The sequence below is a fragment of the Flavobacterium arundinis genome, assembly GCF_038289855.1.
Classification (GTDB): domain Bacteria; phylum Bacteroidota; class Bacteroidia; order Flavobacteriales; family Flavobacteriaceae; genus Flavobacterium; species Flavobacterium arundinis.
The window spans coordinates 1-56,610 of the sequence record NZ_JBBYHR010000004.1; the positions used below are offsets into that span (position 1 = coordinate 1).

Sequence of the window (56,610 nt, forward strand, 5' to 3'; positions counted from 1 at the left end):
TTTAAAATGATGATGAGAGTTAGTGGTAATATGATAACTGCGCTTTGGCTTTATTAACAAATGATTTGTCTTTAAAATGGCAAAGAACTTATCCCTGCCTATTCGTAAAGCTTTAAGTTCCTTACCCAATAGATAATACAGCTTCTTACCGCCAATACGGGGCATTGTCATCCGGATACTATTCACCAGGATAACGACCTGTTCCGATAGGGAACGCCTTAAACTTCTTCTTTTTATCCTTCGATAATAAACCTGCCGATCCATCCCGAACAAACTACAGGTAAAACTTAGCGTTTGTTTCTCTTGTTCTCTAAATTGGCTAATTGTTCGGGTGATGAGTTTTTTCTGATATCGATATTATATTCTTTTTCAGCAATATCGATAAGCATATCAAAGATAATTGCTTTCTTGTCGGTAAAATTAACCTGCTGCTCTAACAAAGCTTTCTGTTTTTCAAGAAGCTTTACCTTAGCCTGAAGTTCCATTATCTGCTGTTCCGGGGTTTTAGGCATCTGCAATGGGGTTTGGGTTTCCCAATCAAAGTTACCAAATTTTCTGAGCCAACTTACAATTGTTGACCTGGCTTGTATACCATATTTTTTACAGGCACCATGAGTGGATAATTCTCCGCGCTCAATCTCCTGAACGATTTGTAATTTAAGAGACAGGCTGTAATCTCGCTGGGTTCGCTTTACATAATTTCTTTCTTCTGACATAATGAAGTTTTTTTGTATCGCTATTTCAGGACGAGACAGATGGATAAATAAAAAAACCACTATAAAGTGGCTTAATAAATTTATTTTTTATTTTCAGGATTATTCGGCTTTGGTGGAGGTGGAGAGGTTAGTTTAAAGTCAGGAATATGTCCTTTGTTTAATCCTTCACTTTGTCCTCTTGTGCCTTCATTTAAATTGCCACTACTTTGTCCATTGTCACCAGGTTTAGGTGTTTTGTTTGTGTCTGACATAATACTAATAATTATTTAAGTTCAACATTATAATGAGTTCTAAAAAAGTTTTTGTTTAATTCAGTTGCTTTATTTTCAATGTCTGATTGTTTACTAACATCAAATATTATATCATCGCTAAAGCGTAAAATATCAGACGACTCTTTCTTAAATTCATAGTATTTTTTAGAAGTTTCCTCTTCTGTAATAGTATCATTTTGAATTTTGTCCCATAATTTTTCGCACTCAATAGTGAGATTTTCCATTTTTAAAAATTTGGAGCCAAGTTCTTTTACATATTTATTATAAGGAAAGAATGGTTTAATTGCATTTATTAATTGTGATGATGCTATAATACCTGCCCAAAGCCAGTCAAGCTCTTTCCATAAAGCCCAAGCTGCAATACTCGATGATGATGCAATAGCTAGAAAAACATTTATATTTCTTTCCCAACGTTGATATTTGCAATATAACAACTCAATGACAAAACCTTTGTATTTATAATTGATAAATGTCGCCCAAAATCTATCTCGCATAATTTATTTAAGCTACCTATAAAGTAGAATATTGATATTTTTAAATTGTTTATACTTTCTTTAAAGATTCTGTGCTAAAATCAGCTGACCTGATCTCACCATTGATAAACCATGCACATTTCCAACCGGAAGTCATTTTGTAAACTACAGTCATTTTTGGCCCACCACTTTTTAATTCTACGACATCGCCTCTGTTAATTTCTTCCATGATTCTTATTATAAATAATTATTTTCTGTAAATATAAGTAATTTAAGGGTTTTATCATAAATTTATCATTTAAAAAATAATTATGCCACTCACCCGCCTCCAACACCTCATCACAACCATCCCCGGAAAGCTCCTCGCTATTCCGGAAGAGGAATTCAGCAGTAAGCCTGCTCCCCAAAAGTGGAGCAAAAAAGAGATCATCGGCCACCTGATCGACAGTGCCACCAATAACCACCACCGGTTTATAAGGGCGCAGTTTGAGGATGTGCCAACTATCATGTACCAACAGGATAACTGGAATGTCGCCAGCCGCTATAACGATATGGAGGGCAGGCATGTAATTTCTTTTTGGCAGATGTATAACCAGCACCTTATCGAAGTGGTAAAGCGCATCCCGTAAGCGGATATGCAGCGTGAGTGCAATACCGGCGGTGAAAGCAATATAACGCTGGCCTGGCTTATTGAAGATTATGTAAAGCACATGGAACATCATTTGAGGCAGATATTTGATTTGTATGAAAAAACACACCCCTAACCCCTCTCAAGAGGGGAACACTCAGACGTGCTTACTCAAACCCAAAGTCATTTGTTCTTTCGGCATGAGTGTAGCTCTTCCCTCTTGAGAGGGGTAGGGGGTGTGTCAACTAATTCCATATATTTATCCTGTGAAACGAACTATCATTATATCTGTTCCTAGTTTAAAAGAACTCGCAAGTCATATCCACAACGGATGTTTTATAGCGCTTTGCCTGTTGTTGCTCGTAGCCTGTAATAAAGGCGAGGTGACACTCGAGATCGACAATACGGAAGTATTTTTCCTTGACAGCCTTGCAGACAATTATTGGCTACAATACAAAGACGAGAGCGAAAGAAAAAAGGCTCAAAATATCATTACGTATAGATTAACCAATACAACAGAAAAAAAACTCCTTTTTGTTTTCGACCAGTTGAATCCGGAGCCGTCTATAGGGATTTCGCCAGACACGCAGCATTACGGATATATAGGATTCACCATTAAAGATAAGGACCGAAAAATAAAAATGCCCGATGCAACAATGGTAACATCTGTAAAAACCGGCGATCTATTTGACTGCCAGTTGCACGAATTGGAAAAAAGAAGGGATTTATATGGCAGCCTTGGAATCGCTTCTGGAGTGAATGACTTTAATAACTTTATTCATAACGCTGTTATTATAAATCCGGGTGAAACAAGAACATTTAAAGCAATAGTCTACCTGCCATTGCTATGGGAAAGGGATAAAAGGACAGAATCGGGTAATTTATCATACAGGCACTTGGTTGAAGGCGATAAGTTTCAGTTGTTCTATTATTGTAAAGCTGCTAATTTGAAATGGTCATTACCAAAATATATAAGGGATGACCTTGCTAAAAACAATATTGAGATCTTTGATGGAAAACTTGAAGCCTTTGCCATTAAATTGAAAGAAACATCAGGACGACGTCTCTTAAAGCTGAATTAACAGTTTAAATCTAACTTATTCGCTGATAAAATTTACTGGATTGTAGAAATTGTATTAGTGTACCAGGCCAATTTCAATAGAAGCAAGAAGCCCCTACCATAACGGCAGGGGCTTCATTATTTAAAAGGGTTAGGTTTATTTAACGACCAGTTTTTTAGTAACTGATCTTCCTTCCGCAGAAAGCGTGATCAGGTACAGGCCGCTTCTCAATGAAGAGATGTCAAGGTTAGACTCGGTGGCATCCATTGTGTGCGTCAATACTGTTTTGCCCAAAACATCAGCCACGACTACAGACGCGCTTCCTGAAATAGTAGATGTTTGTAATGTCACTTTGCCCGATGCAGGGTTAGGGTAAACAATAAAGGTGTCCTGTGCAAATTCATTGTTTCCAAGTGTTTGTACCGTTGTATTTACGGTATTGGTCGCAACCAACGGATTGAAGTCGAAGTAAATATTTGCATCTGCGGAGATAGTTTGTCCTACCGCAATATTTGATACCGGCCTGATCCTGTAGGATATAAAACCATGGCTTTCTGCTTCGTTTACCTGGCTGCCGGCAAGGTTGATATTTTCAAATTTAAATACCAGGTGTTCGTTCTCGCGGGTAACCGTATACGGATGGCTGGAGCCGATCGGTACGAAAGTTGACGGGTCAAGTTTAGCATCAAGGTCGGTCTCGATCCTTACTTTTATCGCATCGGCATTACCAATGTTTTGGAAGCGGATCGTGTAATGAAGGTCGTGGTCAGCTTGTTCTTCCGTGATAGATTCGCCTTCGCGAACCATGATATCGTTAGGGTCCCATGAGTTAGTCGCGATTTGGTCTACGGTAAATGCATTATTCAATGGATCGGCATCTCCTGCAAGAGGCGTTATGGAAACTGATGTTGTGAGTATATCGTCAAGCTCCACCATAGGCGGCTCCAAAACCATAAAGTCAAGGTCGATCCAGTCTCCTGAAAACGGCTGAAGGTTGGTGTAGTTGAAAGTTAGCGTGTTGCCCGACTGCACCATTGCCGGTGTGGTACTCACCAGATTCATTTTAGTAGCATCGAACTGAAGCGTGATCGTGCCGCTTGCGGGGGTATTGCCATTATTGTAGTAACCGATCCAGTACCACGCCGGGAAGCCTGGACGTATCGTGGTAACCGGCACTAAGTAAACAGCAACATCGTTTACAGGTTCTGGCATCGAGATGCAAAAATTAGCAGGCATAGAATTTTCCGGCTCAAGCAGGCTGTAGTTTGCAGGATATGATACCAATCCGTTATCTGTTTGCACGTACACATTGCTATAGCCGTTCGGTACATTGGTAAACGAATAGGCACCGTTGGCATCCGTAAAGGTTGTAATTAAATCATTGTTGTGCACATAATATACCGGGACATTCACCGCTACAACACTGTTGCCTTCGCATCCGCTGCCTTCAAGGTTAAATACAACATTGCCGCTAATAGTATTGTTGGTACAGTCTCCCTCTATTATTGCCAACAGAACCACGCTAAAGCAGCCTTCTTCAGTTTCTACGCGAACATATACATATGCAGGTTCAGCGACAGATACCGAATATGCGTAAGGATTGGCTATTTCATTTGTACCAGTTTCGGCATCCATTTGTGTCAGGTGATAGGTAATAATAGCATCAAATGCGCCGCCCGTAATCATTCCGACACGGCTGTTAAGGTCTACGCTAACTATACCGTCTCCATCAGCATCACAGGCTTCTATAGGCGAAGGCTGGCCAAGTGGTATCCCTGCACCAACAACCACTAAAAAGTCTTCCTGAGCAGTACAGTCTGCGTCCTGGGCGAAAATGTAAATTGTGGAGGAAGTTGTGATTAACGTACCTGCGGGTAACATTGTACCTGTGCCCATTGGGCCGGTATAGTAGGCGCCATACTCAATCGCCGGCAATGTGAACGAACTGCACACATATTGGTTATCATAATCATATACCCACGCCGAGCCCACAGATACTTCGAAAGATGTAGTATCGAATTCGCCGGTGCTAAGATTAGTGACCCTTATATATATTGTTTCGGGATTTCCCCAGTACGGGACATATGATGTAGGATTAGCCAATGGATTGGCATTATTCTGGGCATCCTGAAGGGTCTGGTAATAGTTGACCGAATAATTTGCCGGATTCTGGTTGCCAAGCGCCTGCGGTTCGGCTACAGTAAGGTCGAAAACCTCGTTTCCGCATTGCGAGATATCCGAAACCGGATAGGCCGTTGCCTGCGAAAAACCTTGAATTGTGCTCAAAAGCACAAAGGCGAGTAAAAGTAATTTTTCTTTCATGTCTTTTATTAATTGCTTGTTAGAACATTATTGAGTGTACATGCTATACAAACAGATATATTGTTAAATTCCCTACCTGCCGATAGAAACTATTATTAAAAATGAAGAATATCCTAAAAAAATGCCGTGTTAACACAAATAAGAATAATGATTATATTTGAATTTAAAATCTGTATAATCAGAATCGGTTTCCTTTCCATGATAACACCATCCTTTTTAAAACCCGGAGATAAAGTCGGCATTGTTAGTACCGCAAAGCGGACTGAGCCTCACGAAATAGCGCAGGGCATTGCCACGCTGAAAAGTTGGGGGCTTGAAACGGTAACAGGTAAGAATGCTTTTAATGCGTACGGCTTTCTTGCCGGGACCGATACCGAACGGCTGGCCGACCTGCAGCAAATGCTTGATGATGAAACTATCAAAGCTATTTTCTTTACCAAAGGCGGTTATGGTACGCTAAGGATCATCGATGCTATCGACTGGACGAAATTCAGGGAAAACCCGAAGTGGATCGTTGGCTATAGTGACATCACGCTGTTGCATTGCCATGTGCATAATTTTGGGATTGAAACGTTGCATGGCGTAATGCTCCAGGGGTATCCGAAAAGCACTTTTGAATCGACCGATACCATTCGCAGGGCACTCTTTGGCGAAAGCCTGCATTACGAAATCCCTGCAGAACCCGAAAACAGGGCAGGGGAGGCAACTGATGGAATTCTTACAGGTGGCAATTTATCAATGCTATATGCGGTTACCGGTTCAGTATCTGATATTGATACATTGGGAAAAATACTATTTATAGAGGACATCGACGAATACCTGTACCATTACGACCGTATGCTCATTTCCCTGAAAAGGGCAGGAAATCTGTCTGATATTAAAGCAGTTATCGTGGGAGGTATGGTCGATATAAAGGACTCTACAATACCCTTCGGGAAAAACGACAGGGATATTACGCTGGAGCATTTTGACTGCCCGGTGTACTTCGGGTTTCCATCAGGACATATTGAAGATAACAGGGCCTTGATAATGGGCAGGAAGATAAGTATAATTCCCATAGAGGATAAGATCATTTATGAATTCTTATAATGGAAAAACCACTAACCGATAAGCAATACCTCCTTGAGCGCTTTCCGGGAAAGGGCGGGTGGACATATGCAAGGCTCGACGAAATACCGAAAGATAATGACATGCCTTTTGGATGGGTTAAAGTAAAAGGTACTATTGACGGCTACAGCATAGAAGATTATAACCTGATGCCCATGGGCGGCGGCGGGCTCTTCCTGCCTGTGAAAGCAGAGATACGTAAAAAGATAGGCAAGGAGGAAGGCGACCATGTGCATATTATCCTGTATCGCGACGATTCCGTATTCGAAATCCCTGAAGTATTCAGGCAGCGTTTGGATGACTATCCGGGACTTTACGCTGTTTTTACAAAACATAAAAAGTGGGAGCAGCGCATGTGCATCAACTGGATCTACTCTGCAAAACGGCCCGAAACTGTTAATGAGCGCATTATCAAGACGATTTACAGGCTACAGCGCAGGAAGAAAATTGTATGATTTATGAGGAGTATATTTACAATGATGTAAAATTCGAAGGTAAAAGCCTTATTATGTGTTGCTTTTCTCAATGAATACTGTAATTATTGTATTTTAAATGTTAAAATTTCAACCATCTGTTGTTTTTTATGATTTAATTATATTATATTTGGCTAATAATTAATCACAAAACAATATAGCCTATTACCCGAAAAATTACTTTTTAGGAACGAAAGTTCAGGATTACCAAAATCAATCAAAAACGCTAAAAAGTAAGTGCTATGGCTAATGTTGCAATTCCAGACGCTGTCCTTGTTAGTAATTATGTAGGTGGAGATGAAAATGCTCTGGCTATACTAATTAAAAGACACCAATCGAAAATTTACGGTTTTATCTATTCTAAAGTGACCGACAGGGATATTGCTGACGATATCTTTCAGGATACTTTTATCAAGGTGATAAAAACGCTGAAGTCGAACTCCTACAACGAAGAAGGTAAGTTCCTGCCATGGGTAATGCGTATTTCGCACAACCTTATTGTGGATCATTTCCGCAGGAATAAAAAAATGCCGATGCACCGCGAAACTGAGGAATTTTCTATCTTCTCGATAATGACGGACAACAGCCCGAACATTGAGAACATGATCATTACCGAGCAGGTGGAAAGCGACCTGCAAAGGCTTATCCAGGAACTTCCTGATGACCAGAAAGAGGTACTCCAAATGCGGATCTACCAGGATCTCAGCTTTAAGGAAATAGCCGATTTGACAGGAGTTAGCATCAATACTGCCCTTGGAAGGATGCGTTATGCACTAATGAACCTGAGGAAAGTTATAGAAAAAAATAAAATTATTTTGACCAATTAGGCAATATAAAGCAGCTGCGTTGCGTTGTATAGAGAAATAAACAATCTATATGGCAAAAATCTACTCTGAAGAAAAATTAGCAGCTCCGAAAATGTTACCAAAAAAAGAGACGATTGACTTTATACTTAACTACTCAAAAGCTTTGAAAATAGTTAAGACCGATAACGGAACGTACGAGAATATAGCTAATTAATTCGAAAAAACCTCCAAATTAATATTTGGAGGTTTTTTTTATGGGTTTATTTTGCGATGTCTAATTACGAATTATCTGTTTTCAATAAACTCGCTATCTGTTCCGCCAGCTCCGTACCAATACGGTCCTGCGCCTCGAGTGTCGCCGCGCCAATGTGTGGTGTCAGTGAAATTTTAGGGTGCATAAGTACCTGTATAGCTGGTTTTGGTTCTTCCTCGAACACGTCGAGCCCGGCGAAAGCTACCTTGCCCGAATCCAGTGCATCGATAAGCGCTACTTCGTCAATGATACCGCCACGGGAAGCATTGATTATACCTACACCGTCTTTCATTGCTTCAAACTCAGCTGCGCCAATAACATAGCCGTTTTCCTGAGCAGGAACGTGAAGCGTAATAAAGTCGGCATGCTTTAAAATATCTTCCATCGGCTCGGTAGGGATATCTACATTGATAAACTGGCCGTTGTAAAAATCAACCCTTATTTCGGCGTTGCCTACAAATTTATCGGATGCAATAACGCGCATTCCCAGTCCAAGTGCTATCCTGGCTACCGAACGCCCGATACGACCAAAACCGATAATACCCAATGTTTTTCCGCGAAGCTCGATACCATTAGCATAAGCTTTTTTGAGGCCTTCAAAATTGGTATCACCTTCCAGTGGCATATTACGGTTAGCATCATACAGGAAACGTACGCCTGTAAACAAATGTGCAAACACCAGTTCGGCAACCGAGTCTGACGATGAGGCAGGAGTATTGATAACATGGATGCCTTTTTCACGGGCATAGTCCACATCAATATTATCCATTCCCACACCGCCGCGCCCGATTATTTTCAAATCCGGGCAGGCATCGATAATGTCCTTGCGCACTTTAGTAGCGCTGCGTACGAGCACCACGCTAACATTGTTGGTGTTTATATAATTAGCCACCTGTTCCTGGGCTACTTTTGTAGTGATTACTTCAAAACCGGCTTCCTCAAGAGCTTTGATGCCGCTTGTAGAAATGCCGTCGTTTGCTAATATCTTCATGTTATTCGATTATTCGTTGATTTGTTTTTTGTCGGATGTCCGAAGTCAGAAGTCCGATGTTTGGAGTCTGATGAGTGCATCTGACATCCGACTTCGGACATCCGAATATTTCCCCTTTGGGGGCTAGGGGGCTAAGTTTTTCATTACATCCACCAGTACCTGTACACTTTCTATCGGCATGGCATTATAGATGGAGGCACGGTAACCACCCACCGACCTGTGGCCGGCAAGTCCGCTGATGCCCGCTGCTTTCCACATTTTGTCGAATTGCTCTGTGTGGGCTTCGTCCTTAAGCAGGAAGGTAACATTCATTTTTGAACGGTCTTCGGTTTTTGCCGTACCAACAAATAATGGGTTGCGGTCTATTTCGGCGTAAAGAAGTGCTGCCTTCGCATCATTCTTCTTTTCCATAGCTTCGATGCCACCATTGTTTTTCAGCCATTGCAGTGTAAGCCACGAAGTATATACCGCAAATACGGAAGGCGTGTTGTACATGCTCTCTTTGTCGATGTGCTGCTTATAATCCAGTATCGACGGTATGTGCCTTCCGGTCTTGCCAAGCAGTTCTTCCTTAACCACCACGAGCGTAGTACCCGCCGGGCCCATATTTTTTTGTGCTCCTGCATAGATTAATCCGAATTTTGAAAAATCCACTTTTCGGGAAAAAATATCGGAACTCATATCGCATATCATTGGCACTTCCGTTTCCGGAAAGGAATGCATTTGTGTACCGAATATGGTATTATTACTGGTGCAGTGGAAATAATCAGCATCAGCAGGTATCGTATAATCTTTTGGTATGTAAGTATAATTATCGGCTTTAGATGATCCGACTATGATCGTATCGCCAAACTCGCGGGCTTCTTTCAGCGCTGCGGCTGCCCATGTACCGGTATCAAGGTAGGCGGCCTTCCCGCTTTTGGTCATAAAGTTATAAGGAACCCTTACAAACTCAAGGCTCGCGCCACCCGAAAGGAAAAGCGCCTGGTAGCCTTTACCGGTAAGTCCCATAAGTTCCAGTACAAGCGCCCTGGCTTCTTCCATCACAGCAACAAAATCTTTGCTGCGGTGCGATATTTCTAATAACGAGAGTCCGGAATTGTTGAATTCAAGGACTGCCTGTGCGGCTTTTTCGAAAACTTCCTGTGGCAGGATAGAGGGCCCTGCACTGAAATTATGTTTTTTCATTTACGGATGTAATTTGATGGTGCAAATTTCCAAAATAGGAACTTAAAATCGCGAAAATTATTTGAAATAATTCCGCTATATTTTTGATAAAAATGCAATGGTATCCACATTATCGGCATAATCCCACAACGCTGGCTTTTGCGTCTGCCCGAAAGGGATGCTGTTTGCTATGGAATCATTTCCTACAACGCACTGGATTTGTTCATTTTCAGCTTCGAGCCTTGCCATTACAGCATTACTATCGTCGTAATATTCATAGAAAACGCTGGAAATAGGGGAGGCGTAGCTGCTGTCTTCTTTTAGGGTAAGGAATTCGTTATCCAACAGCTTAAAATTGCTCATCAGGAAAACCGCTTTGTTGTAGTCGTAATTATTGGCATATTTCTCATAAAAAATTACATCCTTATATTCATACATCGCTTCAAAAAAAAGCTTGAAATCATAATCCTTTGGCACAAATAATTTAGATACATTACGGCATCCCAACCCAAAGTATCGGAATATGTCTTCACCCAGCGCGATAAGGTCTTCTTTAGTTTCGTTGCCAGTCAGTACAGCTACCGAGTTGCGGTTCTTCCGTATGATAGAAGGCTTATTTTTAAAGTAATATTCAAAATAGCGCGCGGTATTATTGCTTCCCGTGGCGATAACGGCATCGAAATTCTCCATCCTGCCTTCCGTGAAAACAATGCGGTCACTTAGTTTTGGTTCAACAGCAATAAGGTATTTCGCCAAAAACGGAAGAAGGTGCTGGTCATTCGATGAGGTCTTTACCAATGCCTTGTGTCCGGTAGTAAGAACCGAAAGAAAATCATGAAAACCGACCAATGGGATATTCCCGGCAAGAATCAGCCCAACGGTTTTGCCGCCGCTATTTTCAAGGTTATACTTATCGAGCCATTTGTCCAGGTTTTCAGGCCTAAGTGCTTCGGCCCACGACTGTATTGCGAAGTACACCTGCTCCTCGATATACCAGCCGTTATGCGATCTGGAAAGCGCTATAAGAGTGATGAAGCTGTCGTAAAACGTTTCATTATGAAGTACTTCCGATTTCTTATTGTTTTCATCCAAGGAGAACTGCGACAGGAATTTGCCAAGTTGAATGAATGCATTTTTTGTTTCTGTTAACGTCATTATGTTTGCGTATGAATGGATTTGGACGTAATTTTGCTGCAAATTTACGTTATTAATACTAAAATTAGCCATGGCGATCATTATAACAGACGAATGTATAAACTGCGGGGCCTGCGAACCCGAGTGTCCGAATACGGCAATATATGAAGGTGCCGATGACTGGAGGTATAAAGACGGTACAGCCCTGAAGGGAAGGGTAGTGCTGCCTTCGGGCGAAGAAATAGATGCAGATGAGCCGCGTACACCGGTATCGGATGATATTTATTATATTGTACCCGATAAATGTACAGAATGCAAAGGCTTCCACGACGAGCCGCAATGCGCTGCCGTTTGCCCGGTAGATTGCTGCATACCTGACGAGAACCACGTTGAGAGCGAAGAGACGCTGCTTAACAGGCAGGCTTTTCTTCACAATGAATAATAAGAGCTCAAAGCCATATTTAATAATTGTAGGGGTCGTTATGGCCTCTTTTTTTTCGTATAAACTGATCGGCCTCAACGAGTATAATAAATATCCGGGTACTATAACAGGCTTCAGGGAAGCGCAAAGACGCTATGGGGGATTCAGGACCGGAGGCGGCTATGAAACCATTACCATTCCCACAGTTGAATATTATAAAGATAACGATACTATTAATTTTGAAGCAGGGCAGTTAAATTACTTTGCTTTTTATAGTAAAGGGGAGAACGTGACTGTTTTGGAAAGAAAGGATGATCCTTACAAAACTAAGCTGCATACGTTTTGGTACTATTATATGCCAATCCCTCACCTGATTATAGTAATGCTTCTTTCAGGTCTTGCCATTGGAATGTATTGGTTTTTGATTAATTACTGAGAGGTTTTAAAATAGTGCAAATAGCATAATGAATATAGTTAAAATATTCCTTAGCCTTTTTTTAATCTGTAATATGGTATATACAAAGAATTTAAAACAAAAAATCCTGAAGCAGAAAAACCGGACCGAAATTCTTGTGATCGCATACAATCCAGGAAATAACGTTAATAAAGACTTTTAAAAAATATATGGATAAAACAGAATTTGAAATCATTTACGGATCTTTTATGGAATTCATGGAAGAATCCCAAAACTATGCAGGCGCTGACCAACAACTTATCGCTGAATACAAAGGAGTTTTTATGAGTGACAAAGACAAAGAAGATATTATTATCGACATCTGGAAAGAATACGGATTTTGTTCCTACAAAAATGGCTTCTTTACCTTTTTAAACCCTAAAGAATATAACGACATTGCCAGACGTTTTCCAGACGTTTCAGATAAAGCAGAAGTTTTTGCCAGAACTGCAACAGGTTGTCTGCTTTTGTGGGAAGAATATAACTTTGGAAAAAACATTACTTTTTTGAATGTGCATTCAGGTCATAAAAAAAATCGTTTCTACGAGATTTGGCGTCTGTATGGAATTGAACTTTGCGGCATCAGATTTTTGGCTTGAAGACTGCAACGGCAAAATAGAATTCGCCGCCATGGAAAAATTCAAACACATTCCACATAACAAATGCGCAGGATACAGACTGGCACCTGCCTTAGGCGGAAAGGAAAGTGTCGATAACATGGATCTATTCGAATTTAAGACGCATCTGGAATTGCTGGCGCAAATGCATAGTTAAACGACCTATGAAAAAAAAACTTCACTGATCTCTCCACCGAATTCAAAGCTGTGGAAGGATTTGACTTTTTAACGGAAAATGCGCAACTCATCAAATTGTGCGACACCTGCTAGCCATTTCCCCATCAACTCAGGAACGAACCCTTTTACAGCCTCACGCTCGACGTGATTAAAATGTTATTTTATAGTTACTTACAGAAGAATTCGAAGTAATGAACAATAAATTTATAACAAAAAATCCTGAAGTTGTACTTCAGGATTTTCTATTCATAGCAAATTTAAGCTTATAAATTACTGTCTTACCCTTGTATAGGTTTCTACCGTTACTCCGTCTGATTTGTCATCATAGGATTCTACCACAAAATTACCGTTGGCATCAACATATCCAACTGACGTTCTGTCTTTCGAATGGTAGATGTACTGTCCGTTCGATGTTTTACGCATTACACCGAAATCATTTACGTCAGTTGAAGACGATACTTTGTAGCCATTGCTGTCCGGTACAAAAATATAACGCTTCCCATTAGTCTCATAATACGTAGGGATACCATCGCCGGATACAGTGGTCGAAGAATTTACCTCTACCGGTGTCATTTTCATGTCTTTGTTTAGCTTTTTGCTGTCCGCATCCTGGAGTTCAATATTCTGTACTGCATTGGTATTTTCAGTTTTAACCACTTTTTTAGGAGTACCTGTTCCGTTATTAACAGTTACAGTTGTGGTCTTGCTTTCTTTTGTCACATTTGTATTTACCTGTGCATTGAGCGTAAGCCCCATTACCAGCGTAATTATCATTGCTATATTCTTCATGATTACTTTTTTTTAGGTTATCTCCTACAAAGATACCGGCGTAATGTTAAATGTCTGCGTATAAAAACATAAAGTAATGGTAAATGTGAAATGAGTCGCAAAGTTGAAAGTCGTAAAGTGTCAAAGTTACAAAGCCGCAAAGTTTCAAAGTTTGTACCGAAAACTTTACAACTTTAGCACTCTGTTACTTTGCAACTTTGAAACTCTGCAACTTTCTGCCTATATTTGCACCCTCAAAAATCAGTTAATAATGAAAGCAGGGATAGTAGGATTGCCCAATGTAGGTAAATCGACACTTTTTAATTGTTTGTCAAACGCCAAGGCGCAGAGTGCAAACTTTCCATTTTGTACCATCGAGCCGAACATAGGCGTAGTAAACGTGCCTGATCCAAGGCTCCAGAAGCTGGAAGAGCTGGTTAACCCTGAACGCGTACAGCCTGCAACCGTTGATATTGTAGATATTGCCGGCCTTGTAAAAGGAGCCAGCAAAGGTGAAGGACTTGGCAACCAGTTCTTAGCCAATATAAGGGAATGTAACGCAATCATCCACGTACTTCGCTGTTTTGATAATGACAATATTATTCACGTAGATGGAAATGTGAACCCAATACGCGATAAAGAAACCATTGATATAGAACTTCAGCTTAAAGACCTTGAGACCGTTGAAAAACGCCTTGAGAAAACACGCAGGGCTGCTAAGACCGGCAACAAGGAAGCCCAGACCGAAGAGGCATTGCTTGACAGGATAAGGGAAACATTGCTACAGGCTAAGTCGGCGCGTACAGTAATCCCTAAAAACCAGGATGAAATTGATCTGATGGAGAATTTCCAATTGATCACTACCAAACCGGTACTTTATGTATGTAATGTAGATGAAGGCGCTGCTGCAACGGGCAATGCCTATGTTGAGCAGGTTCGAGAATTGGTAAAAGACGAAAATGCACAGGTTATCGTCCTTGCCGTTGGGACCGAAGCTGATATTACGGAACTTGAAACCTATGAGGAACGCCAGATGTTCCTTGAAGACCTTGGATTAAAAGAACCGGGTGCTTCTGCCCTGATACGTGCGGCTTACAGGTTGCTTAACCTGCAGACGTATTTTACCGCCGGCGTTAAAGAAGTTCGTGCATGGACCATTCAGGTGGGAGATACTGCGCCACAGGCTGCAGGTGTTATCCATACCGATTTTGAAAAAGGCTTTATCCGTGCTGAGGTTATAGCTTATGATGACTATGTAACTTTTGGCACTGAGGCCAAAGTAAAAGAAGCCGGAAAACTAAGGGTAGAAGGAAAAGAATATATCGTTAAGGATGGTGATGTAATGCACTTTAGGTTTAACGTGTAAATAGTATTAAGTACAGAGTACAAAGTATTGAGAAGCCTGTTGGATATATCCGGCAGGTTTTTTTGTTATTTATTTTTGAGGTGTCCCAACCTTTCGGGTGAAAATAGCCTCTATAATAAAAAATGCTTTATGAAGAAATATATTGCGCTTGTCATAACGTTGCATTCCCTCATTGCAAGTGCCCAACTACAGAAAGATAGTAAGCCGGATTATATCATTGACCGCTTTTTTGCAGTAAAAGAAGGAGGGCTATATTATGAGGTAAAATCTGAGGGTGGCACTCTGAAATATGGACGCGCCGCAGACAGCCCTGAGTCCCTTGCGAGACTGGACAATTTGCCTGAAGAAGCTATTGTGCCTATAGCGTCACTGCGCAGAGTGGCTGCCGATAAAATGCTTGAAGAGTTACAGCACGTGCAGATGAATTATCCACACGTTGAGGGTGCGGCGCAAAACCATGTGGTTAATTTTTTGACGAACAGCCTTGCCGTTGTCAGCAGTTTTTCCACATCTTACGACGGTCAGGTAAACACGGCATTTTGGAGGCTTGAGCATGAAACAATAGCAGGTTATACTATACTTAACGTGTATAAGGATGGAAATTTATCCGGGAGGATATACCCGTTTAAGCAAGGTTTTAAACTGCGGATGTTTTATGGTTATGGCGAAAATCCGACAGTTGGTAAAATTACGGATGAAGAAGGCCTGCGGAAACGGGTGCGGTTGAATTTCCCGCCGACTGAAATATTCACAGAAAATAATGCGTACGGACTGAGGCTCCAAGAAACAAAAAAAGTAATCGTATCGGCAGTATATGATTCTATTGGAAATTCGGGTTCATCTATGGTGGCGGCTTATTCAGGTAAGAAGGTGAAGCTTCTTTACAGGAACGGAGACCTTGCAGTAGATGGGCTCCGCGCCCAGTACGGTCATAGTGACCGTTATACAGGGGTGTTAAAAGACAATGAAGTTTTTTACATTGATAATGAAGGCAACCGCTTGGATAAGCTGCCACAATACATGGAAGGAAGGTGTGGCACTGTCCCGCATTATACCGACAGCATCGTGAAACAGGGTGGCTATTATAAGCATTATCACGTTTTTCGGTATGGAGAAACCCGGCGTACGGAAACGGTGTTAGCGAAAGTTTCAGATTTTAAAGAAGTCAGGTTAATTAACGGCAGTACTAACTCGCAATCGCTTATTACTGCCTATTACAGTCCCCACAACACGAATCGTAAAGGTTATATTGTAACCCTGAACAGTGGTGCGAAAAGTATTATTGAGATAAATAAGGATGGAACTTACAAATTGTCCCTCGAACCTGACAACTATACTTTCTTGACCAAAGAGTATGTAATTGAGATACCACTACGCTTTAAAAGTAATGGGCTTTACGGTTTCTGGCCGCAGAATAACAGCGCGCGGTATAAGGAGCTTTCGGACTTTGATAAAGGGTTTGCGCGTTTTACCTTACCGGACGGTACTATGGGGTGGCTGGCATTTGATGGGGGAGAGTATGTGGATGAGTAAACGAAAATATTATTTTAAAATATCCCCTACTTCTTCTTTTAAAAGCGGTAAATGGTTTGTTTTAATTGCCCAAACCACAGAATCATCAATGCTGTCATAAGCGTGGATAAGCCTGTTTCTGAAATTTACAATTTCTCTTGAATGTGAAAGAAGTTGCTCTGTATTTTCTTTTTCAAACTTATTGACAGCCTCACCGATAATCCCAAGCTGCCGTTCGACCGCGCTTTTTGTTTTCAAATCTCCTGCATATGCGGTAAATGAAGTTGTTTCCGAAAGGAAATCTTCAATCATTTCTATAGCATATAGTATATCGTACAAATATTTATGAGCCCTTTCCATCATAAATAAGTTTTTTTGTACTGTTAATTTGATTCTGCAAATAAGGATTGCGCGTTTGGGATGAAGTCAGCAAATCTACTTTTCTTGAAAATAAATTCTCAAGTTCCGACCAGAATTTCATAATGTTCTCACCTTTCTCAACCGGGTTGGTTTCTTCAATTTCTGCGATCAGGTCGACATCACTTTCTGAAGAATTGAAATTTCCATTGACAGCAGATCCAAATATAAACAGCCTGCTGACCTTGTATTTTTTACAAAGCGCTGCCAGGTAATATTTCTTGTTTCCTATTTCAATCGGTAATTCCATATTTCAAATTTAGGAACTTTACATTAATATCATGTAGTTTTTATATTTATTCTTACATTAGCCTTAAACCAAAATCAACAAAATGAAACTACTCGCCTTTGCCGGAAGCAGCAGCACGCAATCCATCAATAAAAAACTAGCAACCTATGCCGCAGGCCTTATTAATGCGGAAGAAAAAGAGATCATCGACCTTAATGATTATGAATTGCCGCTTTTTAGCGTAGACAAGGAAAAGCTGATAGGCGCACCGCCGATAGCCCGTCTTTTCCTCGACAAGATAGAATGGGCCGATATGCTCGTTATCTCTGTAGCCGAACACAATGCAGGAATGACTGTTGCTTTCAAGAACATTTATGACTGGGCTTCCCGCCAAAAGAAACTGGTGTTTGATAACAAGCCTGTCCTGTTGCTTTCAACATCTCCCGGAGGTTATGGCGCGAAAAACGCTCTTGAAGCCGCTAAAATAAGCCTGCCGCGTTATGGCGGCGATATCCGTGCCACCTTCTCGCTGCCAAAATTCCAGGAGAATTTTGATGTGGAGGCCGGTCAGATATCCAATAAAGAGCATGATGATGCGTTAAAAGAAATAATACGCAATTTCGATTATGAACAAAAGGGGTAAACAGGCGCTAAAATTTACCGGTAGGTTCATTCTCAGCATCGTCGCTTTTATAGTGGTCTATATACTGGCAGCGCTTGGCCTGTCGCACATTACGGTAAACAGCGACCCCGAAAATAGCGATGAGGTAACTATCTTTATCAATTCCAATGGCGTGCATACCGATATTGTGGTACCTGTAAAGAATGAAGTAAAGGACTGGAGTAAAGACATACTTTATATCCATACCAAGTCGAAGGATAGCATCATGAAGTACGTGGCTTTTGGTTGGGGCGATAAAGGCTTCTACCTTGACACACCCGAATGGAGCGACCTGAAAGCCAGCACCGCAGCGGTAGCGGCTTTCCACCTCGGCACTTCAGCTATGCATACACGCTATTACACCGACCTGAAAGAGGATGACAGTTGCGTAAAACTTACTATCAGTAAAAAGGATTATGAAAACCTTGTGCACTATATCAATGACGGTTTTCAATTCGATACAAATAAAAAAGTAGTTTGGATTGCCGACAGGAGTTATGGTCAGTATGATGCTTTTTATGAAGCGAACCGCAAGTACAGCCTTTTCTACACCTGCAACACCTGGGCTAATAATGCTTTAAAAGCCGCTAACCAGAGAGCTGCCCTTTGGACTCCTTATGAGGGTGGGATATTTTGCCATTACCGATGAGCCTGATAGACGACCCAAAGAGGAACTGGGTAATTCCTCCGTTTTTCCTGTTGCTGGTTTTTACGACTAGTATTTTTTATGATTACATAAGATTTTACTATCACGACTACTTCTGGATTGTTGGATTGACCAGATTAATCAGCGGGCTATTAGCACTTGTCTTTTCGATTGTAAATTCAATTGTAATGATGAGGAATTATTTAGCTGAAAAAGAATATTTCATATGGTGGAAAGTGTTATTGAATTTATCTCCATTTCTTTTGATTGCTTTCAATCTCTTGTGGAGTTTATTTCATTAAATTTGGCAGCTTTTCTAATAGTATGATATGAAAAAAATTACTTTGTCTTTTTTCTTTTTCTTATTTTTTTGTGGGTTAGTCAACGCACAAGATTTTTCACAAGTTGATCAAAAGGTCGAAACATACCCTCACTCCTTTGCGACTCCGGATTTACTTGCAGTACAGATCAATAAAGATTTTTCTGAACCTGCTCAAAAGGCTCGGGCAGCATTTGTCTGGATATCGAAAAATGTAAAATATGACCTTGATATTTTGGCAGCCAACAAATCGGGAATAGCATTTAAATATTCTTCAGAAAAGGAACGGATGGCCAAAGAAAAGAAATTCAAAAATGAGATTGCTACAGCTGCTGTAAATCAAAATAAGGCTATTTGCCATGGCTATACCGCTTTGTTTGAATTGGTTTGCAATAAAATGGGATTAGATGCAATCACGGTTACCGGTACCCTTAAGTCAGAACCGCAGCAAATCGGTGTGCTGCCAAATATTAATAATCATGCATGGAATCTCATAAAAATAAATAATGAGTGGAAGTTTATTGATACCACTCTTGCCGCAGGGGATATAGCAGGAGGGAAATTTGTAGGTGATTATGTAGATGGATTCTTTTTTACCACACCGGAATTGTTTTTTCTCAATCATTATCCTTTGGAAGAAAAATGGCTGCTAACAAAGAAAACAAAGCAGGAATTTGCCAATTTACCGGTCTATAACAGGTCTTATTTTAAAAAGGGTAATAACTTATTATACCCTGGAAGTGGTATCCTGAGTGCTTCTAAAGGGAGTTGTACGATCAAGTTGAAAAATCCTGATGGTATTTATCTCGCATATTTTCTTCACAGCACTTATAAAGGAGCGCTTATGGACTATGATGAAAATACACAGGATTATTTCTGCAGCATCAATGTTTCGCAAGATGATTATCTTACTATAATGTCTGATAATGAAATGATTATTACATATAAAGTCAAAGTAAAACCGTAGTTTAGAATCCAAATATAATCTTTGGCATCTTTCTTGGATATTGTCTGTAATGAAGACAATTAATCTATTCTTTATCACTATAATCCTGATTTTTTCAGGGGGATATATCCAGGCCCAGGACTTCTCTAAAGTCGATGCAAAGGTTAGAGCCTATCCCAAATCGTTTATGAATGTCGATGGCCTTGCCTCGCGCATCAATAGCGACTTTAACAGGCAGGATGAAAAAGCGCGCGCAGCATTCACCTGGATCGCGCTTAATATCGATTATGATAAATCACCATCAGCCCCCGGACGCAAGCCAATACACTTCTCTACTAAAAATGAGAATGAGCGCAGGGCAAAGCTAACTGCCATCGAAAACGACCTGGCCTTAAAAACGCTGAGGTCGCAAAAAGGTGTTTGCCATGGTTATGCCATGCTGTATAAAGTTTTGGCGGGAAAATTAGGGCTGGAGAGCGAGGTTGTATATGGTGTTGGTAAAATTGCAGCTTCGGATATTGGTAAACTTCCTGCAAAAGGCAACCATGCGTGGAACGCCGTGAAGGTGAGCGGCCAGTGGAAACTGCTCGACGTTACCTGGGGTGCCGATGGTATAACAGGAGGGACGGGATTTGATGCGGGTTACTTTTTCACGAGCCCACAGCAGTTTTTCCTGAACCATTTTCCAGATGATAAAAAGTGGCTCTTCATAGGCAAAAGTGAATCGGAGTTTGCGGCACTGCCATTGTACTATAATCTTGGATATGAATTCATAACCCCTTCAGCAGGAGTAATAAATTCGAACGGTTCGCAGTTAATACATTTTAAGGTACGAGGGCTGAAGGCGGATGATGATGTAGTATACCAATATAGCTCAGGGGCATTCTCTAACAAAGTCACTCCAAAAATAACCAATGGTGTCGGCGAATTTTCGGTGCTTTTAGGCAAATCCGCATCCGGTACGCTTACGATATTTGCAAACCGGAAATCGATCGCCGCCTATAAAATTAACTAATACTGGCACTCTTTTTGGAAAGTATAAGTCATGAAAAAAATACATCAATTATTCTATATAACGTTTTTGCTTATTTCTGCCGGGACAATACAGGCACAGGATTTTGCAAAAGTAGATGCTGTCATAAAAGGTTATCCGGCTTTTTCGGATACCGACAAGTTTGCCGCGAGGGTCAATGCCGACTTTAAGCGTGATGATGAAAAGGCACGCGCGATATTTACCTGGATTGCTACCAATGTCAAATATGATCTCGCTGCTTATGGCGTTAATGAGCGCCCCGTAGCATTTTCGTATAAGACACAGGAGGAGAAAGAAGCCAAACAGAAGCAATTCAAGGAAGACCTTGCACAGAAAACCCTGAAATCGAAAAAAGGCGTTTGCGAAGGTTATGCAACTTTGTTTATGGTAGTTGCAAGGAAGGCCGGCCTCGAATCGGAATTTATTCCCGGTACGTCGAAATCGCATCCTTCACACATCGGTGCTGCTCCCGGCGCCAGCGATCATGCCTGGAATGCCGTAAAGGTAGGTGAGGAGTGGAAGCTGCTTGATACTACATGGGGCGCGGGAGTGGTTACAGGAGCAAAGCCGCAGTTTGGTTTCAAGTTTAATGACAAGTACTTTTTTACGGATCCCGACCTCTTTTTCCTGAACCATTTTCCGGATGATAAGAAATGGCTCCTAACATCAAAAACTGAAAAAGATTTCTCCATGCTGCCTTTGTATTATGGCAATTACCTGTCAGGTGGTTATGAGCTTATAGCCCTAGACGGAGGCCTGTTCACCAATCCCGGTTCCGGCTTTATAACTTTTAAATTGAAAAACCTGGAACCAGGTGACAAAGTGCATTATGCGTTTAGCAGAGATAAGGTTTTCAAAGAAGTAACACTTGCCGCTGAAGGCGCTGTTACCGAATTTGAGGTGCCGCTGACGAAGGCTTCGACGGGGATACTTACGATTTATATCAATCAAAAATCCGTGGCTGCATATAAGATACGGTAATTTTAGAAAGCATTTTAACCATATAGAAACTTAGCTTCTGATAGGTTATAAAGTGAATATAGAAACGCATAGTTTGAAACTTCGCTTCAATGCTCTGGTGACTCTAAAAATTTGACTTTAACGAAACGATTAGCCTTCAAAAATCTATGTACCTATGTTGCTAAATTAAGAAAGAATAATAGCCGCATTGTTAAGATACTATTGAAAAGTTTCTGCTCCGTAGCTTTCATTTTTTCCGCATTTGCGCTATATTAGCGGAAAATCCATTAAATTTTATGCTGGAGCAGAATCAGTACACTGAAGATAATATCCGTTCACTCGACTGGAAGGAGCACATCCGGATGCGTCCGGGTATGTATATCGGAAAGCTGGGCGACGGCTCTTCTCCCGACGACGGTATCTATATCCTTATAAAAGAGGTTATTGACAACTCCATTGACGAATTTGTAATGGGATCCGGCAAAACTATCGAGGTTACGCTTAAGGACAAAACCGTAAGTGTTCGTGACTTTGGCCGTGGCATACCACTGGGCAAGGTAGTCGATGTAGTATCTAAAATGAACACCGGTGGTAAGTACGATTCCAAAGCATTCAAGAAATCTGTCGGCCTGAATGGTGTGGGTACAAAGGCGGTGAATGCCCTGTCGAACTATTTCCGGGTGGAATCAGTTCGCGATGGGCTTATAAAATCGGCCGAGTTTTCTGCCGGTGAGCTTACCCTTGAGGAAGACCAGGCCGAAACCACGAAGCGTAAGGGCACTAAGGTGATATTTACCGCTGACGAAGCCATCTTTAAAAACTACAAATACCGTAACGAGTACATCATTAAGATGCTCAAGAATTATTGTTACCTCAATACAGGGCTGACGATACTCTATAACGGTGAAAAATACTTCAGCGAAAACGGGCTTAAGGACCTTCTTGGTGAAACCATAAGCGAGGACGACCGTATTTATGACATCATCCACCTTAAAGATGACGACATAGAAATTGCTATGACGCACAGTAAAACCCAGTACAGCGAGGAATACTACTCGTTCGTCAACGGGCAAAACACCACACAGGGCGGTACCCACCTGGGCGCTTTCCGTGAGGCGATTGTGCGGACGATAAAGGAGTTTTATAACAAGAATTTTGAGGCGTCCGATATCCGTAAATCCATTGTGAGCGCTATTAGCGTAAAGGTAGAAGAGCCGGTTTTCGAATCGCAGACCAAGACCAAGCTGGGGTCGACCGATATGGGGCCTAATGCGCCTTCGGTACGTACTTTCGTCAACGATTTCATTAAAAATAAGCTCGATAACTTCCTGCACCGCAACCCCGAGACTGCCGATGCGCTGCTGAAAAAGATATTGCAGGCCGAACGCGAGCGGAAGGAGCTTTCTGGCATACGCAAGCTGGCGCGGGACAGGGCAAAGAAAGCAAGCCTGCACAATAAAAAGCTGCGGGATTGCCGCGTACACCTTACGGATGCCAAGAACCCGCGTAGCCTGGAGAGTACATTGTTCATTACCGAGGGTGACTCAGCTTCGGGATCCATTACCAAGTCGAGGGACGTGAATACCCAGGCGGTGTTCAGCCTTCGGGGTAAGCCCCTCAACTCGTATGGCATGAGCAAAAAGATCGTGTATGAGAATGAGGAGTTCAACCTGCTTCAGGCTGCGCTCGATATTGAGGAGGAAATGGAGAACCTGCGCTACAATAATATTGTGATCGCTACCGATGCCGACGTTGACGGTATGCACATCCGCCTGCTGCTTATTACGTTCTTTCTGCAGTTCTTCCCCGAGCTTATCAAAGAAAATCATTTGTATATTTTGCAAACACCATTGTTTAGGGTTCGGAATAAGAAAGAAACGATATACTGCTACAGTGAAGAGGAGCGCCGCAATGCGATTGAAAAACTGTCGGGCAAGCCGGAGATCACGCGATTTAAGGGACTGGGAGAGATATCACCGGATGAGTTCAAGCACTTTATAGGCCAGGAGATACGCCTTGACCCGGTACAGCTGGACAATGCGACCTCCATACAAACGCTGCTGGAGTTCTACATGGGTAAGAACACACCGGACAGGCAGGAGTTTATTATTAATAATTTGAAAGTGGAGTTGGATGCGGTGGAGTAGGATAGGAGTATAATTTTATTTAAAAACATCTGGAACTAAATTGAAGATTCGTAAGTAATCAATGAACGAAGAAGAAGAAAATATAAACTCCTTTGAAGGAGGACATTTTTACGACAGGGTTGATACCAATGAGTCGGGCGATACCATAACCAAGGTAACCGGCATGTACAAGGACTGGTTCCTGGACTATGCATCGTATGTTATCCTGGAGCGTGCCGTACCTGCCATTGAGGATGGCTTCAAGCCTGTGCAGCGCCGCATCATGCACTCGCTTCGCGAACTCGATGATGGCCGTTACAACAAAGTAGCCAACGTCGTAGGGCATACCATGCAGTACCACCCACACGGCGATGCAAGTATTGGCGATGCCATGGTACAAATAGGCCAGAAAGAACTACTAATTGACACGCAGGGAAACTGGGGTAATATCCTTACCGGCGACGGTGCCGCGGCCTCGCGTTATATTGAGGCACGCCTTTCGAAGTTTGCCCTTGAGGTATTATACAGCCCAAAGATCACGCCGTGGCAGCTTTCGTATGACGGCCGCCGTAACGAACCTATTAACCTGCCGGTAAAATTCCCATTGCTACTGGCACAGGGGGCGGAGGGTATCGCCGTAGGGCTATCGACGAAAGTGCTGCCCCATAACTTTATCGAACTTATAGACGCTTCCATCAAAATATTGAAAGGGAAGCCATTCACCATATTCCCGGATTTCCCGACTGCCGGTATTGCCGATGTTTCCAATTATAACGACGGTATGCGGGGCGGGCGCGTTCGTGTGCGCGCCAGGATAGGGCAGCAGGATAAAAGTACGCTTGTAATTACCCAAATACCTTTCAGTACCAATACAACCACGCTTATTGAGAGCATACTGAAAGCGAATGAAAAGGGCAAGATCAAGATAAAAAAGATTGAAGACAATACTGCCGCCGAGGTCGAGATACTTATCCATCTTCCGCCGGGAGTATCGCCGGATAAGACTATCGATGCGCTATTTGCATTCACAGCATGTGAGACTTCCGTTGCGCCGCTTGGCTGTGTTATTGAAGACCACAGTCCTCGTTTCGTTGGTGTAAGCGAAATGCTTAAAATTTCCACGGAGCGTACCGTCGACCTGTTGAAGCGTGAACTGGAAATTGAGCTGGGTGAATTGGAGGAAAGCTGGCATTTTCAGTCGCTGGAGCGGATATTCATTGAAAACAGGATCTACCGCCTTATTGAAGAAGAAGAAACGTGGGAGGGTGTGATAAAAGCCATCGACGAAGGGCTGAAGCCGTTTACAAAACACCTGAAGCGTGCCGTGACCGAGGAGGATATTGTACGCCTGACAGAAATCCGTATCAAGCGTATCTCCAAATTCGACATTGACAAAGCACAACAGAAAATAGAATCGCTGGAAGGCGAGATCGAGCAGGTGAAGCATCACCTGGCGCATATCATCGATTTTGCAATCGCCTATTTCCAAAGACTAAAAGATGTATACGGCAAGGGCCGGGAGCGCAAGACGGAACTCCGCAGCTTTGATAATATTGAAGCAACAAAGGTGGTGCTTCGAAATACCAAGCTTTATGTAAACCGCGAAGAGGGCTTTGTGGGTACGGGATTAAAGAAAGACGAATACGTTGCCGACTGTTCGGATATTGACGATGTTATCGTGTTTTTGCGAAACGGCAGCATGATGATCACCAAGGTGGATGTCAAGACTTTTGTCGGTAAAGATATTATACACGTAGCGGTTTTCGATAAGAACGACAAGCGCACAATATACAACATGATATACCGCGACGGAAAGTCGGGGCCATCTTATATCAAACGTTTTAATGTTTCGGGGGTGACGCGCGACAAGCCGTATGACCTTACCGCAGGGACAAAGGATTCGATGGTGCTGTATTTCTCCGACAACCCTAATGGCGAAGCTGAGGTTATCACCGTATTGCTGCGCCAGGTGGGAAGTGTAAAAAAACTGAAATTCGATATTGATTTTGCCACTATTGGTATAAAAGGCAGGGCATCACGAGGGAATACCGTTACCAAGTACCCGATAAAAAAAATCGAGCTTAAGGAGAAGGGCATTTCCACCCTCAAGCCACGCAGGATTTGGTTTGATGATACTGTACACCGGTTGAATGTAGATGGCAGGGGAGAGTTGTTGGGTGAATTCCGCCCGAACGACAGGCTGCTGATCATCAACCAGTCGGGTAAGCTGAAAACCATTATCCCGGAACTGACCACACACTTTGACGAAGGCATGATAACGCTGGAAAAATGGAACCCGAATAAGCCAATTTCAGCAATCTATTTTGACGGCGAAAAGGAACGCTATTATGTTAAGCGCTTTTTAGTTGAAAATGAGAATAAAGAGGAAATTTTTATAACAGAGCATCCTAAATCGCAACTGGAAATCGTTTCAACCGATTACCGCCCTGTGGCTGAAGTTGTTTTTGCCAAGGTAAAGGGAGTCCAAAAGGAAACACTTAGCGTTGACCTTGAAAATTTTATAGCGATAAAAGGCATAAAAGCGCTTGGTAACCAACTGACTGGAGACAAGATAAAACAGATAAACCTGTTAGATCCGTTGCCTTATGAAGAGCCGGAAGAAATAGTTCCTGAAGCGATGGAAGTAAAGGAAGGCATCGACCTTACAGACGGGAATACAACCATTACATTGGATGATGACGGGCAGATAACCCTCAGCCTTGAATAGAAAAAAGCAACGTGGCCAGGATAATTTTATTTTGGCCATATTTTTTTAATGTGTTTCAGGCCCTGGATTTGCTAAAAGACCTTAATCCTTATATACTGATGCTCATCATTCACCTCACCATCCGGTGACCAGTATTCTTTCGGATGATTGACCGAAACATAGAGCCATCCGTCACTGCCATAAAACGATTCCTGGGGCATCCAGTTTTTAAAACTTACTATAAATAAGGGAACAATAGCGCCGTTGTCGATACTGTCTACACTAAGATCGCCCGATTCCGGTGCATAGATATTGGCATACAACGAAACGATAAATTTTTTATCCGGGGAAATGAGAGGAAAAGCCTGATACGTTTCGGTATCCCTGCCGGTTGTCATGTCTATAAGCATATAGCCATAATCTTCATAGTAGGTGCCCAAAACTATAAACTGATTAATTACAGGCAGTTTTCCTTCATAACTAAATGTCTTATGTGTTTCTGTATCAGTTGTGTCGTCAACAAAAGTCAGTATGCTGTCACGGGCTTTTACCGTGAGGACACTATCGATCTTTGTGGCTCCGGCGGTATCTTCCACCCAAAAATTCACAGCCGTCTTTTGACTGCTTTCAAACATTTGCTGATTTATAATTTCAATCTTTAATTTGGAGGCAAGTATACTGTCGTTATTCCGGTATACTTCATTAAAATTTATATTCTCATCCCCGGGAAGATAAAGATCCGCTTTCATTACATTTTCGGTAGTAACTGTAGTTTCTTCGGTTACTGCCTCCGGATTTTCAGGCAAGGTAGCATCTGGAACCGGCATTTTGCTTTTGCAGGAGAAGAGTAGTATTAAGATAAGGGCTGTGAGTAGTTGTTTCATTTAATATGATTCATAAGTGGCCTGATTCCCAATTTGACCAATGATTATTACTTTTTAACGTTGGCTTCCAAAAAGAAGTATCACCGGTTGATAAAATTTTTGCGATCATTAAAAATGTTTCCTGATTGCTTGGGAAAATTGCATCATGGCTACTAATATAATGAAATTCACTAATAGTCATTATTTTTGGGATATCCGTAGGTAGATGCGTCATGATTTCTATTTCTGTTGCGGACACTAATTCTGGATATGTTTCATTATAGAATCGTATTATATCACCATATCCTATCAATTTTTCTGGATTATCAAATTCTCTGGGTTGGATGCCTAATTTTATATATTTATTAATGTCCTGATCTATTGGAACATTTCTCTCATGGATATTTATAGTTAAAGCTTCCGGACTGATAAGTTCAAACTGTTCCATCTCACTACCTTTTTTATTGCGTATTCTTTCATACTCTTCAGATGATACCAATTCTATTGTTTCACAATTTGTGATATAGCTTCTTTCAGGATATTTGCTAATTGGATAATCGATGCAATTTCCAATATAATCTAATTCAATTACGCCGGCACCACCACGATTTAGATAACCACATTTTTCAAATACAATTGCCCATCTGTTTTTATCACCGTACAAATGTATTTTGTTACCCGCAGTTTCGAAATACCCATGTTCCAGATCTATGAAAAAATTATATTTTATATCTTCCTCATTTCCATCAGGAAAATCATCAGAAGGAATTCCCTGAAATGCTAAATCTAATTTTTCTAAAATTTCCGTTTCGGTAAAATTCATTATCATTTTGCTTGATTGACAATATATAATTGTTGGCGAAATTAGGATAAATAGTATATATCTGTATACTGCTCTGGTATTCATATTGCTATCGCTATATAAAAATTAAAAATCCAGATCAAACATCTTCCTCAGCGTTTCCACAGCGGGATTAATAGCTTTTAATTTATCAAATTTCTCCTGTGGGGTAAAGGCGTGCCTTGAAGAAACCACTTCGTTCACATGCACATCAATAACAATATCATGGTTGTGGAGCTTGCCGCGAAGGTAGCCCAGAAGTTCGTGCTTATTATTGTCAAAATCCACTTTAGAGCCTCCATTGGGGAGTTCCAGACGGATGGTAAAGCCATCGGCATCCAGCACAGGGTCGTTGATGAGCATGTAGGTCGACATGATCTTTTGGCCGCTGTCACTAAGGCGCTGCGCGAACTTATTCCATTGCAGGCGCATGTCGGTCTCATTGAATGCTTCACGGGGAAGCTCGTCAGCATGCTTTATCAGGTTTTTCTGGGTTTCCTGCAGCTCCCGTTTCATCTTAAGCCCTGCAAGCGAGAATGCAGAAACCCTGACTTCGCCTTCATCCTGCACTTTCACAATAACAGGCTTAACCTCTTCAGGTTCCTCGACTTCAAGTTCAGTAGTAGGAAGGGGAGTGATGCCTGCGGGTTTTTCCTCTATCGAAACAGAAACGGTTTCAATCGTAACTTCAGGCGTTTGTACAATAGTTTCCTCGACCCTGACCTTAATAGCCGGGGCGTTATCCTTATAATAATGGGGAGGGATTATAAACTGGTCAGCTTTTTTTTTTCTCCATCAAAGGTGATGGAGGCAAGCTGCATGAGGCAAAGCTCAACGAGCAGGCGTTGGTTTTGGCTTACTTTGTATTTGAGGTCGCATTCGTTGGCAACGTCTATTCCTTTAAGCAAAAACTCCTGGCTGGCCTTTTGCGACTGCGCCCTGTACAACTGTTGTGCGGCTTCACCTGCTTCAAGCAATACCAGTGTAGCCGGGTTTTTACACACCAGCAGATCACGGAAGTGGGAGGCAAGCCCTGCCACAAAATGGTGACCGTCAAAGCCTTTTGCAAGGATATCATTATAAGCAAGTAATAGGTCAGGGATGCGGTTTTCCAGCAGCAGGTCGGTCACCTTTACATAGTACTCATAATCGAGTACGTTCAGGTTTTCGGTAACGGCCTGTCTTGTGAGGTTATTGCCGCAATAGCTCACCACACGGTCAAATATCGAAAGTGCATCACGCATGGCACCATCAGCCTTCTGTGCAATGATATGCAGTGCGTCGTCTTCAAAAGTAATTCCCTGGCTGCGCGCTACGTCGGCAAGGTGTTCTTTGGCATCTTTAACAGTTATCCGCTTAAAGTCGAATATCTGGCAGCGTGAAAGTATCGTTGGGATGATCTTGTGCTTCTCTGTAGTAGCGAGTATAAAAATGGCATGTCTTGGAGGTTCTTCCAGTGTTTTCAGGAACGCATTGAAGGCAGCCTGCGAAAGCATATGCACCTCATCTATAATATATACCTTATACTTTCCGGTCTGGGGTGGTATCCTTACCTGGTCGATAAGGCTCCTGATATCGTCAACGGAGTTATTGGAAGCAGCATCAAGCTCAAACACGTTGAAGGCAAAATCCTCATACGGGTCGTCATAGCCTTCCTGATTGATCTTGCGGGCAAGAATACGGGCGCAGGTAGTTTTACCCACACCACGCGGCCCGGTGAACAATAAGGCCTGCGCCAAATGGTTGCTCTCAATGGCATTAAGCAGCGTATTGGTAATAGCCTGCTGGCCCACGACATCTTTAAACGTCTGCGGGCGGTATTTACGGGCTGATACGATGAATTGTTCCATGGAGATAACTGTGGAACAAAGATAAGAATTGCATTGGGATTTTTAGATATTAGATTTTTGGATTGTTAGATTTTATCAACAATAGAACGTAATTATTTTAACCGTAACATCTAATGGTCTAAAATCTAATATCTAACAATCTATGCAACCACCTCCGCTATATCTTCAGTGCTTAGCAAATCCAATAGTGCTTTTTCTTTGGCATTAAGCTCACCAATATTGGTATGGTCTTCAGAATTGTAATTCCATATAGTCCCTTTTTCATAAGAGGCTATCACTGTAGGGTGGACGTAATATTTCCGGCTTACCGTGCGCGTATTGCCCAGCTTTTGCGCCACCGAATCGAGTACATTTACGATCTTCTTTTTGCAATCACTGTCGCTTGAAAATTCGCCCAGTTCATGGAAGGCACACAATGCATTGAGGCTGCCCGCCCACGCCCTGAAATCTTTGGCAGTAAAATCCTCTCCTGATATTTCCTTTATATAATGGTTCACATCGCCGGATCCTATCGCGTGGTGGTTGCCAGCATCGTCATAATACTGGAAAAGCTCCTGTCCCGGAATGTCCCTGCATTTCTTTACGAGGTTGGCCATGCGGCGGCTTTGCAATTTTATCTTATGCTTTACACCTTTTTTTCCAACAAAATCAAATTCCACCATCGCTCCATCGAATTTCACGTGTTTGTCGCGTAATGTGGTTAGCCCAAAAGACCCATAAAGCTTTTTATAGGCATCGTTGCCAATCCTTATGTTGGTCAACTCGATCAGTTTTACAACAAGGGCAATGACCTTTTCGCGCGGGAGTCCTTTTCGTGCAAGGTCTTTATCTACTTGTTCACGAATGTGCGGCAGCGCTTCGGCAAACCTGCGAAGGCGGAAGAATTTCGACTGGTTGCGTATCTTGTTCCAGTTGGGGTGGTAGCGGTATTGCTTACGGCCTTTAGTGTCAATACCGGTAACCTGCAGGTGGCCGTTCTCAAAAGGGGATATCCACACACTTTCCCATGCCGGGGGAATCACCAACGTTTTAATGCGTTCCAGGGCTTCTTTGTCTTTCACAGTTTTCCCCGACTCATCTATATATGAAAAGCCATTGGCCTTCCGCTTCCTGTAATAGCCTTTATCCGACTTTAAAGAATAGCGAAGGCCAACAGCTTTGGCAGTGATTTTTGGGTCACGCCCAATTTTTTCAAGTTTTGTAAGCAGCCTGCTCATAGCTTATTGCTGCTGTTCGGCACGGCCTCTTATCGACATATCGAGCAATACTTTCGAAGCGCCTTCTTCGCTGAATGATCCGGGGCTTACCACGAATACACCTTTTTCGCCTGTTTTAGATTTAATGCCATAAACAGTAGCCTCATCTCCGGGATCGCTTTCACCTTCATAGCGGTAGATATGAGAAATTTCAAAGTTTTCCGACTCGGTTTTTATGCGCTCTTCCTCAAGGTTGAAGTCGGTCGTATAGCCTTTGTCGTTAAGTTCCTGTAACGCCTTGGATACTGTGGCGTAATGATACATCTGTCTCTCCATGATATTTTGATTTATGTTAGCTGTTTTATTTACCTTAAAATTAGCCAATCCTTTCGTGTTGTTGCGCCAATGAATTGTTAAGGTTTTTCTTAAGGATTTTTTAAATTTCAGATTCAGAGTATAGATTTCAGATTGAACTTCACTCGGATCTGCTTATAGGTACTCATTAAGTGTATGAGTGGCAAATCTGAAATCAACACTCTGAAATCTGAAATAATAACGTACTTTTGCACCAGCAGGCCGCCTTATCGCGTTCTGACCACAGAGCGAGGAAAGTCCGGACACCAGAGGGCAGCATAGCGGGTAATGCCCGTCACTGCGGTATGCAGAACCGCGGGAGGACAAGTGCAACAGAAAGTATGTACAGGTAATGCTGTAGTGAAACCAGGTAAACTCTATGCGGTGAAATGCCATGTACACCGGCTATATGTAGGGCGGCCCGTCCGATGCCGGGGGGTAGGCAGATAGAACCATGCAGTAATGTATGGCCCAGATAAATGATAAGGGCTCCGAGGGAGTACAGAATCCGGCTTACAGGCCTGCTTTATTTTAACCTACTTTGGATATCCATCATTTGATGGAGTATCCTTACGATCTCAATAACATCGTTTTCTGCTTTTTTGTAAAAGATAAGATGTGATCTTACTTTAGAGACCATATATCCCTTTTTAACAATATCCATATTCCTTCCGCTTTCAAAATGTGAGGAGATATATTCAATTTCATCAAGAATGAGATCGTAATATCTGTCGGCCTGTTCAGCCGACCATGTTTCGAAAGTATAAAACCAAATATTGTTAAGATCTTTGAAAGCTTCTTCACTTATGTAGTACTTCATAAGTGTTTATTGTGCAGTTCCTGCAAATGTTTTTTACGGTCAAAATCCTTTACCATACCGCTCTTTTCACCGATTTCAAGTTCTTTACGTAATAACCTGATCTTTTGTTCTTCTATCTCAAGAAGACGGAGCGCAGACCTAACAACATCACTTGCAGAATTATACCTTCCTGAAGCTACTTCATCTTTAATAAAATCCTCAAAATGATCTCCTAACAAAATGGATGTGTTCTTTGCCATAAATTTAAATTTATTTAAAAGTACCAAAACATGGTATATTAAGCAAATATTTATTAAGAATTTTACTATTCCTCTCCATCGTCGCCTTCATCATCAATCCCACTATCATCTTTCTCAAACTCAAAAAAAGAAAATGTCGATCCCCCGTATTTCTTGGCGAACGAAAAATTCATCATGTGGTCCAGTGTGGTGTGTTTGGAATGCTCTATGATCATCATGCCGTCTTCGTGCAGCAGGTCATTTTCAAAAACAAGGCTCACCACATCCTCAAACTCTTTTTGCGATGAATTATAAGGCGGGTCGGCTACAATGATATCGTAGGCCGATTTATGGCTTTTCAGGAATTTATACACGTCGTTCTTTACGGCAGCAATGTTGAAGTCGAACTCTGCCGCTGTCTGCTTTATGAATTTTATGCAACCCAGGTCGGCATCCACGGCAGTAATGCTCGTTGCCCCGCGTGACCCGAACTCATAGCTAAGGTTGCCCGTGCCTGCAAAAATATCGAGCACCTTTAGCCCTTCAAAGTCAAAACGGTTGTTCAGTATGTTGAACAGCGATTCTTTAGACATATCGGTCGTTGGCCTTACAGGCAGCCCCTTTGGCGGACTTATCCTGCGGCCTTTATATTTTCCTGAAATGATCCTCATGAGTTGAATAGTATATAATGTTCCAATGCTTCTGCACTGGTTTTGCCCCATTTTTCCTGCAATGCCGTGGCATCATAGAGGGCGATATTTCGTATATAAGTATAAGCCAGCGCAAAGCAGGGGTGGCTTTCATCGATCTTGCCAAGCACGCTTACCTTCGCCGTTTCCGGGTTCAGGAACAGCTGCTCCATGGTAAAGAGCAGGTAGTATAAAAAGTCTTCCGGTGTCTTGTATTCGAATGAGTTGTACAGTAGCAGCTTCTGGTTGCGTACCACTACGATCTCAAAATGGCTGTGCTGAACGTGTACATATACCTGCTTCTCATCATTATTTTTGGAAGCATCCAGCAATTTTGCGACAAGCACGCTGTTTACATTCTTGTATTCAAACGCGCCAAACTGGTCAATTAGGAAGTTATTCACATTGATCAGCGGAACGTAAACGTTGTTCAGTTCGTAATTGCCAATAGCATCAAACGTAAAGAAATCGGTTTCAAAAACCTTAGTATTGTATTGAAGGTAGCTGCCAATGTAATTTTCATCGAAAAGTGCAACGGGCACGAACGTATTAAAGCTGTTGTCGTGCAGCACCATGATCTCGTCGTAGGGGCGGGTAAGCTGCGGGTGGTTCACGAACGCCTTCCAAAGTTCCTCTTCAATAGGGCTGTATTTTGAGAACGTCACCGACTTACAACTCGTTATCTCCCAGTTGAGCGTGTCAAAGCAGCAGAACGACATGCCGTTTTGCGCGATCTGAAGTGACAGTTTCTTGTAATTTTTAGCGGTGATGGTCTCAGTCATTGAACAGCTTGGGTTGGGTTACAAATTTACATTCTTTTTTGGTTAATCATACTGATAAAAGCCGTAATCGCTTATATTTGGCTTCAGGAAATAACCAATATAAAGATACACCTGTGGAGAAATTAGAAGATTACAAAGAAGATATAGATAAAAAGATTAAGAGCGGTTTTTTTGGCTCCAATGACATTATATCCAGTTACTCGGAGATAGGGCTTGACCGCGGGGAGCTGGAAAAATATGTAAAAGAAACCGCGAAACAACACGCTGCCACTGTGCAGGTTTCGGCTAATCTGCTTTCACTTAAAAAAGTATTCGACGAGCTTTCCGCAGAAGGCTATATTACTTTGCACAAGGCGGGTTATACGAGTTCGGATGCTTACGATATGATCGATGATGTGCTCGCAGAAACGAATTTTAAGCCCTACGGTTATATACTATATAATGAGCAGGACCTGAACAGGTGCCTGGATGACGGCGAACTGACATTGTCGTTTGGCGCTTTTCGCGATACCGAACAAACGCAGTCCAATGGTAAAAATAAAGTAGAAACAGGGGCCTATTTTAAATCAAAGCTTGAAGCGGAAGGGTTTATTGTCGATTGGGATGGAAGCCCTGACAGAAAGATAACGATACTGGATTTTGACTTCAAAAACTATTTTGATGGCGAGGACTGGTACTATACAAGGAGCCTTGGTATTTTAAATAAGAAAGCAGTATAAGCGTAATTATATAAAGAGAAAGGTAGCCACGAATTACACTAATTTCACAAATTTTTGCCAATCGGCCTGTTTTACAAATTCGTTTAATTGGTGCAATTCGCCGCTAAAACTTTCCCTATCTTTGAAATTCAAATAAACCCAATCCCATTAATGAATTCGCCTGCATTTTATAAGCTTCTCCGCCAAAATTTCCCGTTCAGCCCCACAGTCAAGCAGGACATATTTTTGCAGAAGGCAGCCGAATTCATTACCAATGACAGCAAGGACGAACTTTTTGTATTGAAAGGCTATGCGGGTACAGGAAAAACGACCATCATCTCTACAATAGTGAACAATTTGGCAGAAGCCAATAAAAAATATGTTCTGCTGGCGCCCACAGGCCGTGCTGCAAAAGTCATCGCCGGCTATTCCAACAAGCCTGCATTTACTATACATAAACGTATTTATTTCCCTAAAAAGGGGAGTGGCGGGATGGTAGGCTTTACGAAGCAACCGAATAAGTTTACTAACACGATCTTTATTGTTGATGAGGCTTCCATGATATCTGATACGGTACAGGAATCGAAAATGTATGAGAACGGCTCCCTGCTTGACGACCTGATATCCTATGTATACTCAGGGAAGAACTGTAAAATGATGCTCATAGGCGATACGGCACAGCTGCCCCCCGTGAATTCCGACCTAAGCCCCGCGCTGGATATCGACTCGCTTGCGCGAAATTATTACAAGGATGTACAGCATATTGAGCTTGATGAGGTTATGCGCCAGGAAGAGAATTCGGGGATATTATACAATGCAACGGAACTGAGGGAAATACTCAAATCGGCGTTTTTCGACAGCTTCCAGTTTCAGGTGAAAGGATTTAAGGATATCATTCGATTAGTAGATGGATATGATATACAGGACGCTATAACACAGGCCTACAGCAATTACAGTATTGAGGATACGGCGTTTATCGTGCGTTCCAACAAGCGCGCCAACCAGTACAACCAACAGATACGTACGCGGATTTTATCGCGCGAAAGCGAACTTTCTACCGGAGATTATATGATGGTGGTAAAGAATAACTATTTTTGGCTTGACGAAAAGAGTGAAGCCGGCTTTATCGCTAATGGCGACATAATTGAAATACTGGAAATTTTCAGGATAGAGGAGCTGTACGGTTTTAAGTTTGCCAAAGTAAAAGTGCGGATGGTCGATTATCCCAACCAACAGCCGTTGGAAACCGTGCTGTTGCTGGATACTGTGGAAAGCGAATCGCCATCATTGACATACGAGGAATCGAACCGCCTGTACCGGGAAGTGATGAAAGATTATGAGGGAGAGGCTCAGTACCGCAAGTTCCTGAAAGTGAAGAATAACCCACATTTCAATGCGTTGCAGGTCAAGTTCTCCTACGCCATCACCTGCCATAAATCGCAGGGCGGGCAGTGGAACACGGTCTTTATAGAGCAGCCTTATCTGCCGGATGGTATTACAAAGGATTATATCCGGTGGCTGTATACTGCCGTGACAAGGGCTAAAGATAAATTGTATTTGATTGGATTTAAGGATGAAAGTTTTGAATAGGACTCACCCCTCCCGATAGCTATCGGGACTCCAAAGGAGAGGGGGCAGCTACACTCTTGCTGGTCATTAATGACAAAATGAAAAATGAATTAACAACTTAATACTACGCCTAACTCCAACAGTGCCCTCTCCTTTGGAGAGGGGTCGGGTGAGGCCAAATTGTACGATATGAAAATAATAGCCGTAATCCCTGCACGATATGCCAGTACCCGTTTCCCAGCCAAGCTTATGCAGGACCTTGGTGGCAAGACCGTAATTACCCGCACCTACCAGGCAGCGCTAAACACCGGGCTGTTTGATGATGTATTTGTGGTAACCGATTCTGATATAATTTTCGATGAGATCGTTTCCAATGGCGGCAAGGCTATTATAAGCATAAAGAAGCACGAAAGCGGCAGTGACCGCATTGCCGAAGCTGTAGAGAACCTTGATGTAGATATAGTTGTGAATGTCCAAGGCGATGAGCCTTTCATTAATAAAGAACCGCTGGCTGATGTGCTCGAAGTTTTCAAGAGCGATACTGCCCACGAGATCGACCTTGCTTCTTTAATGATGCACATTACCGACTGGGACGACATAGAAAACCCCAACAATGTAAAAGTGATTGTAGACCAGAAGAACTTTGCGCTGTATTTTTCACGTTCCGTGATTCCATACCCGCGGGATAAGGAGGCAGGAGTAAGGTACTTCCGCCATATAGGTATATATGCCTTCAGGAAGCATGCGCTGCTGGATTTTTACAAACTGCCAATGAAGTCGCTTGAAGCTTCTGAAAAATTAGAGCAGTTGCGCTATCTCGAATATGGAAAAAAAATAAGGATGGTCGAAACAAGCCATGCCGGTATCGGGATCGATACGCCTGAAGATTTAGAGAAGGCGAAGAAAATGCTATAGGCCTCACCCCAACCCTCTCCAAAGGAGAGGGAGCAGCTTCACTCATATGTAATTCATCTGTGCAATAGCCACTAATATCCATGTCATGCCTGTTGCAATATCACTTCAGTTTCTTTATCGTAAAAAGCTCATTATGGTCCTCTACTTTTGGATACATCCGTACCGAATATTCATCTGAAAATCGTGACTTGTAATGTAAGTTTCGTTCTTTATTCTCATTGGTCAATGTCATGGTATTGAATAGAATGAAGCCATTTACCTTAAGTAAAAAATTGATACGGTTTATCCAAAAGTCCTCAAACAAAAAGTTAGGCATTTCGGTGTCCTTAAAGATATCAATAATGATTAGGTCGTATCTTTCTTTTGTCTTCAGAACGAACTCAAAAGCATCATCGATCACGATTTCGCAATTGGCTATTTTGTCAAGACCGAAGTAGGTATTGGCGATCTCAATAGCCGCCGGGTCTATTTCCACACCGGTTATTTTGCCTTTGAATTTTATCTCATCCGCAAGTGTTTTTATAACGCTTCCTGCAGCAACCCCAAGCACGAGCACCTTCTCAAAGCCCCGTATTCTTTCGAACCCGATGTAATTTAAGCCCTTCCGAAGGATACGTTGCAGGCTGCCATAGGAATAGTTGGTATTTTTTGAATCAAGCACCAACTGGCCATTATTCCAGGTGACTTCAAGTTTCTGGCTGGTCGCAGAATGCCTTTTGTAAATGTTAATCGGAATGAAAAAACTAAGTAGTCGTCTAAACATTTGATAGATTTCAATTCGTAAATATATAGTATTTTTACACCCTGTTTTTAAAGATCACATGAAAAAAATATACCGGTTTATCTTTTTCAGGCTAATGGGCTGGCATATAAAAGGCTCGATGGACAGCGACCTTAAAAAGTCTGTTATTATTGTAGCGCCGCATACCAGTTGGATGGATTTTATTATAGGTGTATTTGCGCGTGGGGCTATTGGCCTGGAAATGCATTTCGTAGCGAAGAAAGAACTGTTCCGGTTTCCATTCGGGGGCTATTTCCGTTGGATGGGCGGGGCGCCGCTCGACAGGCAAAAAAATGAAAACAAGGTTGATGCGATAGCTGCTATTTTTAAGGAAAGGGAAGTATTCCGGCTTGCTATTGCACCTGAAGGCACGAGGAAGAAAGTGGAGCAGTGGAAGACTGGTTTTTATTACATTGCCCTGAAAGCAGAGGTCCCTGTGATTGCGGTAGCTTTTGATTATAGTACTAAAACCGTGACATTAGCGCCTTCGTATTTACTTACAGGTAACAAGGAAACTGATTTTGCTGTTTTACAAAGCAACTATATCGGAGTCACAGGATTCCATAAAGAGAATACCTAAAAGGTTAAGAACAGTTTAACCTTTCCTTGTGGGTTTTTAACAAATGCCCGTTGTAAATTTACAATACAGATTTGAAGATACAAATTAGTCAATAAGATCAGCTTAAAGAAATACCTGTTAGAAGGGTTTATTTGTAAAGAAAATTTGTGTTTGTTTTATTGGTTAATGGCCCCGGCTCGCTTTTTATAAGGCAGTCGGGGTTTTTTAATTTTCAGGGGTATATTCTTTAAACGTACCATCAGAATAAAACAGCAGCACCCTTTCTATTTTCTTCTCTCTTTCCGGTCGTTTTTCAGCTGTTTTAATTTCCTGTTCGCCTTCCGGTGCTATTGTCGACAGAGGCAAAGGTATCTCTGCCTGCGAGAAAAGGTCAGTCACGGCCGCTTCCCTTTTTTCATTATCAGGGCCTGGCGTTGCGGGTGAAACGGGCTGAGCCGGTGCAGATGGAGCAGGGGACGCTATTGCAGGTCCTCCAGTTTCTTTCGGAAATGTACCGGTTCCATTCAGTAACCAATATAGGTCAACGTCCGGGAAATTCTCGGTGATTTTCATTATAAAATCCAGGCTCGGTTTATTTCTTCCCGACAATAAATGGGAGAGGCCTGAACGTTGTACGCCAACTTTATCGGCAAATACCGACGCAGAAAGAGAGTAGTAATCAAGGATTACCTCAAGACGTTTTAAGAAATCATCTGTGTTTACCATTGTAATATATTTAACGTATTACAAATGTAAACAATTCATTAATAACTACAACATTACCTTTGAGAATATTTAAAAAATTTAAACTTAAAGTTTAAATGAATTTACTTAAATCATTGAATTGCATATTTATATATAGATTATCAATACAGCTGATATATAAATACCATAAAAGTTAATTCACTGTGTTACAAATGTAAACAATACTTGAATTTATACTGTTTACATTTGTAAAATGTAAGATGTTTACTTTTGTAATCAAACTATATATCATGAATCTGGAGTCATTCTTTAGTACATATAAAGAAACAACCCTGTACGGTCGTTACATTACCAATAACCATATTGAACCAATACTTGAAGGTTACAAAAGTGTTTTTGAGATTGGCGAACAGGGAAAATCAGTATTGGGAAAACCTGTTTACAGCGTGATCGCGGGGACGGGAAAAACGAGTATTTTTATATGGTCGCAAATGCACGGGAATGAATCGACCACTACTAAAGCTGTTTTCGACTTTCTGTCATTTCTTAAAAGCGATGATGATTTTTCTAAAACCCTTAAAGACAATTTCACCTTTTTTATACTTCCAATAGTAAATCCCGATGGAGCTGAAGCCTATACGCGCGTAAATGCAAATGCTGTCGACCTAAACCGCGATTCGGTCAATCTCTCTCAGCCCGAAAGCAGGATATTGCGAAGATGTTTTGAGGAGTTCAAGCCCGACTACTGTTATAATATGCATGATCAGCGTACGATTTTCGGCGTTGGCGAAGGCCCTCAGCCTGCTACCGTGTCTTTTTTGGCTCCTTCTTATGATGAGGCAAGGGACCTGAATGAAGCGCGCTTAAAAGCTGTAAACGTCATTGTTGCTATGAATGAAACATTGCAACACTATATTCCGGGTCAGGTGGGGCGTTTTGATGACTCGTTCAATATAAACTGTATTGGCGATATGTTCCAATCTCTTGGAGTGCCTACAATACTATTTGAGGCCGGTCATTATGAGGGTGATTATGAAAGGGAAATAACGCGTAAGTTTATCTTTTTTGCATTTTTATCAGGATTTCGTGCGATTTACGAAAACGTTATAGTTGTTAACAAAAGCGTAGATTATTTCAATATTCCTCAAAATAAGATTGTTTTTTATGATATCATCTATAAAAAAGTCAAAATAAATTATGAAAATAAAGAAAAAATCACGAATTTTGCATCACAATATAGGGAAGTGCTATTTGATAATTCTGTAATTTTTCAAGCTATTATTAGCGAAATAGGCAATTTGACTGGTTTGCACGGGCACGCAGAATTTGACTGCAACGGCGCAGAATTTTGTGCTCAGGACCAAAGCAAAATGCCAAAAATTGGAGAAAAAGCAGATTTTTCTATCGGTAAGGGTAGGAAATTTGTTAATGGACAGGAGGTTTAAGCAGCTGTTTTCTTATAAATGTAAGTTATTATTAATTTGATGGGCTGTGCCCGACAACCTTAACCAACTAAAATATACATTTATGAGCAAGTTTCGTTTAGATGAAGTTGATCACCAAATATTAGATATGCTGATTGACAACACCAGGGTACCATTTACTGACATTGCAAAAAAGCTACTGATCTCTGCAGGAACAGTTCACGTAAGGGTTAAAAAGATGGAAGATGCCGGAATCATCATGGGATCATCCCTTACGCTGGATTATGAAAAACTGGGCTATTCTTTTATAGCTTATGTAGGTGTGTTCCTCCATAACACGTCGCAGACTAAATTTGTCCTTGAAAGGATAAATGAAATACCTTTTGTTACCGTGGCGCATGTTACAACCGGAAAATTCAATATCTTCTGTAAAATAAGGGCGAAAGACACCAAACACGCCAAAGAGGTTATCTTTATGATAGATGATATCGAAGGTGTATACAGGACAGAAACGATGATCTCCCTTGAAGAAAGCATCAACGACAAGAAACGCCTTATGCATACAATATTTAAAGATCTGTAAGATTTTTTATAAAAACTTTATAACCCCCATGTTTTTTTGCATGGGGGTTTTTTATTAAATTCAACAAAAAAATACTGTATGTATCCCTCCACGCGAATAGAGCGCTTTAACGAAGAAGTACAGCTCAAATACCAGCTATTCAACAGCATCTTTATAACACTGCCTTTTCAGTCCATCGATAATACCGGCGTATTACTGCCCCTGTTTTCAGAAATCTGTGATGAGGGCTATGAAAACCATAAAAGCCCTGAGCAGATTTTCGACGAATTTACCGGTAAGTATTTGCAAGATGCCACCGAGGAAGAAAAAATCAGCCTCATGTTCCGTTTCATACAATATGTCGAGCGGCAAATCGTGCTTTTTGATGCTATCGAGGATGCTGCCTTTACAAGCCTTAACAACCTTGAAGGCAATGGATCGATAAGGGACAGCCGCGAAAAGGCCGAGAACCGTGGGCAAATGGATGAACTACGGGAGTTTCTTGAAGATTTCCAGGTTCGTGCAGTACTAACGGCACACCCTACGCAATTTTATCCCGGCTCAGTACTCGGTATTATTACCGACCTGACCTCGGCTATAAAAAGGAACAGCCTTGCCGAAGTAAAGCTGCTGCTGTCGCAACTGGGCAAGACTCCTTTTATTAAAAAAGAAAAGCCTACCCCGTATGATGAAGCGGTTAGCCTTTTATGGTATTTGGAAAATGTATTTTACAAGGCTGCCGGCGATATCGTAGCTTTTGTCCAGGAAACGATATATAAAGGGGGAGCGCTCAGGCATCCGGTGCTGTCTTTTGGCTTCTGGCCGGGAGGCGACCGTGACGGCAACCCTTTTGTAACTACCGAAATTACATTAAAAGTTGCCGACAGGCTTCGTTGCTCGATACTGAAATGCTATTATAACGATATACGGCAACTGAAAAGAAAGCTGACGTTTGCAGGTGTTGAGGAAAAAATTACCGACATTGAGCAAAAGTTATACAGGTCAGTTTTCTATTCGAAAGGTGAAATCTACATTACATTGGAAGAATTGAGCGTTGCACTGGCAGATATAAGGGATCTGGTAGTCAATAACCATCAGTCGCTCTATTCTGATGAAATAGACGGGCTTATTAATAAGGTGAACCTTTTCGGGTTTCATTTCGCTTCGCTGGATATCCGGCAGAACAGTAAGATACATGATGCAGTATTTGAAGAGATAATAACATTCCTTTCAAAAGAGAATAAACAGCTTTCAGGTTACGAATCATTTGATGAAGCTGAAAAAATAAAAACACTGGAAGGATTGAAAGCTGCCGTTAAGCCTGAAGATTTTAAAGACGATACACGCAGTACACTGGAATCTATACTTCTTATAAAGACGATACAGGAAAAGAATGGCGAGCAGGGAGCCAACCGCTATATTATAAGCAACAATGAAAGCGCCCTGAACGTGCTGGAGCTTTTAACCATGTTCCGTCTTTTGGGCTGGGAAGAGCCCCCAATAGATATCGTACCGCTTTTCGAAACCGTAGATGATCTTAAAGACGCTGATTCGGTAATGAGATTATTATATGAGAATGACTTATACGCCGCCCACCTGAAACGAAGGGGCAACAGGCAAACAATAATGCTCGGTTTTTCTGACGGTACCAAGGACGGCGGTTACCTGATGGCTAACTGGAGTATCTATAAGGCGAAAGAAAACCTGACGCTTATGGCGCGGGAGCACGATATTAAAGTCGTGTTTTTCGACGGGCGTGGCGGACCGCCGGCAAGGGGAGGAGGCAAGACGCATAAATATTATGCCTCCCAGGGCGCCAGCATCGAAAATAACGAGATTCAGATAACCATACAGGGGCAGACAATAAGCTCTAATTTCGGTACGCTGGATTCGTGCCGCTTTAATCTTGAGAACCTTTTGAGCGCCGGTATAACCAACGGTGTTTTTGATAAAGATAAAAAACAGTTTACCGACGCGCAGAAAGAAACCGTTGATGACCTCGCCCGCCTTGGCTATGAAAAATATACAACTTTTAAGAAGCATCCTAAATTCCTGCCGTACCTTGACCAGATGAGTACGCTGAACTACTATGCCAAAACCAATATAGGCAGCCGCCCTTCGAAAAGGAGCAAATCCGAAGGGATCGTATTTGCCGACCTGCGGGCGATACCATTTGTAGGGTCTTGGAGCCAGCTGAAGCAAAATGTACCCGGCTTTTTTGGGGTGGGATATGCTCTTGGCCAATATGAGCAAAAAGGAGAGTGGGAGAAGGTGCAGGCGCTTTATGATACGTCGCTGTTTTTCAGGACGCTTTTGGAGAACAGCATGATGTCGCTTACCAAATCGTTCTTTCCATTAACAGCCTACATGAAAGAGGACAAAGAATTTGGTGAATTCTGGGAAATCATTTATAATGAATTTTTAGAAACTAAACGCCTGCTCCTCAAAATATCCGGCTATGAAGTACTCATGGAAAACTATCCTGACGGCAGGGCTTCGATAAAAATGCGGGAACATATTGTAGTGCCGCTGCTTACTATTCAGCAATATGCACTCAACAGGATAAGGCAGATAAAAAGTGGCAACAGCGATGAGGGTATGCTCGAAGTGTATGAAAAAATAGTGACTCGCTCCCTTTTTGGGAATATCAATGCCAGCAGGAACTCTGCTTAACGATTTACAGGAGAAACTACGAAAATGTTACTTGGAGCACAGTCGAAATAAGGCATTTTCGTAGTTTTGCCTTTAACCAATTTTAATTTAATGAAAATAACCGATATTTCCCCTGATGAATATGCACCCTACCAGGAAGCCTACATTCATTTAGTCAATGAAGAATATACATTAACTGAAGAACTTGAAATTAGTGTACATAACCTTATCCATTTTGTCCGTGAAATCCCAATGGATAAGTATGATTATCGTTATGCCGAGGGCAAATGGACGATAAAAGATATCCTCCAGCATATTATTGATTCGGAAAGGATATTTGCCTACCGTGCGCTGCGTTTTTCGCGCAATGACACCACACCGTTGCCTGGGTTCGATGAGAACAGCTATGCGGCCAATACCGATGCCGCCAAAAGGAGCATCAATGACCTGCTGACCGAAATGAGCGCCGTGCGCCATGCCAATATCATGATGTTCAAATCATTTACGGCAGAAGACCTTATACGAAAAGGCACGGCTTCAGGCTATACAGTATCGGTGAGGGCGCTTGGTTTCTTGTTAGTCGGTCATCAAAACCATCATATAAAAATATTTAAGGAAAGGTATTTGTAGTTTTCAGCCTGCCTGCCTGCAAAGGGAGGTCGCAGTCTCAGTTTTCACTACCGCCGGTTATTGCGAGCGGAGTTTACGTAGCGCGGCAATCTTTCATTATATGTGATATGGAAAGATTGCTTCGTCGTTCCTCCTCGCAATGACCGACACGGGAGAAAATCCGCGGGGATCAGCCTAATCCGCGTCATCCGCTTTCCCTTTCTTTTATAGACGCGTTACTTACAATCAACTTTATCAAGCACTTCTTTTGAAGTAGCATTCATATCCTTATACTTCCAGATACCATCTTTTCCTTCAACCATTTCGCCGAATTTCACTTCAAGGTTTTTACCGGTAACTATAAAAACAATCTCTTCCTTGTAATTCATTCCCTCTTGCTGGGATGATGCTACCACATTAGCCGTATTCCCGTTAAGGATACCTTTGTAGGTGCTTATCTTTTTATCTTTTTCGAAAGGTTTCCAGTGATAAATGCCATGAATGCTGTCGCCATTACGTTCCACTTCAACGATGATGCTATCCTTAGCCATGACTTTCAGGTAGCATTGTTTTTCCGCTACTGCTTCAGGAGCTGTTTGCTCAACGGTGGTATCTTCTACAACAGTGGTTTCTGTTTTATCTTCTTTTTTCTGGCACGAAACTGCCATAAGCAATCCGGATGCTAAAAGTGCTATTGTGTTTTTCATAAAGAAGTGTTTTTATAAAAGTACTTTATATAAAATAAAAAAAGAACCCTGTTAAGAGTTCTTTAATATATTCTCAGATTGGATTAATCCTCATCGTCATCCTCGTCTTCTTCGATCTCGTCAAGTCCGACATTGCGGTTACGCCTTGGCAGGCCATCTTCGTCCTCATCGTCGTCGTCGTCAGCATCAGTATCGTCATCCGTATCCGTAGTTTCTTCCTTTTCATCGGCTTCATCATCGCCAACTTCCAGGTCTTTCAATGCGTCCAGGTCATCTGCCGGCTCGTCGATATCATCGTCGTCAAAATTCTCTATCCTGTCGGCAAGCTTCGTGCTCACTTTCACGAGGTATATCGTATCCTCCGTTCTTACTTCGACAGCCTCAATAGTTTCGTTTCGGGCATTCTTAAAACGGACGATGTTAGAATCATCATATCCTTCGGGGAATTTTTCGACCAGCAGGGTCAAAATTTCATTAGTTAATTTAGCGTAGTCAACTATAACTCTTTTCATAAAGCTGTATTATAAATCTAACAAGTAAGCAAATATAAGCGGTGCAACGATGGTTGCATCAGATTCGATAATAAATTTTGGTGTATTGATGTCAAGTTTTCCCCAAGTGATTTTTTCGTTTGGTACGGCGCCCGAATAGGATCCGTAACTTGTCGTAGAATCAGATATCTGGCAGAAATAGCTCCAGAAAGGCACATCATGCATTTCCATATCCTGGTAAAGCATTGGCACCACACAGATAGGGAAATCCCCTGCGATACCGCCACCAATCTGGAAGAAGCCAACTCCATTACTGCTGTTTTTTGTATACCAGTCAGCAAGGAACGTCATGTATTCAATACCCGATTTCATGGTAGAAGCTTTCAATTCACCTTTAATGACATAAGAAGCAAAGATATTACCCATGGTACTGTCTTCCCATCCCGGTACAATTATCGGAAGGTTCTTCTCTGCAGCGGCATACATCCAGCTGTCTTTAAGGTCGATCTCATAATATTCTTCAAGAACTCCCGATAGCAGCATTTTGTACATAAACTCATGCGGGAAATAGCGCTCGCCCTTATCGTCTGCATCTTTCCATATTTTGTAAATATGTTTTTGCAGGCGGCGGAAAGCTTCATGCTCCGGGATACATGTATCGGTAACGCGGTTAAGGCCTCTTTCGAGCAGGTCCCATTCCTGTTGCGGCGTAAGGTCCCTGTAGTTAGGAACCCTCTCGTAATGGGAGTGTGCCACAAGGTTCATAATATCCTCTTCAAGATTGGCGCCCGTACATGAAATGATCTGAACCTTATCACGGCGGATCATTTCAGCAAATATCTTTCCGAGTTCAGCCGTACTCATAGCTCCGGCAAGTGTCACCATCATTTGGGCACCGTCCTGCAACTGCTTCTCATACCCTTTTGCGGCATCCACCAGGGCGGCAGCATTAAAATGCAGGTAGTACTTTTCAATAAATTGGCTAATAGGTCCTTTGTTCATCGTTGTTTTTTATCTAAATTCAAGTATCTTATTTCTTCTCTTTCCTGTCGTAGCCCAGGATATTCAGTATTTCTTCAGCCTGCTGCTGTTCAGAGAACACTTCTGTAGCCAATATGCCGTTCTCATCGCGGTCAATAAGGATGTGTTTCGGCTGCGGTATCAGGCAGTGGTGTAGTCCTCCGTAACCGCCTATGGTTTCCTGGTACGCCCCGGTGTTGAAGAAGCCAATGTACAAAGGCTTTTCCTTGTTGTATTTTGGCAGGTAAATAGCGTTCATATTTTGCTCGGAGTTGTAATAATCGTCGCTGTCGCATGTCATTCCGCCTAATAAAACCCTTTCATACTGGTCGTTCCACCGATTTACCGCAAGCATAATGAAACGCTTGTTGATAGCCCATGTATCCGGAAGCGTAGTAATGAACGACGAATCGATCATGTTCCATTTTTCCCTGTCGTTCTGCTGCTTTTGGTACAACACTTGGTATATAGCTCCGGCGCTTTCACCAACGGTAAACGATCCAAATTCGGTAAAGATATTCGGTACATCTACTTCAGCATCGTCGCACGCGATTTTTATCTGGTTGATGATCTCATCGATCATGTACTGGTAGTCGTATTCGAATGCTAGTGAGTTCTTGATAGGGAACCCGCCACCAATGTTGAGGCTGTCCAGTGTAGGGCATTCTTTTTTCAGGCTAACGTATACCTTAAGACATTTTACAAGCTCGTTCCAGTAGTACGACGTATCCCTTATTCCTGTATTGATAAAGAAATGGAGCATCTTTAGCTCTACTTTCTTGTTTTCGTGGATCTGCTTACGGTAGAAAGGCAATATGTTTTTGTACCCAATACCCAAACGCGAGGTATAAAACTCGAATTTAGGTTCTTCCTCAGCAGCAATACGGATTCCTATTTTGAATTTTCCGGGTATCTGCTCCTGAAGCAGGTCAAGCTCTTCATAATTATCAATGATCGGCATGGTCCTGTTATGGCCATTGTTTATAAGCCTCGCAATATTTTGTATATATTGATCCCTCTTGAAACCGTTGCAGATAACATAAGTGTTTTTGTTTATTTTTCCGTTTTCCAGCAGCTTTTCAACAATGTTTATGTCGAAAGCTGACGAGGTCTCAATATGGATATTATTTTTAAAAGCCTCATCCATTATGTATTCAAAGTGAGAGCTTTTCGTGCAATAGCAATAATAGTATTTGCCGTCGTATTTGTTCTTTTCCATCGCATTCCTAAACCACGTTTTAGCTTTGCGGATGTTATTGGAAATTTGTGGCAAATAGGTGAACTTCAGTGGTGTGCCATACTGCTCCACCAGTTTCATCAGGTCTATATTATGGAACTGAAGTGTGTCTTTGTTAAGCGTAAATTCTTCCTGAGGAAAATAAAATGTCTGGTTGATCAGGTCGAAATATTTAGTGTTCATGTTTGTTAAAGGGTAAAAAAGATTATAAAAATAAGAAAAATCCTAAAATGTGGCCTCTTTTCAAACCCTTATGTTGGCATATATAATCTGAAGTTTTTCCTGGCAATTAGAAACACTGTGAAAAGCCTCTCCTCCGGGTATATTCCTCAACGAAAACGTTACCTTGCCAATGTTTGCCAAAGCCGTGTATTTGCTGATACTCCCGATGAGGGAAAACATGTTTTTGTTTATTTTCATCCCGGCAAATGTAAAAAATAATAGTTCGTATTTAAAAACAAATCTCTTAAAAAATTGTTACTTTTGAAAGTCATGGAAAGCATTGATTATCAATATGTTTTCTACTTCCTGATTTATCACGGCTTTTCCGATGCCTTCCAGTAGTACGAACTGTACCTTACCACGCTCATTTTTTTTATCATGTACCAGTAGGGCTATGATGCTTTCTATGTCGTTTGAAGTAAAATCGGTCGTGCCAAAAATGGAAATTATAGCCGATTTTATAACTTCATATTCTTCTTTACTTATAAATCCTTTCGCCATCGAAAAATAACTTTCGAGTACCATGCCAATAGCAACTGCTTCGCCGTGAAGGAGGGGAGTAGCGCTGTTCAGAAATTGGGATTCTATCGCGTGCCCCATAGTATGCCCGAAATTCAACACCTTACGTATCCCTTTCTCATTCGGGTCCTGCGCTACAATAGTATTTTTTATCTCTACCGACCAATGGATGAGTGCGCCCAGGTCGTCGGTAGTCAGGCCGGTCAGGTCGGAAAAATTATTCCAGTACTTTTCATCAGCTATAAGTCCATGTTTCAGCATTTCAGCCAATCCTGAGCGCATTTCCGGCTGTGGCAATGTTTCAAGAAATTGGGTATCTATGAGAACCGCAATAGGATTATTGATAATACCCACCTGGTTCTTGACCACCCCAAGATCGACACCCGTTTTTCCACCAACCGATGCATCAACCATAGCCAGGAGCGTTGTAGGTACATTAATGAAATCCATGCCCCTTTTAAATGTCGATGCTGCAAAGCCCCCCAGATCGGTCACCACGCCACCGCCAAGGTTAATAATTATACCCTTCCTGTCGGCACCCAGGTCCGTTAATGCATGCCATACCTCTATACAGGTTTCTATCGACTTATTCACTTCGCCGGCTTCAATCTCTATTATTTCAATTGGTAGTTCTGTCGCTACCTGTGCCAGGAAATTGGGCAGGCAATACTGTGAGGTATTGGTATCGGCCAGTATAAATATGCCGGAATAGTTTTCGCTTGCGAGTAGGTCCTGCAGGTAGCCATAGCAGTCTTCATTAAAGTAAATGGTATATCCTGTGGTTTTTATTGCCTGCATGGTTATCTTTTAAAGAAAAAGCAAAATAAAGTATTTTATACCATTAATTATTGCACAGTATTTATATTTGCACAAATTTTTTAAACAATGGAAAAGATCTTCAACAATACGGCCGATGCTTTCGCTCTGAAAAGTGATACGGAACTGGACAGGGCTTATTTTCTTTTTAAAATGATAGCTTCCCAGCCATTGGTACGGATAGGTACAGCGGTCACTAATTTTGCACTGAACCTGCACCTGCCTGTTGAAGGGCTTATACGAGCCACTGTTTTCGACCATTTTTGCGGAGGCACTACCGAAGAAGATTGCCTTCCGGTGGTGGACAAGATGTTTACCAAAGGCGTATCATCTGTGCTTGATTATTCTGTGGAAGCAAAGGAAGATGAATCGGAATTTGATAAAGCACTCGAAAAGACATTAAAGACCATCGAATTTGCCAAAGAAAAGGAAGCTATACCATTCGCTGTATTTAAGCCAACGGGATTCGGCAGGTTTGAATTGTATGAGAAATTAGGCGAAGGCAAAACTTTTACTGTAGAAGAAGCCGATGAGTGGAAGCGGGTGCTGGAGCGCTTTGAAATAGTTTGCAAAACCGCACACGCGAATGATGTGGCGCTGCTGATAGACGCCGAAGAAAGCTGGATGCAGGATGCTGCCGATGATTTGGTAGCCGACATGATGCGCAAATACAATAAAGAGAAAGCTATTGTTTTTAATACATTGCAGATGTACCGCCATGACAGGCTTGATTACCTGAAAAAACTGCATGCACAAGCGCAGGAGGAAGGCTTTTATATCGGGATGAAAATTGTGCGTGGCGCCTATATGGAAAAAGAAAATAAGCGTGCCGAAGAGATGGGTTACCTTTCGCCGATATGCCTTTCTAAAGAGGCGACGGATATTAATTATGATGATGCTATACAATATATGGTGGAGCATCTTGATAAAATGGCGATATTTGCCGGTACCCACAATGAGGAGAGTTCGTATATGCTAATGGGCCTTATGCAACAAAATAATATTGCCAAAAATGACCAAAGGGTATGGTTTGGGCAGTTGTACGGCATGAGCGACAATATCAGTTTTAATCTTGCTGCTCATGGTTATAATGTTGCGAAATACCTGCCGTTCGGGCCGGTGCGCGACGTGATGCCCTACCTCATTAGGAGGGCAGAGGAGAATACCTCGGTAGCAGGGCAAACCAGCCGTGAGCTGAACCTGATAAGCGCCGAAAGGAAACGCAGGAAACTAAAGGATTAAGCTTTTAATTATTGTAATAAAACACACAAATGAAATTCGTACACAGGCTGGCATATTATCTTTTGGGCTTTCTTATAGGTGGGGTATTCCTGTATTTCATATTCGCCGAAAAGCGCACTGAATTTTGCTACATGCCTAATTGCAGGGTGCTGAAAGATATCCGTAAGAAAGGTATCCAGATATCAAAACAGGCCGAGGCAACACTTAAAGAGAAATGGGTGACCATGGATGATATCAAACGCAGCCTGGAATATGGCGATGTGGATTTTTCCAAAAGCAACAAGCCCAATCCGGGTGGAGGCAAGCTATATGTTATAGAAGGGAAAACCATTAAAGATGAGCCTATTGTATTAGAAGTAGTGAATTTTAGCGACAGAGCCGTTTTGCAGGATGTAAAAAAACAGTAAAAATTTTTCTGAAATCCTTGCAAATACAAATACTAAGCGTATATTTGCACTCGCAATACGGAACAAGATTGCAAAACATGTTGGGGCGATTAGCTCAGTTGGTTCAGAGCATCTCGTTTACACCGAGAGGGTCGGGGGTTCGAATCCCTCATCGCCCACAAGAAAAGCCGAAACGCAAGTTTCGGCTTTTTGCATTCAGAAAAGTGTGGAAAGAAATGGATCAATTAAAAAACCTTTAGGATTGATAAATTTATGCATATAAATTTAGTTAGCCTAAAAAGCATAAACGCTACACATCTCACCTATAAATTTACTCCTGAAGCTTTTATCTTTGCATTGAACGATTCTGCTGACGCACTAGTACTCTTGTTATCGAAGTAATTCAGTATAGTCTGATAAACATTCAATATGCTATCAGGACTATTTATGCCTTTCAGCGCGCTTTTATAACTTTAACTTTTCAGTCCATTAAACTTTAGATTAAAATTTTAGTTTTGTTTTTACAATCATCAATTATGAAAAAATTAATTGCCCTGCTAGTTTTAATTACCACGACCTCGTTAGTCACTGCGCAGAACATTACGCAGGTAGAATGTCAGATGCATTTTTTTAAGGTCTGGAACTATGTAAAATATTACCATCCATCTGTGGCGGGTGGCAGGATTAATGCAGACACTTTATTCCTGCAGAATATTGGTGCAGTTGATCAAATTAAAACAACAGAAGAATTCAATGCTTTTGTACGTTCTTTTTTAGATAAACTTCCTGAGGCAGAAAGTAAAAAAGCTCTGAAAAGCACTGCAAATTTGCTTACCAAAAACAGGGATAATAAATGGTTTACATCAGGCAGGCTCTTCAATAGAGATAATAAAAAAAGGCTGACCACTATTTTTGAGCGCCGTTACACCGACAGCATTCATCACTACATTCCTGATATTCGCTTTAGTAGCGAGATTCCAAACGAGCCCGAATATCCCTTTGCTGCAACGGAAAATATCCCATATAAATACCGTATGCTAACGCTGGCTAAGACACAGGGAGCGGTGGATTACCTGTTTCCGCACAAGTACCTGATGGATAAAAATTTTGACAGCCTGTTAAAGGAAAAACTACCTTTAGCAGCTGCCTGCAAGACCCGTGAGGAGCACGAGGCTATTTTGCTGGAACTGGTAGCTTCTTTTGACGACACACACGCTTTCAAATTCATAAAACAGGTAAAATTCAGAGACCAAATTTTTAAGAACAGCTTCTTTCCTCCCTTTAAATATGCGGTGTTTGATGACAGGATCATTGTAACGGAAATTATCCTCCCTGACTATTGCGCGAAAGCGGATATCAATGTTGGTGATGCTATTTTAAAGGTTAATGGTGAGCCTGTTACTGCTTTAGTGAACAGGACGGCGAGTTGGGTATCAGTATCAAACCGGCCAACCTTACGGAATTATTGTTCAGATTATCTTAAAAACCTTGTATGGCAGTCGGACAACAAAGTTTTTCAGCTTGCTGTTAAGCGAAATGGCGCTGAAAGTAATAAGGTTGTCGAATTTATCCACAACAGAGATGCCGCAAATATAACGCGGCTTTCGGACTATATTAACAATGCATCACCTGATAAGCGGACTGACAGGAACCTTGATATACTCCCTGGCGATATTGCGTATTTTAAGATAGGGGAGACCTTCCGCTTTATAGAGACGGTATCTGATGATAAGGCTTATAGTACAATGGATAGCTTACTGGGCATAGCAGCCCGCCAGAAGGGGATTATCCTGGATATGCGCAATTATCCCGACTGGGGTGGTTTTGTGTTTACCTTATTTAAGAATTTTGGCAGGTACCCCAATCGCTTTGCCAATTATTTTGAGATCAATAAAAAAGAAATTGGTACCTTCATACTTAATGATAGCTACGAGACCTACAACCATCCTGACATTAAAGCTGATGGTGGTTCCTATAACGGAAAGGTAGTCATCATTGTAAATCCTGAAACGTTAAGCATGAGTGAATGGAACGTAATGAACCTGCAAAATGTTTTTCCACAAAGTATAACCATAGGAGAACAGTCGGCCGGTGCGGATGGTGATGAAAAAATGTTCATGCTCCCGGGAGGCTATAAGATGAATTTCACGGGAAATGCTATTTTTTACACCAATGGAACCAATGCCCAGCGCAAAGGCGTACGAATTGATAAATACATGCCCTTAACGCCTGAAAATCTTTTAAATACCACAGATTATTTATTGGATGAAGCAATTAGGATTATTAAAAATTAAGTTCCTGTACTACAGGTGCCAACCATGTAATTATTTTTTATTAAAGGATTAAAATTTTTATTTTAATAGCCTGATAATGTATTACTTCATATCAGAAATTAAGTTTTGTTAAGCATACAAATAGGACCAAAACAGCTACAAGGTGTTTTACTATTATCCCTGACCTCACAAAAGCTATACGCAAGTGTGGCTTTTTTTATTCCCATCATGTTACGCTTTGATCGGTTTAAATAACCTACATAGTAAATTATTCTATGATCATCTCTTTAAGTTTAGCACGATAGGCTTCAAGCACTTTGTTTTTATATATAAAACCAAAATACCTGTCGTTTTTTAATACAGGAAGGTAGTCGGAATGTGTGGCTTCAAACTTATCCATAATCATTTCCATCGAATCGTCAAGCAATACTACTTCTTTGGGAGCCGTCATCATTTCTTCTAATGTAGAGTATTTTATCTGGAAGGGATTAAATACAATATGTCTGCTCTTGTTAAAGTCAATAATGCCCTGCAGCCTGTTCTTTTCGTTTATGACAGCAAAGACAGACTGTGTTGTAGTTGAAAGCAGCCCGATCAGGTCTTCCGGCTTTTGCGTTGGCTGTAATGTCTTCATTTCAGTATCTATAACTTCGAGTATGTCAATGCCGGAAAGGATATTCTTGTCTTTATCGGTAGTGAAAACCTGCCCTTTGGCCGCCAGGTGCTTTACATCCATAGAGTGTTTCTCAAATTGCTTCGATACCGCAAAACTGATAGAGGATACAATCATCAGCGGCACCATAAGGTTATAGCCGCCTGTTATTTCGCCAATAAGGAATATGGCCGTTAATGGTGCGTGGAAAAGCCCGCTAAGTATTCCCGCCATACCTACGATTGTGAAGTTACCTATAGGGATATTATCGATTCCGATAAGGCTTAAAAATTTGCCGACAAAAAAACCAAGGTAAGAACCGACAAAAAGGGAAGGTGCAAAGTTACCGCCATTACCACCGCTTGCCAATGTAAGGCCTGTTGCATAAGCTTTTAGCAGCATTGTTATACCTGCAAAAAGTAGCAGTACCCAGCCATTGTTTTTAAATTCTTCCAGCAGGGTATTGTCCAGAAGGATCTCGGGGCTGGCGTTGGAAAGTGTCTTTATCGTTTCATATCCCTCCCCAAAGAGTGTGGGGAACAAAAAGATCAGTAGGGCAAGTGGTATTGCGCCATACAGGGCTTTGCGGTATCCCGATATTTTCAGCCGGCCAAAATGTGCTTCGATCTTTTGGAAGGTACGTGCATGGTATAACGATACAAAACCGGCTAATATTCCCAAAAGAATATAGTAAGGGATATTATGGTAATTGAAAACCTGTTGTTGCTTAAAGGATAGCAATACCTCTTCATTCAGCATTATCGTAGAGATAAGCGCTCCGGATGCTGCTGAAATGATAATTGGGATAAACGCCGTTATGGTAACATCCGTCAATACTACTTCTATGGCGAATAAAACTCCTGCGATCGGCGCATTAAAAGCCGCTCCAATACCGGCCGCAACACCACAGGCCAGCAACAATATCCTGTCTTTTTGGGAGAGTTTGTATTTTTTGGCAAAATTGGATCCGAATGCCGCCCCGGTGATAGTTATAGGTGACTCAAGCCCCGCAGAACCCCCAAGGCCAACCGTAAGTGAGCTCGTTATTATCTGTGCATACATTTGCTTTCGCGGCATAATGCCGCCCTTTTTTGCAACTGCATATAGTATGCGGGAGCTTCCCTTTTCGATTTTATTGTCCAGTATTTTTTTTATGACCAGTACTGTGAGCAATATACCCACAATGGGCAATATACTGTTGATATAAGGAAGTTTCAGGTAACCATTTACATAGGTAGCAAACAAGAATACGTTGTGTGCGAAGCTTTTCAGTATTATCACGGCAAAAGCTGTAGAAACGGCGACCAATACACACGACAGGTATATAAAATGCCTTTCCGAAAGGAGGCCTTTCAGCAAAAAAAGCAAAGCTTCGAGACGGCTTAGTTGGTGCCTTAAAAACAGCCTGGCTTTAGCGACGGAACGTGTGGGCATTAAATAGTAAGATTAGTTTTTGGATATCTGCTAAGATACTCCATTTATTAAAAACACTAAAGCGAATTAGCTATTTTTTAATGCTTCCCGGGTGCTCAATGGCTTTAAATTGGCTGTTGCAACAAACTTTTTTACGGCTTCGGGATTGGTCTTTGTATATTCCCGTAATGCCCAGCCAATAGCTTTTTGTATAAAAAATTCTTTGGAATCCCTGTGCTTTTTGCATTCGCCGAAAAGTAGTTCCGTATCCGTATCCTTTTTATACCCAAGCTGGAAAAGAATGGCGGCGCGGTTGAGCCACATATTGCCTGAAGATGAAAACCGTTCTATAACTTTTCCGGTTTCTTCAGGATACTGCCTGAGGTATTCCCCTAACAGGTATTTGGAAATGGTATCTACACTGTCCCACCAGGAATGCGTAATCAGTAGTTTTTCAATCAGGATACTATCGTCTTTTACAAAATTCTTTTTAAGCTCTTTCATCAGGATCTCGATGGCGCTGTAATGGTATTCCCGTTGTTTTTTGCTATAAAGTTCAATGGCTATTTTACGTGCGTTTTCTTTAATTTCTGATTTATGTTTTTCGGCAGCGCCTTTGTGGAGCGAGCGCCGAAGGTCAGCTTTCAGGCCATGAAAAACAAAAAGGTTTTTCATGTATTTCTCCATCGGGCCGGCATTTTCCGGTGAGGCGTTTTCGGCATACGCCAAAGAAAGATCGTGTATAAAGTCCATTCTAATGTTTAATTTTAACCACACAGATAC

The 56,610-nt window shown here is 41.7% G+C and carries 60 protein-coding genes, 1 tRNA gene and 1 other RNA gene; 32 read left to right on the forward strand and 30 right to left on the reverse strand.

The features are described from left to right. Window positions 1–287 precede the first annotated feature (287 nt). The 4 genes from AAEO56_RS08090 to AAEO56_RS08105 all read right to left on the reverse strand — a co-directional run bounded on the left by AAEO56_RS08090 (window position 288) and on the right by AAEO56_RS08105 (window position 1,690). Window positions 288–716, reverse strand: coding sequence for a transposase (locus AAEO56_RS08090; protein ID WP_341696534.1), 429 nt, complete (start codon window positions 714–716; stop codon window positions 288–290). 80 nt (window positions 717–796) lie between these two features. Next, complete coding sequence (locus AAEO56_RS08095) at window positions 797–967, reverse strand: hypothetical protein (RefSeq protein WP_341696535.1); 171 nt, start codon at window positions 965–967, stop codon at window positions 797–799. Between the two features lie 11 nt (window positions 968–978). After that, window positions 979–1,482: a hypothetical protein gene (locus AAEO56_RS08100; protein WP_341696536.1), complete on the reverse strand. Its 504-nt coding sequence runs from the start codon at window positions 1,480–1,482 to the stop codon at window positions 979–981. A gap of 49 nt (window positions 1,483–1,531) precedes the next feature. Beyond that, window positions 1,532–1,690, reverse strand: coding sequence for a YodC family protein (locus tag AAEO56_RS08105; RefSeq protein ID WP_341696537.1), 159 nt, complete (start codon window positions 1,688–1,690; stop codon window positions 1,532–1,534). A gap of 82 nt (window positions 1,691–1,772) precedes the next feature. On the opposite strand from AAEO56_RS08105, the gene AAEO56_RS08110 reads away from it, so the two are divergent. Both AAEO56_RS08110 and AAEO56_RS08115 read left to right on the forward strand, forming a co-directional pair. Then, entirely contained in the window at window positions 1,773–2,090 is a 318-nt protein-coding gene (locus AAEO56_RS08110; protein WP_341696538.1) for a hypothetical protein, read from the forward strand. A 265-nt stretch (window positions 2,091–2,355) separates the two neighbouring features. Then, window positions 2,356–3,171, forward strand: a complete 816-nt coding sequence (locus AAEO56_RS08115; RefSeq protein ID WP_341696539.1) for a hypothetical protein — start codon at window positions 2,356–2,358, stop codon at window positions 3,169–3,171. A gap of 135 nt (window positions 3,172–3,306) precedes the next feature. Here the strand turns inward: AAEO56_RS08115 and AAEO56_RS08120 are convergent, their stop codons facing one another. Further along, entirely contained in the window at window positions 3,307–5,472 is a 2,166-nt protein-coding gene (locus AAEO56_RS08120) for a DUF7619 domain-containing protein (protein WP_341696540.1), read from the reverse strand. 198 nt (window positions 5,473–5,670) lie between these two features. Here AAEO56_RS08120 and AAEO56_RS08125 point away from each other — a divergent pair, with 198 nt between their 5' ends. From AAEO56_RS08125 to AAEO56_RS08140, 4 genes are all read left to right on the forward strand, one after another. Beyond that, window positions 5,671–6,561: a S66 peptidase family protein gene (locus tag AAEO56_RS08125; RefSeq protein WP_341696541.1), complete on the forward strand. Its 891-nt coding sequence runs from the start codon at window positions 5,671–5,673 to the stop codon at window positions 6,559–6,561. Further along, a complete protein-coding gene (locus AAEO56_RS08130; RefSeq protein ID WP_341696542.1) occupies window positions 6,561–7,034 on the forward strand; it encodes a YdeI/OmpD-associated family protein in 474 nt (157 codons plus the stop codon). The genes AAEO56_RS08125 and AAEO56_RS08130 overlap by 1 nt, the downstream gene beginning before the upstream one ends. Window positions 7,035–7,294: 260 nt before the next feature. Next, window positions 7,295–7,879 (forward strand): RNA polymerase sigma factor, encoded by a 585-nt coding sequence (locus AAEO56_RS08135; RefSeq protein WP_341696543.1) that lies wholly within the window; start codon window positions 7,295–7,297, stop codon window positions 7,877–7,879. Window positions 7,880–7,928: 49 nt separating this feature from the next. Next, complete coding sequence (locus AAEO56_RS08140) at window positions 7,929–8,072, forward strand: hypothetical protein (protein ID WP_341696544.1); 144 nt, start codon at window positions 7,929–7,931, stop codon at window positions 8,070–8,072. A gap of 64 nt (window positions 8,073–8,136) precedes the next feature. Here AAEO56_RS08140 and AAEO56_RS08145 read toward each other — a convergent pair whose 3' ends face one another. From AAEO56_RS08145 to AAEO56_RS08155, 3 genes are all read right to left on the reverse strand, one after another. Continuing rightward, window positions 8,137–9,102 (reverse strand): D-2-hydroxyacid dehydrogenase, encoded by a 966-nt coding sequence (locus AAEO56_RS08145; RefSeq protein ID WP_341696545.1) that lies wholly within the window; start codon window positions 9,100–9,102, stop codon window positions 8,137–8,139. Between the two features lie 123 nt (window positions 9,103–9,225). Further along, window positions 9,226–10,290, reverse strand: a complete 1,065-nt coding sequence (serC, locus tag AAEO56_RS08150) for a 3-phosphoserine/phosphohydroxythreonine transaminase (RefSeq protein ID WP_341696546.1) — start codon at window positions 10,288–10,290, stop codon at window positions 9,226–9,228. Between the two features lie 75 nt (window positions 10,291–10,365). Then, window positions 10,366–11,424, reverse strand: coding sequence for an acyl-CoA reductase (locus AAEO56_RS08155; protein ID WP_341696547.1), 1,059 nt, complete (start codon window positions 11,422–11,424; stop codon window positions 10,366–10,368). Window positions 11,425–11,494: 70 nt separating this feature from the next. Between AAEO56_RS08155 and AAEO56_RS08160 the strand changes: the two genes are divergently transcribed. The 4 genes from AAEO56_RS08160 (at window position 11,495) to AAEO56_RS19295 (ending at window position 13,052) form a co-directional block, all read left to right on the forward strand. Next, the gene (locus AAEO56_RS08160) at window positions 11,495–11,845 is read left to right on the forward strand and encodes a 4Fe-4S dicluster domain-containing protein (protein ID WP_341696548.1); all 351 of its coding nucleotides are present in this window, start codon (window positions 11,495–11,497) and stop codon (window positions 11,843–11,845) included. Window positions 11,846–11,885: 40 nt separating this feature from the next. Further along, window positions 11,886–12,260 carry a DUF3592 domain-containing protein gene (locus tag AAEO56_RS08165; protein ID WP_341696549.1) on the forward strand — a complete coding sequence of 125 codons (375 nt, stop codon included), beginning with the start codon at window positions 11,886–11,888 and terminating at the stop codon, window positions 12,258–12,260. 188 nt (window positions 12,261–12,448) lie between these two features. Continuing rightward, window positions 12,449–12,877 (forward strand): GAD-like domain-containing protein, encoded by a 429-nt coding sequence (locus AAEO56_RS08170; RefSeq protein WP_341696550.1) that lies wholly within the window; start codon window positions 12,449–12,451, stop codon window positions 12,875–12,877. 31 nt (window positions 12,878–12,908) lie between these two features. Continuing rightward, window positions 12,909–13,052 carry a T6SS immunity protein Tdi1 domain-containing protein gene (locus AAEO56_RS19295; RefSeq protein ID WP_407934959.1) on the forward strand — a complete coding sequence of 48 codons (144 nt, stop codon included), beginning with the start codon at window positions 12,909–12,911 and terminating at the stop codon, window positions 13,050–13,052. Window positions 13,053–13,342: 290 nt separating this feature from the next. Here the strand turns inward: AAEO56_RS19295 and AAEO56_RS08175 are convergent, their stop codons facing one another. Further along, window positions 13,343–13,861 (reverse strand): hypothetical protein, encoded by a 519-nt coding sequence (locus AAEO56_RS08175; RefSeq protein ID WP_341696551.1) that lies wholly within the window; start codon window positions 13,859–13,861, stop codon window positions 13,343–13,345. 250 nt (window positions 13,862–14,111) lie between these two features. Between AAEO56_RS08175 and ychF the strand changes: the two genes are divergently transcribed. Further along, window positions 14,112–15,206 carry a redox-regulated ATPase YchF gene (gene ychF / locus AAEO56_RS08180; protein ID WP_341696552.1) on the forward strand — a complete coding sequence of 365 codons (1,095 nt, stop codon included), beginning with the start codon at window positions 14,112–14,114 and terminating at the stop codon, window positions 15,204–15,206. Between the two features lie 129 nt (window positions 15,207–15,335). Continuing rightward, on the forward strand, window positions 15,336–16,739 hold the full coding sequence (locus tag AAEO56_RS08185) for a hypothetical protein (protein ID WP_341696553.1): 1,404 nt from the start codon (window positions 15,336–15,338) through the stop codon (window positions 16,737–16,739). 9 nt (window positions 16,740–16,748) lie between these two features. Here AAEO56_RS08185 and AAEO56_RS08190 read toward each other — a convergent pair whose 3' ends face one another. Next, window positions 16,749–17,081 carry a HepT-like ribonuclease domain-containing protein gene (locus tag AAEO56_RS08190; RefSeq protein ID WP_341696554.1) on the reverse strand — a complete coding sequence of 111 codons (333 nt, stop codon included), beginning with the start codon at window positions 17,079–17,081 and terminating at the stop codon, window positions 16,749–16,751. After that, complete coding sequence (locus AAEO56_RS08195; RefSeq protein WP_341696555.1) at window positions 17,062–17,385, reverse strand: nucleotidyltransferase family protein; 324 nt, start codon at window positions 17,383–17,385, stop codon at window positions 17,062–17,064. The genes AAEO56_RS08190 and AAEO56_RS08195 overlap by 20 nt, the downstream gene beginning before the upstream one ends. 82 nt (window positions 17,386–17,467) lie before the next feature. On the opposite strand from AAEO56_RS08195, the gene AAEO56_RS08200 reads away from it, so the two are divergent. From AAEO56_RS08200 to AAEO56_RS08230, 7 genes are all read left to right on the forward strand, one after another. Then, on the forward strand, window positions 17,468–18,007 hold the full coding sequence (locus AAEO56_RS08200) for an NADPH-dependent FMN reductase (RefSeq protein ID WP_341696556.1): 540 nt from the start codon (window positions 17,468–17,470) through the stop codon (window positions 18,005–18,007). After that, window positions 17,991–18,674, forward strand: coding sequence for a TIGR02117 family protein (locus tag AAEO56_RS08205; protein WP_341696557.1), 684 nt, complete (start codon window positions 17,991–17,993; stop codon window positions 18,672–18,674). Before AAEO56_RS08200 ends, AAEO56_RS08205 begins: the two co-directional genes overlap by 17 nt. Window positions 18,675–19,000: 326 nt before the next feature. Next, entirely contained in the window at window positions 19,001–19,957 is a 957-nt protein-coding gene (locus AAEO56_RS08210; RefSeq protein WP_341696558.1) for a transglutaminase domain-containing protein, read from the forward strand. A 49-nt stretch (window positions 19,958–20,006) separates the two neighbouring features. Beyond that, window positions 20,007–20,951 carry a transglutaminase domain-containing protein gene (locus AAEO56_RS08215; RefSeq protein ID WP_341696559.1) on the forward strand — a complete coding sequence of 315 codons (945 nt, stop codon included), beginning with the start codon at window positions 20,007–20,009 and terminating at the stop codon, window positions 20,949–20,951. Between the two features lie 30 nt (window positions 20,952–20,981). Then, entirely contained in the window at window positions 20,982–21,950 is a 969-nt protein-coding gene (locus tag AAEO56_RS08220) for a transglutaminase domain-containing protein (protein ID WP_341696560.1), read from the forward strand. A 275-nt stretch (window positions 21,951–22,225) separates the two neighbouring features. Further along, window positions 22,226–24,076, forward strand: coding sequence for a DNA topoisomerase IV subunit B (locus AAEO56_RS08225; RefSeq protein ID WP_341696561.1), 1,851 nt, complete (start codon window positions 22,226–22,228; stop codon window positions 24,074–24,076). 61 nt (window positions 24,077–24,137) lie between these two features. Further along, on the forward strand, window positions 24,138–26,783 hold the full coding sequence (locus AAEO56_RS08230; RefSeq protein ID WP_341696562.1) for a DNA gyrase/topoisomerase IV subunit A: 2,646 nt from the start codon (window positions 24,138–24,140) through the stop codon (window positions 26,781–26,783). Window positions 26,784–26,854: 71 nt separating this feature from the next. Here the strand turns inward: AAEO56_RS08230 and AAEO56_RS08235 are convergent, their stop codons facing one another. The 6 genes from AAEO56_RS08235 to AAEO56_RS08260 form a co-directional block, all read right to left on the reverse strand. Then, entirely contained in the window at window positions 26,855–27,646 is a 792-nt protein-coding gene (locus AAEO56_RS08235; RefSeq protein WP_341696563.1) for a hypothetical protein, read from the reverse strand. Window positions 27,647–27,656: 10 nt separating this feature from the next. Further along, a complete protein-coding gene (locus AAEO56_RS08240; RefSeq protein ID WP_341696564.1) occupies window positions 27,657–28,448 on the reverse strand; it encodes a DUF7003 family protein in 792 nt (263 codons plus the stop codon). Between the two features lie 105 nt (window positions 28,449–28,553). Then, on the reverse strand, window positions 28,554–29,042 hold the full coding sequence (locus AAEO56_RS08245; RefSeq protein WP_341696565.1) for a DNA polymerase III subunit gamma/tau: 489 nt from the start codon (window positions 29,040–29,042) through the stop codon (window positions 28,554–28,556). A gap of 188 nt (window positions 29,043–29,230) precedes the next feature. Continuing rightward, window positions 29,231–30,316 (reverse strand): DNA polymerase III subunit gamma/tau, encoded by a 1,086-nt coding sequence (dnaX, locus tag AAEO56_RS08250; RefSeq protein ID WP_341696566.1) that lies wholly within the window; start codon window positions 30,314–30,316, stop codon window positions 29,231–29,233. Window positions 30,317–30,456: 140 nt separating this feature from the next. Beyond that, the gene (locus AAEO56_RS08255; RefSeq protein WP_341696567.1) at window positions 30,457–31,533 is read right to left on the reverse strand and encodes a DNA topoisomerase IB; all 1,077 of its coding nucleotides are present in this window, start codon (window positions 31,531–31,533) and stop codon (window positions 30,457–30,459) included. Window positions 31,534–31,536: 3 nt separating this feature from the next. Next, on the reverse strand, window positions 31,537–31,848 hold the full coding sequence (locus tag AAEO56_RS08260; protein ID WP_341696568.1) for a hypothetical protein: 312 nt from the start codon (window positions 31,846–31,848) through the stop codon (window positions 31,537–31,539). 232 nt (window positions 31,849–32,080) lie between these two features. Here AAEO56_RS08260 and rnpB point away from each other — a divergent pair. Further along, window positions 32,081–32,398: RNase P RNA component class A (gene rnpB, locus AAEO56_RS08265), an RNA gene on the forward strand. On the opposite strand, the gene AAEO56_RS08270 is transcribed toward rnpB, so the two are convergent. From AAEO56_RS08270 to AAEO56_RS08285, 4 genes are all read right to left on the reverse strand, one after another. Continuing rightward, on the reverse strand, window positions 32,393–32,686 hold the full coding sequence (locus AAEO56_RS08270; protein ID WP_341696569.1) for a type II toxin-antitoxin system RelE/ParE family toxin: 294 nt from the start codon (window positions 32,684–32,686) through the stop codon (window positions 32,393–32,395). The genes rnpB and AAEO56_RS08270 overlap by 6 nt on opposite strands. Next, window positions 32,683–32,925: a type II toxin-antitoxin system ParD family antitoxin gene (locus AAEO56_RS08275; protein WP_341696570.1), complete on the reverse strand. Its 243-nt coding sequence runs from the start codon at window positions 32,923–32,925 to the stop codon at window positions 32,683–32,685. Before AAEO56_RS08275 ends, AAEO56_RS08270 begins: the two co-directional genes overlap by 4 nt. 65 nt (window positions 32,926–32,990) lie before the next feature. Next, complete coding sequence (rsmD, locus tag AAEO56_RS08280; RefSeq protein WP_341696571.1) at window positions 32,991–33,575, reverse strand: 16S rRNA (guanine(966)-N(2))-methyltransferase RsmD; 585 nt, start codon at window positions 33,573–33,575, stop codon at window positions 32,991–32,993. Next, complete coding sequence (locus tag AAEO56_RS08285; RefSeq protein WP_341696572.1) at window positions 33,572–34,375, reverse strand: DUF3822 family protein; 804 nt, start codon at window positions 34,373–34,375, stop codon at window positions 33,572–33,574. Before AAEO56_RS08285 ends, rsmD begins: the two co-directional genes overlap by 4 nt. Before the next feature lie 113 nt (window positions 34,376–34,488). Here AAEO56_RS08285 and AAEO56_RS08290 point away from each other — a divergent pair, with 113 nt between their 5' ends. The 3 genes from AAEO56_RS08290 to kdsB all read left to right on the forward strand — a co-directional run bounded on the left by AAEO56_RS08290 (window position 34,489) and on the right by kdsB (window position 37,557). Beyond that, on the forward strand, window positions 34,489–35,094 hold the full coding sequence (locus AAEO56_RS08290; RefSeq protein ID WP_341696573.1) for a DUF6891 domain-containing protein: 606 nt from the start codon (window positions 34,489–34,491) through the stop codon (window positions 35,092–35,094). A gap of 150 nt (window positions 35,095–35,244) precedes the next feature. Next, window positions 35,245–36,663 carry an ATP-dependent DNA helicase gene (locus tag AAEO56_RS08295; RefSeq protein ID WP_341696574.1) on the forward strand — a complete coding sequence of 473 codons (1,419 nt, stop codon included), beginning with the start codon at window positions 35,245–35,247 and terminating at the stop codon, window positions 36,661–36,663. Window positions 36,664–36,831: 168 nt separating this feature from the next. Next, window positions 36,832–37,557, forward strand: coding sequence for a 3-deoxy-manno-octulosonate cytidylyltransferase (gene kdsB / locus AAEO56_RS08300; protein WP_341696575.1), 726 nt, complete (start codon window positions 36,832–36,834; stop codon window positions 37,555–37,557). Window positions 37,558–37,657: 100 nt separating this feature from the next. On the opposite strand, the gene AAEO56_RS08305 is transcribed toward kdsB, so the two are convergent. Continuing rightward, window positions 37,658–38,320 carry a spermidine synthase gene (locus tag AAEO56_RS08305; protein ID WP_341696576.1) on the reverse strand — a complete coding sequence of 221 codons (663 nt, stop codon included), beginning with the start codon at window positions 38,318–38,320 and terminating at the stop codon, window positions 37,658–37,660. A 58-nt stretch (window positions 38,321–38,378) separates the two neighbouring features. On the opposite strand from AAEO56_RS08305, the gene AAEO56_RS08310 reads away from it, so the two are divergent. Further along, window positions 38,379–38,918 carry a 1-acyl-sn-glycerol-3-phosphate acyltransferase gene (locus tag AAEO56_RS08310; protein WP_341696577.1) on the forward strand — a complete coding sequence of 180 codons (540 nt, stop codon included), beginning with the start codon at window positions 38,379–38,381 and terminating at the stop codon, window positions 38,916–38,918. A gap of 204 nt (window positions 38,919–39,122) precedes the next feature. On the opposite strand, the gene AAEO56_RS08315 is transcribed toward AAEO56_RS08310, so the two are convergent. Then, window positions 39,123–39,623, reverse strand: coding sequence for a helix-turn-helix domain-containing protein (locus AAEO56_RS08315; protein WP_341696578.1), 501 nt, complete (start codon window positions 39,621–39,623; stop codon window positions 39,123–39,125). A gap of 269 nt (window positions 39,624–39,892) precedes the next feature. Here AAEO56_RS08315 and AAEO56_RS08320 point away from each other — a divergent pair, with 269 nt between their 5' ends. The 4 genes from AAEO56_RS08320 to AAEO56_RS08335 all read left to right on the forward strand — a co-directional run bounded on the left by AAEO56_RS08320 (window position 39,893) and on the right by AAEO56_RS08335 (window position 44,870). Further along, the gene (locus AAEO56_RS08320) at window positions 39,893–41,047 is read left to right on the forward strand and encodes a M14 family metallopeptidase (RefSeq protein WP_341696579.1); all 1,155 of its coding nucleotides are present in this window, start codon (window positions 39,893–39,895) and stop codon (window positions 41,045–41,047) included. 82 nt (window positions 41,048–41,129) lie between these two features. Next, window positions 41,130–41,609, forward strand: coding sequence for an Lrp/AsnC family transcriptional regulator (locus tag AAEO56_RS08325; RefSeq protein WP_026300077.1), 480 nt, complete (start codon window positions 41,130–41,132; stop codon window positions 41,607–41,609). A 78-nt stretch (window positions 41,610–41,687) separates the two neighbouring features. Continuing rightward, the gene (locus AAEO56_RS08330) at window positions 41,688–44,261 is read left to right on the forward strand and encodes a phosphoenolpyruvate carboxylase (protein WP_341696580.1); all 2,574 of its coding nucleotides are present in this window, start codon (window positions 41,688–41,690) and stop codon (window positions 44,259–44,261) included. 90 nt (window positions 44,262–44,351) lie between these two features. Further along, window positions 44,352–44,870, forward strand: a complete 519-nt coding sequence (locus AAEO56_RS08335; RefSeq protein ID WP_341696581.1) for a DinB family protein — start codon at window positions 44,352–44,354, stop codon at window positions 44,868–44,870. Window positions 44,871–45,085: 215 nt separating this feature from the next. Here AAEO56_RS08335 and AAEO56_RS08340 read toward each other — a convergent pair whose 3' ends face one another. From AAEO56_RS08340 to aroB, 5 genes are all read right to left on the reverse strand, one after another. Next, window positions 45,086–45,556 carry a hypothetical protein gene (locus AAEO56_RS08340; protein WP_341696582.1) on the reverse strand — a complete coding sequence of 157 codons (471 nt, stop codon included), beginning with the start codon at window positions 45,554–45,556 and terminating at the stop codon, window positions 45,086–45,088. Window positions 45,557–45,639: 83 nt separating this feature from the next. Then, window positions 45,640–46,068 (reverse strand): DNA primase, encoded by a 429-nt coding sequence (locus tag AAEO56_RS08345; RefSeq protein ID WP_341696583.1) that lies wholly within the window; start codon window positions 46,066–46,068, stop codon window positions 45,640–45,642. A 9-nt stretch (window positions 46,069–46,077) separates the two neighbouring features. Beyond that, on the reverse strand, window positions 46,078–47,049 hold the full coding sequence (locus tag AAEO56_RS08350; RefSeq protein WP_341696584.1) for a deoxyhypusine synthase family protein: 972 nt from the start codon (window positions 47,047–47,049) through the stop codon (window positions 46,078–46,080). Window positions 47,050–47,077: 28 nt separating this feature from the next. Further along, window positions 47,078–48,487, reverse strand: coding sequence for an arginine decarboxylase (locus AAEO56_RS08355; RefSeq protein WP_341696585.1), 1,410 nt, complete (start codon window positions 48,485–48,487; stop codon window positions 47,078–47,080). Window positions 48,488–48,781: 294 nt separating this feature from the next. Further along, entirely contained in the window at window positions 48,782–49,843 is a 1,062-nt protein-coding gene (gene aroB / locus AAEO56_RS08360) for a 3-dehydroquinate synthase (RefSeq protein ID WP_341696586.1), read from the reverse strand. 87 nt (window positions 49,844–49,930) lie between these two features. On the opposite strand from aroB, the gene AAEO56_RS08365 reads away from it, so the two are divergent. From AAEO56_RS08365 to AAEO56_RS08385, 4 genes are all read left to right on the forward strand, one after another. Further along, complete coding sequence (locus tag AAEO56_RS08365; protein ID WP_341696587.1) at window positions 49,931–51,103, forward strand: proline dehydrogenase family protein; 1,173 nt, start codon at window positions 49,931–49,933, stop codon at window positions 51,101–51,103. Window positions 51,104–51,132: 29 nt separating this feature from the next. Continuing rightward, window positions 51,133–51,510, forward strand: coding sequence for a DUF4258 domain-containing protein (locus AAEO56_RS08370; RefSeq protein WP_341696588.1), 378 nt, complete (start codon window positions 51,133–51,135; stop codon window positions 51,508–51,510). Window positions 51,511–51,593: 83 nt separating this feature from the next. Continuing rightward, window positions 51,594–51,668 (forward strand) — tRNA-Val (locus tag AAEO56_RS08375). 357 nt (window positions 51,669–52,025) lie between these two features. After that, window positions 52,026–53,783: a S41 family peptidase gene (locus tag AAEO56_RS08385; protein ID WP_341696590.1), complete on the forward strand. Its 1,758-nt coding sequence runs from the start codon at window positions 52,026–52,028 to the stop codon at window positions 53,781–53,783. A 247-nt stretch (window positions 53,784–54,030) separates the two neighbouring features. Here the strand turns inward: AAEO56_RS08385 and AAEO56_RS08390 are convergent, their stop codons facing one another. Then, window positions 54,031–55,848, reverse strand: coding sequence for a chloride channel protein (locus AAEO56_RS08390; protein WP_341696591.1), 1,818 nt, complete (start codon window positions 55,846–55,848; stop codon window positions 54,031–54,033). A 66-nt stretch (window positions 55,849–55,914) separates the two neighbouring features. Next, window positions 55,915–56,580, reverse strand: coding sequence for a DNA alkylation repair protein (locus tag AAEO56_RS08395; protein ID WP_341696592.1), 666 nt, complete (start codon window positions 56,578–56,580; stop codon window positions 55,915–55,917). Window positions 56,581–56,610 lie beyond the last annotated feature (30 nt).

Coding starts and splice junctions, on each gene's coding strand:
- AAEO56_RS08225 (WP_341696561.1), top strand. CDS start 22,226: ATGCTGGAGCAGAATCAGTACACTGAAGATAATATCCGTTCACTCGAC.
- AAEO56_RS08305 (WP_341696576.1), bottom strand. CDS start 38,320: ATGTTTAGACGACTACTTAGTTTTTTCATTCCGATTAACATTTACAAA.
- AAEO56_RS08175 (WP_341696551.1), bottom strand. CDS start 13,861: ATGAAGAATATAGCAATGATAATTACGCTGGTAATGGGGCTTACGCTC.
- AAEO56_RS08390 (WP_341696591.1), bottom strand. CDS start 55,848: ATGCCCACACGTTCCGTCGCTAAAGCCAGGCTGTTTTTAAGGCACCAA.
- AAEO56_RS08340 (WP_341696582.1), bottom strand. CDS start 45,556: ATGAAAAACACAATAGCACTTTTAGCATCCGGATTGCTTATGGCAGTT.
- ychF (WP_341696552.1), top strand. CDS start 14,112: ATGAAAGCAGGGATAGTAGGATTGCCCAATGTAGGTAAATCGACACTT.
- aroB (WP_341696586.1), bottom strand. CDS start 49,843: ATGCAGGCAATAAAAACCACAGGATATACCATTTACTTTAATGAAGAC.
- AAEO56_RS08335 (WP_341696581.1), top strand. CDS start 44,352: ATGAAAATAACCGATATTTCCCCTGATGAATATGCACCCTACCAGGAA.
- AAEO56_RS08330 (WP_341696580.1), top strand. CDS start 41,688: ATGTATCCCTCCACGCGAATAGAGCGCTTTAACGAAGAAGTACAGCTC.
- AAEO56_RS08310 (WP_341696577.1), top strand. CDS start 38,379: ATGAAAAAAATATACCGGTTTATCTTTTTCAGGCTAATGGGCTGGCAT.
- AAEO56_RS08270 (WP_341696569.1), bottom strand. CDS start 32,686: ATGAAGTACTACATAAGTGAAGAAGCTTTCAAAGATCTTAACAATATT.
- AAEO56_RS08315 (WP_341696578.1), bottom strand. CDS start 39,623: ATGGTAAACACAGATGATTTCTTAAAACGTCTTGAGGTAATCCTTGAT.
- AAEO56_RS08370 (WP_341696588.1), top strand. CDS start 51,133: ATGAAATTCGTACACAGGCTGGCATATTATCTTTTGGGCTTTCTTATA.
- AAEO56_RS08285 (WP_341696572.1), bottom strand. CDS start 34,375: ATGACTGAGACCATCACCGCTAAAAATTACAAGAAACTGTCACTTCAG.
- dnaX (WP_341696566.1), bottom strand. CDS start 30,316: ATGGAACAATTCATCGTATCAGCCCGTAAATACCGCCCGCAGACGTTT.
- AAEO56_RS08120 (WP_341696540.1), bottom strand. CDS start 5,472: ATGAAAGAAAAATTACTTTTACTCGCCTTTGTGCTTTTGAGCACAATT.
- AAEO56_RS08350 (WP_341696584.1), bottom strand. CDS start 47,049: ATGAACAAAGGACCTATTAGCCAATTTATTGAAAAGTACTACCTGCAT.
- AAEO56_RS08195 (WP_341696555.1), bottom strand. CDS start 17,385: ATGGAATTACCGATTGAAATAGGAAACAAGAAATATTACCTGGCAGCG.
- AAEO56_RS08205 (WP_341696557.1), top strand. CDS start 17,991: ATGAACAAAAGGGGTAAACAGGCGCTAAAATTTACCGGTAGGTTCATT.
- AAEO56_RS19295 (WP_407934959.1), top strand. CDS start 12,909: ATGGAAAAATTCAAACACATTCCACATAACAAATGCGCAGGATACAGA.
- AAEO56_RS08185 (WP_341696553.1), top strand. CDS start 15,336: ATGAAGAAATATATTGCGCTTGTCATAACGTTGCATTCCCTCATTGCA.
- AAEO56_RS08130 (WP_341696542.1), top strand. CDS start 6,561: ATGGAAAAACCACTAACCGATAAGCAATACCTCCTTGAGCGCTTTCCG.
- AAEO56_RS08295 (WP_341696574.1), top strand. CDS start 35,245: ATGAATTCGCCTGCATTTTATAAGCTTCTCCGCCAAAATTTCCCGTTC.
- AAEO56_RS08215 (WP_341696559.1), top strand. CDS start 20,007: ATGAAGACAATTAATCTATTCTTTATCACTATAATCCTGATTTTTTCA.
- AAEO56_RS08230 (WP_341696562.1), top strand. CDS start 24,138: ATGAACGAAGAAGAAGAAAATATAAACTCCTTTGAAGGAGGACATTTT.
- AAEO56_RS08220 (WP_341696560.1), top strand. CDS start 20,982: ATGAAAAAAATACATCAATTATTCTATATAACGTTTTTGCTTATTTCT.
- AAEO56_RS08160 (WP_341696548.1), top strand. CDS start 11,495: ATGGCGATCATTATAACAGACGAATGTATAAACTGCGGGGCCTGCGAA.
- AAEO56_RS08145 (WP_341696545.1), bottom strand. CDS start 9,102: ATGAAGATATTAGCAAACGACGGCATTTCTACAAGCGGCATCAAAGCT.
- AAEO56_RS08135 (WP_341696543.1), top strand. CDS start 7,295: ATGGCTAATGTTGCAATTCCAGACGCTGTCCTTGTTAGTAATTATGTA.
- AAEO56_RS08200 (WP_341696556.1), top strand. CDS start 17,468: ATGAAACTACTCGCCTTTGCCGGAAGCAGCAGCACGCAATCCATCAAT.
- AAEO56_RS08170 (WP_341696550.1), top strand. CDS start 12,449: ATGGATAAAACAGAATTTGAAATCATTTACGGATCTTTTATGGAATTC.
- AAEO56_RS08325 (WP_026300077.1), top strand. CDS start 41,130: ATGAGCAAGTTTCGTTTAGATGAAGTTGATCACCAAATATTAGATATG.
- AAEO56_RS08355 (WP_341696585.1), bottom strand. CDS start 48,487: ATGAACACTAAATATTTCGACCTGATCAACCAGACATTTTATTTTCCT.
- AAEO56_RS08125 (WP_341696541.1), top strand. CDS start 5,671: ATGATAACACCATCCTTTTTAAAACCCGGAGATAAAGTCGGCATTGTT.
- serC (WP_341696546.1), bottom strand. CDS start 10,290: ATGAAAAAACATAATTTCAGTGCAGGGCCCTCTATCCTGCCACAGGAA.
- AAEO56_RS08385 (WP_341696590.1), top strand. CDS start 52,026: ATGAAAAAATTAATTGCCCTGCTAGTTTTAATTACCACGACCTCGTTA.
- AAEO56_RS08165 (WP_341696549.1), top strand. CDS start 11,886: ATGGCCTCTTTTTTTTCGTATAAACTGATCGGCCTCAACGAGTATAAT.
- AAEO56_RS08095 (WP_341696535.1), bottom strand. CDS start 967: ATGTCAGACACAAACAAAACACCTAAACCTGGTGACAATGGACAAAGT.
- AAEO56_RS08105 (WP_341696537.1), bottom strand. CDS start 1,690: ATGGAAGAAATTAACAGAGGCGATGTCGTAGAATTAAAAAGTGGTGGG.
- AAEO56_RS08345 (WP_341696583.1), bottom strand. CDS start 46,068: ATGAAAAGAGTTATAGTTGACTACGCTAAATTAACTAATGAAATTTTG.
- AAEO56_RS08240 (WP_341696564.1), bottom strand. CDS start 28,448: ATGAATTTTACCGAAACGGAAATTTTAGAAAAATTAGATTTAGCATTT.
- AAEO56_RS08255 (WP_341696567.1), bottom strand. CDS start 31,533: ATGAGCAGGCTGCTTACAAAACTTGAAAAAATTGGGCGTGACCCAAAA.
- AAEO56_RS08210 (WP_341696558.1), top strand. CDS start 19,001: ATGAAAAAAATTACTTTGTCTTTTTTCTTTTTCTTATTTTTTTGTGGG.
- AAEO56_RS08155 (WP_341696547.1), bottom strand. CDS start 11,424: ATGACGTTAACAGAAACAAAAAATGCATTCATTCAACTTGGCAAATTC.
- AAEO56_RS08235 (WP_341696563.1), bottom strand. CDS start 27,646: ATGAAACAACTACTCACAGCCCTTATCTTAATACTACTCTTCTCCTGC.
- rsmD (WP_341696571.1), bottom strand. CDS start 33,575: ATGAGGATCATTTCAGGAAAATATAAAGGCCGCAGGATAAGTCCGCCA.
- AAEO56_RS08090 (WP_341696534.1), bottom strand. CDS start 716: ATGTCAGAAGAAAGAAATTATGTAAAGCGAACCCAGCGAGATTACAGC.
- kdsB (WP_341696575.1), top strand. CDS start 36,832: ATGAAAATAATAGCCGTAATCCCTGCACGATATGCCAGTACCCGTTTC.
- AAEO56_RS08275 (WP_341696570.1), bottom strand. CDS start 32,925: ATGGCAAAGAACACATCCATTTTGTTAGGAGATCATTTTGAGGATTTT.
- AAEO56_RS08190 (WP_341696554.1), bottom strand. CDS start 17,081: ATGATGGAAAGGGCTCATAAATATTTGTACGATATACTATATGCTATA.
- AAEO56_RS08395 (WP_341696592.1), bottom strand. CDS start 56,580: ATGGACTTTATACACGATCTTTCTTTGGCGTATGCCGAAAACGCCTCA.
- AAEO56_RS08365 (WP_341696587.1), top strand. CDS start 49,931: ATGGAAAAGATCTTCAACAATACGGCCGATGCTTTCGCTCTGAAAAGT.
- AAEO56_RS08100 (WP_341696536.1), bottom strand. CDS start 1,482: ATGCGAGATAGATTTTGGGCGACATTTATCAATTATAAATACAAAGGT.
- AAEO56_RS08320 (WP_341696579.1), top strand. CDS start 39,893: ATGAATCTGGAGTCATTCTTTAGTACATATAAAGAAACAACCCTGTAC.
- AAEO56_RS08140 (WP_341696544.1), top strand. CDS start 7,929: ATGGCAAAAATCTACTCTGAAGAAAAATTAGCAGCTCCGAAAATGTTA.
- AAEO56_RS08110 (WP_341696538.1), top strand. CDS start 1,773: ATGCCACTCACCCGCCTCCAACACCTCATCACAACCATCCCCGGAAAG.
- AAEO56_RS08260 (WP_341696568.1), bottom strand. CDS start 31,848: ATGGAGAGACAGATGTATCATTACGCCACAGTATCCAAGGCGTTACAG.